Here is a 57,671-nt window from a genome sequence, read left to right as displayed (position 1 = left end):
TCGAAAAAGCTGAACAACGTTTATTAAGGGGGGAATAGAACATGACTATTCGTAAATTGCTGGTTCGAACGCCGGTATGGATTTTGCTGATCATTACGGCGGGGCTGATGCTGTTTCCAATCGTAATCGCGCTGCTTGGCTCCTTCAAGACCAATTTGGAGCTGACGACGGGAGCAACGGTGTTCCCTTTAAAATGGCAATTTCAAAACTACGTAGAGGCATGGAATAAAGCTGACTTTTCAGGCTTCACGTTCAATAGCGTATATGTTGCCGTATTCACTACGATAGGGACGCTGCTCGTAGCCGCTATGGCGGCCTATGCAGTCGACCGCGTCGCGTTTAGGGGAAAAAAGCTGTTTATTTTTCTTCAATCGTTCACGCTGTTCATATCGATTGGAGCTGTGGTGCTGAAGCCGCAGTTCAATTTAATGGTAGCTATCGGTTTGCAGAAATCATTATGGGGTGTCATAATCATTCTAATCAGCGCCCACGCTACCGCGTTCTTCATGATCATCGGCTTTTTCCGCGGCATTCCGAAGGATTTGGATGAAGCGGCACTCATTGACGGCTGCAATTTTTATTCGACCTTTTGGAGAATTATTTTGCCGCTCCTTAGGCCTGCACTGGCTGTCGTGGCGCTTTTCACCTTCCGTAACGCATGGAATGAATATATCCTGCCGCTTGTTTTCTCGCTATCTCGTCCCGATCTACAAACGCTGCCTGTAGGGCTCGCGAATTTGAGATACGGTGCAGGAGCAGCTGTAGAAAATCAACTGATGCTGGCAGGTGCATGTATCTCGATTTTACCAATGCTAATCGTATACATTTTTGCTAACCGTTCCTTTATGCAGGTCACGGCTGGTTCGGTAAAGGGCTAATTATTTCATATATTGAGGCGATGGACAACATGAAACAGCTATTCAGAAAGATGTCGCTAAAAAGACGGATTTGGGTCTCTTTTGTTTTGCTCACCGTCGTTTGCATTTCAGTCACGGGAACTTATGTTTCCGTGTTTTTTTCTCGTGAAATGAAAACGCAGGCAACCAAGACAAGTCAGGATACCTTAAACAAAACGGCGCAGGTGTTTGACGAGCGGCTGCGGAATATCGTCGTCTCTGTGTCTACGCTCATGATGGGCGAGCCGTTCCAGCGTACGATGCGTGATGTTCAAGCAAGCAACAGCAAGGAATATTATAACCGCCTCTCCCAGATGCAAACCCCTTTTGCCCAAATGATGCTTGCCGAGCAGTCGATTGATTCTGTGCTGGTGCATACGTCCATCGGCGACTTTTACCCGACAGAGAGCAAGCGCAGCTCGTTTCACTTCACAGATACTTTCATTAATGCCATGATCCTGAAAGCGCCGAAGCAATGGGCGACGCTTTGGGTAAGCGGGCACACCGATCAGTTGTTCAGCCGAGGAAATTCAGTTATTTCTTTAATCATCAAACCTCTATACGAAATGCAGCTGCCAGGCGTTTATGTCATCGTCAATATTCGGGAAGATTATTTGGAAGAACTGATACAGGCACATCTGCAGGAGGGCAGTCTGCGGCAGCTTGTCGTGGATCGCAGCACTGAGCAGGCTGTATTTTCCTCGGAGGCAAGTTTGCCCAAGGATAACAAGCTGCTCTATGAACAGGTAGCCCTCAGCAGCAGAGGCCATTTTGAATATTTATCGGAGAGCAATGATCCCTTTTTGGTGAACTATGTTGCGCTTGGCATGAATCCGGATTGGGTTCTTATCGGCTACCAATCCAAATCCAAGCTGCTGGAGCCCGTCCAGCACATGCGCTGGACGATCCTTACGATTATGGGGGTTTGCGTCGTATTGGCACTGGTCATGTCCAGCATGCTGTCGGAGCTTCTGTTAAAGCCGCTGTCGAAGCTACGCAACCTAATGCTCAAGGTTGAACAGAACCAGCTTGACGTGCGTTTCGAGAGCGTATTTGAAGATGAAATCAGTCAGGTAGGCCACAAGTTCAACCGAATGCTAGGGCAAATCAGTGAACTCATTGAAGAGGTCAAAGTATCCGAGCAGTCGAAACGGAAATCAGAAATCAAGGCGCTGCAGGCCCAAATCGACCCCCATTTTTTGTACAACACCTTAAATACGATTTATTGGAAAAGCGAGATGGAGGAGCAGCAGGATGTCAGCGGCATGATCGTGTCGCTGTCGCTTCTATTCCGGCTCGGCCTTAATAATGGCAAGGAGATCACGACGCTTCGGCAGGAGCTTGAGCATGTTGCGCAATATTTGAAGCTGCAGGCGATGTGTTATCCTGATTTGTTTGCCTATGAAATGCCGGCCGTGGATGAGGAGCTTATGAATATACCGGTGCTCAAAATTATCCTGCAGCCGCTCGTGGAAAATTCGATTTTGCATGGCTTGCAGGAGCTTCCGCATCCTGGGGTCATTCGAATCGAGGTGGCTGCGGCGGAGGGGATGTTGATGCTCACCGTAACGGATAACGGAAGCGGGATGGATGCAGCGCGCGTAGAAAAAATGCTGAACGGCGCTGACACGGAGCGTACAAGCTACGCCCTCTCTAATGTAGCAGCCAGATTATCGCTATATTACGGGTATAAGGCTGCAATGAAGCTCGAAAGCGAGCCGGGCGTCAAAACGTCGGTTACGCTAATCATGCCTATTCAAGAGGTGATCAACGAATGAACGGGATAACGATGTGCATTATCGATGATGTGAAGACAGTCATAGACGGCATTCTAAAGAAGATTCCATGGTCGGAGCACGGCATCGAAATCGCAGGCACGGCTATGAACGGCAAGGATGGCTTGCAGCTCATCAAGGACAAGCATCCCGATATCGTGATGACGGATATCCGGATGCCGATGCAAAGCGGAATCGATATGGTTCGCGAGTTGAAGGAGAACGGCGAGCTAAGCCCGCAAGTTATTTTCTTCAGCGGCTACACTGACTTCACTTACGCGCAGGAGTCGGTCCGGCTTGGGGCATTTGATTATTTAGTCAAGCCGTTTACCACCGAGCAAGTGGTGGACGTGGTACTGCGCGCTAAAGCCAAAATTGAAGCGCAAAGGCTAGCGCAGGTGGACCGGCTGGCACTGGAGAGAAAGGTAAGGGAGAGTCTGCCTTATTTGCGGCAGGAGTATTTCCGATTATTGATCCGCCATGACGAGCTGCCAGAACGGGCATATGAGAAATGGGACTTTCTCGGAATCGATATGGGAACCTGCGGTTTTGTCGCCATGGCGGTGCAAATTGACGGCTTAATGAACGAGCGTTCGCCATTGCCTGTACGAGAGGTAGAGCTTATCCGGTTTGCGATTCAGAATATTTTGGAGGAAACGATTAAGAAGCAAGGCAAAGGAATCGTATTTCGGGAGCATTTAGGCCAGTTTGTCGTGCTATTGAACCCGGAGCGGGAAGTCGATGTACTCGCAATCGCAGAAGCTTGCAGGCATCATGTTAATCTTTATGCGAAACGTGATATTTCGATAGGCGTCGGAGGCTGGGTAGAAGGCATAGGGGAAATCGCGCTGTCTTATGAACAGGCCAAAACGGCACTCAGCTATCAATTTTATTCCGGAAGCGGCTGTATTATTTCCTACCGTGATATTGAGCGGCAGGATCATATTACGCCTCATTATTCCGCAGACAAGGAGACGGAGCTGCTGTATTGTCTGCGTTCGGGCAACCGGGAAGGAACCGATCGGCTGCTTGCCAGCATAGCAGAAGAATGTCTCCGCTATCCGGCTCCGCCTGATCCGGATGTGATGACCAACTTATTTTACGGATTGGCCTTCTCTATGTACCGCGTCATTGCCGAGAAAGCGGACACGAAGCAGCGCATTTGGCTAGATGATCGCTTAAACGCCATGAAGAAGGGGCGCTACCTCTCGACGGAAGAGCTGATCAGAGATGTGAGGGAACTGGGGTTAACCGGGAGCGAATGGGTTCAGAAGCGCCAGAAAAATGATGTGGGCCAACTGATCCACCAAGCCGTCAATTACGTGAGCGGCCGACTGGGCAGCGACTTGACGGTACAGGAATGCGCAAGCGTTGTCCATTTAAGCCCCAGCTATTTCTCGAATTTATTCAAGAAGGAAATCGGGATGACGTTTATGCAGTACGTAACGACCGCGCGAATGGAACGGGCCAAGGAGCTGCTGCTGGAAGGCATGCAGGTGCAGGATATCACCTTTGAGCTCGGCTATCGGGATCGGCCATACTTCAGCGAGCTGTTCAAGAAGCATACCGGACTGACGCCGACGGAATTCCGCGGCAAATACGAAAGCACGGAGAGCAAAGGCGAATCAGAGTGATTTTCCCCTCCTAGGATCGTGTTTTTGTCCTTCATGGGATGAAGCGCTTAGGTGCTACAATGAGGGCAGCAAGGTGAACCGGACGGGTTATACCGGAGGTACACCACTTGCCACACAAAGGGGAGGTACGACAGATGAAGAAAAGTTTTGTAGCGAAGAGTACACTTTCGGTCTGTTACTTACTGGTTTTGGCTTTAATGCTGGCAGCATGCTCGACGAATAACGGGTCGAACGAAAATTCAGAAGCTGCCGAGGGCAGCGGCGGAACGGCCAAGACCAAAATTGCTTATTGGACGATAGACCGCCACGATATGGATTACATGCAGCAGCAGGTGGATAACTATAACGCGACAAACACGGATAATATTGAAGTCGAAATGAAAGTCATGGCAGATAATTATAATCAGGCGGTAGAGGTTGCTTTTGCCAGCAATCAGGCACCTGACATTTTCCGCAGCGGCGATTTCCAAACCTATGTGAACAAAGGATATTATGCTCAGCTTGACACGTTGTTAAGCGATGAGTTTCTAGCTAAATTTGATGGCTTGCTGGTAGATGACATTTACACCAAAGATGGACATGTGTATACGCTTCCGAACACCGGCCAATTTTGGCGTTTGCTTTACAATGTGGATTTGATGGAGAAGGCTGGCTACACCGAGCCTCCTAAGACGCTTGATGAAATGGTTGAAATGGCCAAAAAAATAACGGAAATCGGCAAGTCCGAAGGCGTATACGGCTTTGCGAGCAACTTTAAAAATGGTTCCGGCTTTACCCGCCCGGCGTTTGCGTCCGGCTCGCTAGGCTCGGAATCCAGCCATGAAGGCTTTAACTTCCAAACGGGACAATTCGACTTTGGCATGTACGGCGACATTGCTCAGGCGCTTCGCCAAATTAAAGTGGATGGCAGCATGATTCCAGGGGCGGAATCGCTTGATATTGATCCGCTGCGCGCACAATTTGCACAAGGGAAAATTGGGATGTACGTGAATCATTCCAGCGAGCCTGCGGTATATACCTCGCAGTTCCCGACGGATATTCGCTGGGCATCGACACTTGTGCCTACGAAGGATGGCCAAATTAATGGCGTTTCGTGGGTCAATGCAGGCGGCTATATCGGAATTAGCGCCAAATCGGACAAGCAGGAAGCTGCCGTGAAGTTCCTCGAGTATTTGTATAACGTAGAGCTTCGTTCAGAATACCAAGAGAAGGGCCTTGGCCTCTCTGTTCTGCCTTATGTCAATGAGGTAGCAGGCAAGCCGGAGCTGGCTGGGATTGAAGGGTTTCTTCCAACCAAGTATGACGGTATTTATCCGGCAACGCCTCTTTCGATCACGGAGACGAAGCTCGAGGGCAAGAAGTTCACCGATGTGTTCATTGAATATATATTGACGGGCAATCAGGAGCTTGGCACCGCGATTGAGGATTTGAACGCCAGATATGGCAAGGCGCTCGAAGCAGCTCGTAAAGAAGGATTAACGAATGTTCAGGCTAATCCCTCATTCAGCGCCAAGAGCCTTCAAGGCTCCCTAGGCGAATAGGTTTTCAACTGAAGGAGAGACTGCCTGCCCAGGCGGTCTCTCCTTCTTGCATTAGCTAAAGAGGAGGAGCTCGAATGGACCATTTATTCTTTCGTGCAGAGCAAAGAAGCGAATGGGGAGAGCAGTTCAAACAGCTTTTTCCCAAGCAAGCGCTGGAAGCCATTGCAGAGGCAGACCGTTGGTGCGCAGGCAACCGTTTGGTTTGGAAAAACCTCGAAATCGACTTGGGTGATCCTGTGGACTGGCTTCATAATCCGACGGGAGATAAGGAGTTTACATGGGGAATCAACCGCTTCAAGCATCTCCGCTGCTTAGGCATCGCTTATGCCTGTACCGGCGACGAGAAATATGCCGCCAAAGCCTTGGAGCATATCTCGGGATGGATAGACTCCCAGCCATGTCCGCGCAATTTGCCTGCGGAGGAACTAACGTATTTCCAAAGGCCAGGCCCTTGGCGGCTGTTGGAGACGGGACTTAGGCTCCGCCAATGGGTGTATGCCTATCATTTTTTCTATGGATCGGACAGCTGGAGCGGTGAACGGGAGCAACGGTTTTATGAGTCGGTGAAGGAGCATGCCTGGTTCCTCTCTACCTTTACGGCAAGTATCGAAATCAATCATTCGATTATGCATATGATCGGTCTGCTCAGCGCGGGGTTAACCTTTGTGTCATGGGAGGAAAGCGAGGGCTGGTGCACCAAAGCGGTCGAGAGGCTGGAGGATTGTATCCGCGTACAGGTATTGCCTGATGGCGTCCACACGGAGCTTACTCCGCATTATCATATGGTGTCGCTTGAGCTATTTGTCGATTGCGCAGTCATGCTGAAAAAACGCGGGCACGCCTTCTCGGCCGAATTTGAGCGCATATTGGCAGGGATGATGCGCTTCGCGGGTTGCATGACGAGACAGGATGGCACGATGGCTCCGTTCGCGGATTCTTATGCGAGCCAGCCGCCCGATCTCAACGCGGCGGCCCTTTATTATGATGATCCGAGCTGGGTGCTTGGCGAGCAGCTGCATGAGCAGTTTTGGACGGTAGGGCCTAAGAGAATTCACGGGCTTCTTGATGAGGCTGGGCAAAACCGCGCTTCGGTAATCTCAGATGATTTGAGGCTCCCCTTCGCTTTCCCGGCAGCCGGGTATTATGGGCTGGGCAACGAAGAACAAAAGCTGATTTTTGATGCTGCCGCATTAGGCGGCCCGCATGGGCATGCGGATGCATTATCTTTTGAATGGTGCGCGTTCGGTGAAGCCTTGTTTGTTGACCCCGGCACTTACACGTATATGGAAACGCCATGGCGCCGCTATTTCAAAAGCACATCCGCGCATAACACCGTGCTTGTGGATGGGCAGGACCAAACGCCGTACTTGCGGACGCAAAGGTGGGGCGTGCCTGAAGCGGTTGTTTCCTTGCTAGCATGGGAGCTAGAGACGCAAATGGTTTGTGCGGAGCATGACGGCTATGCGGGGCGCGGAATTAGGCATAGGCGAGCCGTGTGGTTTCTGGACAGCGGGGAATGGGTGATTTATGACGCTTTGACGGGAGAAGGAGAGCATACCTTCCAGCATCGGCTTCATACCAGACTATTGGAGTGGCAAGTAGAGAAGCTTCCCGCAGCCCAGAACGCGCTATATTTTGCGAAAGGCAGCGGCCTAGATGGAGGATCATCATCGCTGGGCTGCGAAATGCTGGTCTTCGGACCGGAATCGATGGAGTTGGACGTGGAGGACAGCTGGGAATCGGTTCATCCGATGACGATGCAGCCGCTAAAGGTGCTGCAGAGTTTATTGACGTCGAAGCAAGGCGGCTGGTTTATTACCGTGCTGAAGCCTTGCCGTAAAAACGGTGAGATCATGCCGGCGGAGTGGAGTATCCGCATGGATGCGCATAACGTACCCGTTCTAAGCTTAAACCGAGCGGAAGAGAAAAAAGATTTTCATATGCCAGTGTGACAAATGCCGGTGTGACAAAAACGGAGGTGGCGGATGTGGAGGACTTCAACGGATTTATTTCTCATTATCTCATTTCAGGACCGCAATTTACTGATTTTATCGCCGATCAAACGGACAAAAACCAGATTCGCTTTGAACAATATATGCGATCGATCGTTGCCGAACGAGATAAGCAGGCTCCCTCCGGCCCGATCCGATTGGGCCAGCCGAGCGAATTGGGACTCTCATGGGAGTATTATTATCCGCGCAGCGGCTTTGTGAATATTAGCCAGTTTTCGGTCACGCCGAAAAAGGTGGAGCTGCTAGCGGCAACAGGGCTTGTTGTACAGGAAGATATAGATGTGCAGGCTGTTCTATGGACTTACACCGCAGTGGATATATGGCTTGGCGAGCAAAAGGTTTGTTCCGTTGAGGTACCGGTATACAAGCCGATTATGAAGAAGGAAATTACGTTGTCTCTCAAAAAAGGCTATAATTCCTTGCTCATTCGCATGCAGAACTTGGCGGTTCGGGACACAAGAAACATATTCGGGATTCAACTGTTGGACAAATGGGAGGACATTGAATCCGTGCTTCCAGACGCAGAGAACGCAAAACCGTTCCTTGCCTTGGATCAGTGGTTATCCAATATTAAGATGAATGGAAAGCGGATATTTTTCCCCGGAAATCCTCCGTGTCCGGTCTATCTGACCTATCGCGATATCCACAATGACGAGCAGCGTGCCGACATCAGCGGCATGAGTCATGTGGATGTGCACGAAGATGAGCTCATGGCTGTCGTTTATGGGGAAATTGGGAATAAGCGGCTTTCCCGCAAAATCGAATTGCTGCAAAACCGCAAGCCTGTTTATCGCAAAACCGAGTCTTCCGCCGAAAGAAGCCAGCATATGTTTGAAGAGCTTGCTGCTTTAGGGGCGGGCCAGACGTTCGAGCCGCTGCGTTTTGGATTGTTTTACGTGCTGGCACGTTGGGAGCTCGGGAAGAAAGCCGTTCATGACGAGGCTCATATCCGGCAGGCATTGGAACAAATAGAGCGAAGGGAAGACTGCTCGGACTTTTTCCTGGCAGGGCTTCTCCGCCTGATGCGCTCCCACTCTTTGCCTAGTTCCTTGTCCGCTCAGGCAGAGCAAGCCATTCTGAATTATCGCTATTGGATGACCGAAGACGGCTCTGACGGGATGTGTTTCTGGAGCGAGAATCATGCGCTGATGTTCTATATTTGCGCTTATATGGCGGGCTTGCAATACCCGGATCGCTTGTTTCCTAGGTCAGGACGCACGGGAGTCGAAGTCAGCAAGGTGGCAAAGGGCAGGATTCAGCAATGGCTCGGAGATTTAGAAGAATACGGCTTTGAAGAATTTCTAAGCGCGGATTATATGTGCGTAACCTTAGGCGCTTTATTAAACGTTGTGGATTATATGGAGGAAGAGGAGTCTGGCAGGGCTGCACGCTTGGTGAATTCGATGCTGCGGTCGTTTGCTTGCCATACCTTCCGGGGCTCTATCATCGCCCCGCAGGCGAGAATTTACCGTTCGGTTATTCTTCCGTTTACCCAATCCGCCCAGTCGTTGATGAGCTTGCTGAACGGAGATGCTCCGGTTGGCAATAGCGAGTGGATGGTCTTCCTAATGAACAGCAGGTATCAGCTGCCTGAATCATTTGTCTATCTGATGGAAGAGCCATTGGAGATGGAATACCAAACCGGCAATGCTTGGGTTATGCTGAACAAAGAAAGGGATTATATGCTCACCTCCGTCCAATCGCCGAGGCAGGATACGAATCCGATTTTCTGGGAAAATATCAGCTTTGACGATTCCGCAGACATTGAATCCAATGACTATATCAAGTCCTTCAATGAGCGCTTTCACGGCACTTCCCGATTTGAGCCGGGGGTGCAAGGCTATCAGCAGCATATGTGGTATGCGGCACTGGATAATGATACGGTTGTATTCACGAACCACCCGGGAGAGATGACGGATGATGGCGGCATGCGTCCGGGCTATTGGTACGGGAATGGCATCATGCCCGCCATTAAGCAGCAGAAGAGCATGCTCGGTGCCATCTACGATATCGGCGAGGAGCATCCGGTTACCTTTACGCATCTATTTTTTCCAACCAGTAAATTTGATACGGTGTCACAGAGTGGGCAGTGGTTGTTCGGACAAAAGGATGGCGGTTACGTAGCCATATGGAGCAGCGGCGAACTGGTGCCGCATAACGATCAGCTGTTTGAGTGCGAATATCGGTTATATGGGAAGCGAACGGCCTATGTATGCCAGTGCGGTTCGAAAGAGGAGTTTGCAAGTCTCAGTCAGTTCCAAAGCTATTGCGAGCAGCTATCCCCTGTATTCGATTCAACGAAGCTTCAGCTGTTTGCTTCAAACGGTTATGAGCTGACCTTTGTACAAAGCGAGAACAAAAGCCAATATGTTTAAATTTAAGCGAATGAAAAGAAAAAAATATAAAATCAAACCGGATAGGAGAATGCCACAATGAGCAGATTAAACGTATGGGAAAATGCCGAGCCGGGCGTGAAGCGGAAAATCTTTACCCCAGGCCAAACGGTTATGATGATGGAGGTACATTTTGAGGAAGGCGCGGAAGGTTATTTGCACAGCCACGTGCACGAACAGCTCTCCTATTGTTTGGAAGGTCGGCTGGAATTTTCGATCAATGGCGAGAAAACGGTCATCTCCGCAGGGGAAACGATCTATATCCCAAGCCTTGCCGAGCACGGCTGCCGCGCCCTTCAGAAGAGCAAACTGCTTGATACCTTTACGCCGCTTAGACAGGATTTAATTGAATAATCGGGGAACCCGTAACCGATGAAGCAAAATCGTTAGAGTCTTCATATTTTACGATCTCACGGATGATGCCAAACGGAATTCAGGATAGTATCCTGGATTCGTTCGGCTTTTTCCTGTTGTTGTACTCTTGAATTCTGACCCGCTAGGCGGAAAATTATAGTTGCCTACGTCGATACTGAGTGTTACATGTTCATATTCATTTTTTATTTTTGTTTAAAATTTTTCTGGCAATACTGAAACCATTGTTGTCCACGACCCGTATCACATTTTATTAGACGCTTTAAGCAAGATGTTCTATCGCAACTGAATAGGTAACCCATACGCAAATGGGGAGTAGCTGTCACATAAAAGTCGTCAATCCGAGAATGAAAGTTCTCCGGCTTTATGGGCATTGCCGATAGAGGCATTGTTAGCGAGACCTTTGCCTACCGAGGCAAAGGTCTCTTGGCGTTTGGGAGCAAGATGGCAAGCCCATCATTTTATTTTAGGAGGATGTCAAATGGATTTTGGAATATTAATGGAGTATGGCTGGGTGCTGCTCGTACTCATTGCGCTTGAGGGGCTGCTCGCAGCCGACAACGCGCTTGTACTGGCAATCATGGTTAAGCATTTGCCTCCTGCCGAGCGTAAGAAAGCATTGTTTTATGGCTTGGCAGGCGCATTTGTTTTCCGGTTTGGTTCATTGTTCGCGATTTCGTTTTTGGTGGATGTCTGGCAGGTACAAGCGATAGGAGCGCTTTATCTTCTGTTTATAGCGCTCAACCACATATTCCGAAAGCTTATTGTGAAGAAAGGCGAAGATTCCGCAGCCAAGAGCTCTGGCAAGGAACCAAAGAAAAGCGGGTTTTGGATAACGGTATTGAAAGTTGAGATCGCGGATATCGCTTTCGCAGTCGACTCGATACTGGCAGCGGTAGCACTGGCAGTAGCTTTGCCGGCAACAACATTGCCGAAAATTGGAGGCATGGATGGCGGACACTTTATCGTCATTTTCCTAGGCGGATTTATCGGCCTGATCATCATGCGTTTTGCAGCGAATATGTTCGTGAAGCTGCTTGAGAGCAGACCTGCTTTGGAAGTCGCTGCCTTTTTCATCGTCGGCTGGGTCGGCGTGAAGCTTGCGGTCCATACATTGGCGCATCCATCGCTCCACGTTATCCCGCATGATTTTGCGGAATCGACGGGCTGGAAAGTAACCTTCTACGTGGTGCTTGTTCTTATCGCCGTAATCGGCTGGTTCGTATCAGGCGGCAAGGAGAAGCAAAACGAAGCATCGGAAGCGGCTTAAGTACAGCCTGAGAATATGTTGGGCTATACTAATCAAGATTCAAGAAACGAATATATCCAGTTGAGACTGCTTGCGGGCAGTCTCTTTTTTTATCATCAGACGCAACAGTTGATCTCATTTATAAAAAAGTAGAATCCCCCCACAATCATTTGCGATGCAGGTATAGCCGACAGGCGTTGTCGAATTTTATAATGAGTGAAACGAAGGAGTGGAGGTGGCTGGATGTTGAGTGGTGGAGGGGCAGTAAGAGATCCTAGAATTCGGGAATACGTGACAGCGAGCAAAATCTTATGGATGTCGACAGATGAGGGATCTGCGGTAGAAAATGCTGCGAGCTTGCTGGATGGACGAGACGGCCAGTCTACGCTGCAAGCCGATCATCCATGCGTGCTAAGAAATGAAGGGAGTCCTGCAAGCATTTTACTTGATTTCGGCAGAGAGCTGCATGGAGGAGTACAAATCGCAACCTGGTATATGGGCGGGAACGGACGAACTGCGAGGCTTAGGGTGCGTTTCGGGGAGTCAGCCATGGAGGCGATGAGCGACGTGGGCGGGGAACGGAATGCGACAAATGATCACGCCATACGCGATCAAATGATCGATGTGCCGTTCCTTGGCACTGCCGAAATCGGTAATACGGGATTCCGTTTTTTGCGGATCGACTTAATGGAAGAAAACAGCTACATCGAATTAAAAAGCGTGCGTGCCGTGTTTCTCTATCGTGATTTAGAATATAAAGGAGCTTTCCGAAGCAGCGATCCGCTATTGGATCGGATTTGGCACACAGGCGCTTACACCGTACATTTGAACATGCAGGACTATTTGTGGGATGGGATTAAGCGGGATCGCTTAGTATGGGTCGGTGATTTGCATCCGGAGACATCAACGCTGCAAGCGGTGTTCGGCAGCCACGAAATCGTTCCCGATAGCCTGGACTTTATCAGGGATCGAACTCCTCTTCCAGGCTGGATGTCATTCCCTAGCTACTCCGTTTGGTGGCTGCTCATTCAATACGATTGGTATATGCAAAGCGGAGATATCGCTTATTTGGCAGAGCAGCAAAGCTACCTTGTCGGTTTGCTTGATGTTATCTCCGAACGAATTAATGAAGATGGGACAAATGAAATCCCTGACCCTTTTCTAGATTGGCCATCTAGCGAAAATCCGGAAGGCGTGAAAGCCGGCGTCCACGCTCTATTCGTACTGGCGATGAAACGCGGTGCAGAGCTATGCCTCATACTTGGAGATGAGGCTGCTTCCGATCGCTGCCAGAAAACCGAGCAAAAACTTAGGCGGCATGTGCCCCATCACGCGGGAAGCAAGCAGGCCGCTGCATTGATGGCGCTAGCCGATTTGTGGAGCGCACAGGAAGCGAATGATGAAGTAATCGCCGTAGACGGGTCGCGCGGCGTGTCTACCTTTTATGGTTACTACATGCTGGAGGCTCGCGCAAAGGCCGGAGATATTCAAGGAAGCCTTGATTGTATTCGGGAGTATTGGGGTGCAATGCTTGAACTTGGCGCAACGACCTTCTGGGAGGATTTTGATCTTTCATGGATGAAGGACGCCGCCCGCATTGATGAAATCACCCCCGAGGGGAAAGTGGATGTCCATGGTACTTACGGGAACTATTGTTATCAAGGATATAGGCACAGCCTGTGTCATGGCTGGGCAGCCGGCCCAACCGCCTGGCTGTCACGCCATGTATTAGGTTTTGAAATTGTAGAGGCTGGTTGCAAGGTCGTTCAAATCATGCCGAATCTAGGGGATCTGGAATGGGCAGAGGGCAGCTTCCCAACGCCATTAGGCATCATTTATGTGAAGCATACCAAACGGAATGACGGAACTGTACATTCCGTCATTCAGGCTCCTTCAGGTATCTTGGTTATGGCTCTTAGCGATGCCGAACTTCTTACGGTATGCTGAGGCAGTCATGCCAGTAATTTTACGAAAAGTTTTGTTAAAGAAACGGTAATCTTTGTATCCTACAGACTCGGATATATGGATTATCGTTTCTGTGTCTTTCACCAGCAGTCGGCAAGCCTCCTCGATGCGTACCTTCTGCAAATAGTCTAGCGCACTCATTCCTGTCACGCTTTTGAATATCCCGGAAAAATAACTTTTGCTGAGCAAGGCGTTTTGGGACAACTGGTTGAGCTGAATGGGGCTTGAAAATTGTTCGCGCATAAATAAAATGGATTGTTGGATAAGCTCCAGTTTGTATTTATCGGGATGGGGGCCATCGCTGTATGAGTCTTTGTAGGTTCTATAGGTTTGGATAAGAAGCTGGCAAAGCTGCATCTTCAGTACGTCCAAATAGCCTTCCTGCTTGCCCTGATATTCCTCAAGCATGCTGGAAAAAAGCTGCACAAATGCCTTGTGGGGCGCTGCACCTAGTTTCAGGTTGGGTACATTGCTGGTTTCCTCAGGATAAAGTCCATGAAGTAGAAATAAGCTTGTAATGCCCCGCAGGATGGGGAGCTCGATCTGGAGATGCTCAATAAAGACAGGGAGAAACATACAGTTATAAACCAGAAGCCCATCTGTGTTTTTTCGGTCGTACGGATAAAAGCAGTGGGGAGTATCGTAATGGACGATGAAGAGATCGCCTTCGGATACAGGTATAATCTGATCCCGGACTTTATGCAGCCCTTTGCCGCGGCATACATAAACAATTTCGATAAAATCGTGAACGTGCATTTCTAATTCGTCATAGCTATCGTATGCGTATTGGTGGATAGAGAACGGAATTTGATCGTTGAAGATACGCTCAGACCTAATCTTGGTCATAGGGTTAAGGTTCATTAAAAGGTCCTCCTTTCTGAAGGGGCGGCACTTTGCGCTAAAAAGCGGCCTACTTCATAGGCCGCTTTCTGGAGAGGGTTCATTAATAAAGGTAAAATGATGTAGTAATGCTCCGCGCTGGATTGGTCGTTCCCAACGTTGCGACATAGGACCCTGAGTTTACATCATTTTCAACGACCATGGCATATACTTCGGCATTATCAACCAAGCGGTATTGGTCATGCGAATTCGTCGATAGGCTGCGGAATACAAGGGAGTAACCCGGATTTTGATCATTCCCAATCAAGAATTCATACGCATAAGTGGGTGAAGAAGGGTCCAATTTCCAGTGACGGTCGGGGCCTGCATAATTAATCCAGCTGCCTGCAGCTGTAGTTCGATAATACAGCTTATTGAGTGTTGGGTCGCCGGGACGATTCATAAAGAAGATAGGCGTTTGAACAAAATCGCCATCGATGGGCCGGACAGCGCCGGAAAGATTGTTGATTTTTGTAGTCAATGTGAACTTGTTGGTTGCGGGATCGTATACCGTGTCGCTGTCAAACTGAATGCCCATATCATAAAACCCGATATTTTTCCAATCCACATTATTATTAAAATTAGTAAGAGCTGCATAATTGCCATTGAAGCTGGAATCGGTTACTTCGATTTTCTTAACATCGTCAAGCCATACCTGCAGATTGGATCCGGTTGTACGTACTTCGATCTGGTAAGTTTGGTTCAGGACGGTAAGGCCCGTATTGACTCTGCCAAGCAGTACCGGACCCGAAGTGGAAGCTTTAAGCAAATCAAGAGATCCGTCATGTCGCAGAAGTGCCAAATAGCCGGATTGACTGATGCCGTCTCCGGATGCATTCTGTCTAAATTGAATGCCATACCAGTTATCGACGGTATTGTAGCCTGTTAGTTTACCTTCAACCTTGACGGCAACCTTACCTTCATAAAACTGATATTTGGTGATGTTCTGCGGAACGTTGGTCATATTTGGCCATGCGGTTGTGGTATTCGTTGCCCGGAATACATTAAAAGCAGGATTGGTTAAATTGCCGGAAACGGTTAGCTCAGGAATGCTTTCTTGAGCAATTTGAGCGATCCACATCGGGGCATGCAAAGCTACATGATACCGGGTAGAGGTGGCTGCCAGCTCTTCTCCGTAGTATTGGTAGATGGAGCTTGCCGAGTCGCCATAAACTTTAATCCTGTTTTTCTGTACGCCATTAGAGCTTGCTTGGGTGGGGTCATTGCCAATGCCGATTGCCATTTGCCACAGTCTGCCATAGTCTGTACTGTCGACCATTTCATGCCCATTATTGGTTGCGCTTACAATTGAACCCCCGTAATTTGGATCGAATTTGATTGTGCCATTAGCATGATTCATTTGAAACACTCTTGAAGGGGATACCGAACTTGATGCGTTAACAACGTGATCAGAGGAACTAGAAACGTTAAAGACGAGTTGGACAAAAATGAACGCTGATGCAATCGTCAAGATCATTCGTTTCATTTGCTAACAGACCTCCTAGGTATAATGTATTCGTTTAAGTATACTTATAACAATTATGTTATACAAAATTTATTGTTAATTGTCAATGTATATATTGGGATGGCAAAAGCTTGATGGAATGAATAAGAAGCCTGCGGTTACTTATATGAACAAGTAACCGCAGGCTTCTTATTTGGGAGAGAAACTAGGCAAATGAAAAGGATTATTTTGAATTTAATGGTTCTGTACTATTTCTTATGATGAGTTTGGGGACAATTTCATCCTTCAAATTGCCTAAACCATCATCTCGCCAATCGAATATGAGCAATTTGGCTGCTCGTTTACCAAGCAGTTCCGTATTCTGATTGACGGTAGTCAGCCCAGGATTTGTAAAGCGGCTTACAAGAATATCGTCATACCCGACGAAGCTGATGTCTCCGGGTATTTCCATGCCGCGATCCTTTGCGGCCTGCATAGCACCGTGCGCTTTATAGTCACTGGTTGCAAATATAGCAGTAGGCGGTTGGTCTAGGTCCATTAATTGATTGAACCCTTGAACCCCCATGGCTTCGACTTCCTCTTTTCCTTCCACAATGCAAACCAGACTCGGATCAAATTCGACGCCATGCTGCGAAAGCGCCAAGCGATAGCCTTCTAAACGGAGGGAGAATTCCTGATTGAGATTGCTTTGCGAATAAGCCGTCAAAATAATGCCTATGCGTCGATGTCCCAATGACAATAAATGCTCCGTTGCCAAATACCCTCCAGTTAAATTATCAATAATAACGTAAGGGATATTTAAATGCGGATAGTAAAAATGAACGGTTACGATTTTGCGCTGCTCCTGTTTCCAAGCCCGGAGCGTCTCTAGCGGAACCTCGGCAGGCGTTATCAGGACATAGCCGGCATTCGCGTCATCCGGAAGCCGCAGATCAGGACCAAGCTTATAGGTAAAAAACTCGATTCCGTTTGTATCGCACTCTTCCTGCAGCCCAACTAAGAGATCGCTATAAAATTTATGCTTAAAGAAAGAAATATCAACATTGTAATAGATGAAGTAGATGCGCTGAATGGAAGGAGCCGCATGCGCATCATCTCCGCTTAAGGAGCGTTCCTTCACGAAGGTTCCTTTGCCGCGGACTCTGTAGATCAATCCTTCTTGAACGAGCTCAGTTAGTGCTCTCCGAGAAGTAATTTCGCTAATTTTGTATAGTTTGGAAAGCTCAATTTGATTAGGTACCGGATCGTTCGGTTTTAATTTCCCTTGCATAATCTTTGCTCTTAGCTCGTTTGCAATTTGTTGGTAAAGAGGATCTTTTTCATTTTTTTTCAAAATTTATCACTCCATTTGATTATATAGTATACTTTCCGATCGAATTGAGCGCAAGTTAAAATGCTATTTTTGCAAATGATGTAGGATGTTCTAGGTAGAGGGGATGCTGAGCATGTACCACAGCGCACTGCGGTATCGTTCATTTAATAGGACGTCATCTATGTAAATAAACTCCATTGCGGGAGACAAAGGAAAACTTATATTGCAGCAGCATTTATAGCATTCTCAATTAAAGTATACCATACTTGGCGAATCATAATTAAAAAGGTTGATTAATCAAGATATATATAGTACAATTCGCTTTGTATACTTTATAAAAATAATTGTAAAATGAACGGAGGGGCGCAGGCAAGCATGCTTATATTATCTTTGCCAACTCGTAGGACTAAAGTGTTCTGAACTTAATCTAGTTAGGGGGGGGTTACTTTGAAAAGCTTAGCTTTCAAACAGATGATTCAAATGGCGCTTGTATTGGTTGTCGCATTTACCGTTTCGTCCTGCAGTAACAACAATGGGAGCACTTCGGAACAGCCATCGGGGCAACCGAGTCCCAGCGCATCCGAGCTTCCAGCGGAAGAAAAGGAGTGGGATAAGACGCCTATTACGCTGCGCTTTGCAGCTTGGGTACCTGCTGAGAATGAAGGTTTCACCAAAATCGCACGGGAGTTTGAGAAAAAGTATCCATGGGTGAAAGTGGAATGGAATTTTGTAGAGGACAACATGATGAAAGCGGTTACAGAATCCATTGCCGGCAATAACCCGATCGACGTATATTGGGGTGCCACATTTTATGACTATGTCACTCAAAATATTGCGGAAGATTTAACGCCTTACATCGATCAAGATGAAGAGTTTAAGTCTTATGAATTTAATCCGGGAATTTTGGAGCCCTTCCAAGTCGATGGAAAGCAGTATGCACTGTCACGAGGCAATGATACTTTCCTAGTCTATTATAACAAAGATCTCTTGAAAAAAAATGGATTGGAAGCGCCAGCCAATGATTGGACTTGGGAAGATCTCAAAAACATGGCTAAAACAGCTACCAATCCAACGGAGAAGGAATATGGGATTGCCAATACAGTCCTATGGTTTCAATATGGGGCGTCGACTTTGCCTAACGCGAATGGGCATGCACCTCACAATCGGATGATGAATGAGGATTTTACGAAAAATTTGGCTGACGGCTCGAGCCAGGATGTCCTCGATGATTTGCAGTGGATGCTAGATTGGGTATCCAAAGACGGAATCATGCTGAACACTAAGCGTGCTGCAGAAGCAGGTGTGGAAGGCGATACGTGGATGAATGGCCAGTCGCTGTTCATGCTGCATGTTTCTCCACTGATTGCTTCTTACAATGACCAGTTGAAATTTGATTGGGATGTCGCTCCTATGCCGAAGGGAACTGCCAAGCAGGTAGGGATGTCCTTTGTCAATCCAATGATGATGACCAAAGCTTCCAAACACAAGGAAATGGCTTGGGAATTCATGAAGTTCTGGGCAGCAACGGTTGAAGGCCAGAAGCTGGTCATTGATGCCGGCGGAACGCTGTTAAATACTCCGAATCAGGAGTTGACAGACTATTTTAACCAGCTGCCGGTTTACGGCAAAATTAACAAAGAAGCGCTTATTCTAGCTTCGAAGATCGGAGAGATCGACCCGGCCATCACGATGAAGGGCGGGGAGAAAGTGAGTGAGGTTATTAATGCTTGGGCTGGAGATAAGGGATATACAGAAGAAATATCCGCTTATGATTATTTCCCGGCAGCTATGCAAAAGGTTAATGAAGAATTGGGAAAATAGCAAAATACTCCTATTCGCTTGGGGTCTCGGGTATTTATTCTTGAGACTTCAAGCAAACAAGAGCAGCATCAATGGAGGGATAACACATGGCCAGAGTTCTGTTTCAGCATATAAACAAACAATACCCTGGGGAGCATCGCCTTTCCGTGAACGATTTTCACCTAGAGGTAGCGGATGGGGAGTTTCTGGTATTGGTAGGTCCGTCCGGGTGTGGGAAGTCCACGCTTCTGAGGATGTTGGCAGGGCTGGAGGATATCAGTGAAGGCGAAATTTATATCGGAGACCGTATGGTTAATTATGTTTCCTCGAAGGATCGTAATATATCGATGGTTTTTCAAAATTATGCCCTATATCCCCATATGAGCGTATACGAGAATATTGCTTTCGGACTGCGGCTTCGCAAGATGGCTAAAGCCGAAATACATGAAAGGGTTATTCGCGCAGCCAAGGTACTGGAAATCGAATCTTACCTAAATAAGCTTCCTAGTCAAATGTCGGGCGGGCAGCGTCAACGGGTTGCGCTTGGACGAGCAATCGTACGCGAGCCGGAAGTGTTTTTGATGGATGAGCCGCTCTCTAATTTGGATGCCAAACTTCGTGTACAGATGAGAGAGGAAATCGGCAAGCTATACAGACGGCTAAACACAACGATGATTTATGTTACCCATGATCAGGTTGAAGCGATGACCATGGGCACGCGCATCGTCGTCATGAAAGGCGGGATTATTCAACAAGTTGCATCCCCTAAGGAAATATACAATAAACCGGTCAATATGTTTGTTGCTAGTTTTATAGGCTCGCCGCCGATGAATTTTGTTTCAGGAAAAATCGTTATAACTCAAGGTCAATGCTATTTCGAAACCAAACGTTATGTGCTGCTTATTCCGGAAGGCAGAAGGAGGCTGCTGCAAGAACGTTACATAGGCAAAAAAATAATTATGGGCGTTCGAGCGGAGAATATTCTCTATCAATCGGAAGATCTGGAACAGGAGAAGCATAAGCACGCAAAGATCGAAACGATGGTGAATATAAGGGAGCATATGGGCTCGGATGCTTATTTGTATTTGCATAATAAGGATCACAGGCTTGTCATGCGAGTCGATCCATGGACGGAGCATGAAGAGGGGCAGATGTTAACCGTATCACCTGATATGGAGCGGGTTCACTTCTTCGATCCTGAGACGGAGGCGGTCATATGTTAGGAGGAGCTCGGCTGCGAAGCCTGATTCTACTAATGGCCGTTTTTACTCTCTTAGTCATGGTAGGCGTGGCTTCGGGATCCAGTGCGATCGTTACGGGAGAGGGCGTGGCAGAAGCGCCGCCTGCGAGTATCGATGACGGAATTACAACCTATGCAGAATGGAAAGTCGAACAGGAGCAAGCTCCAACAGTTAAAGGAACCGAGCGAATCGAGATTTCGGCAATCGATTATGCCAGCTCCTCAAACGCCGAGGACTTTCACGTTCAAGGGGAGGATCGCCTGCTTTGGGAGGATAATGGAGGCGAGAGCTGGCTGGAATGGGAGATTAATGTAGGGCAGGATGGGCTTTATCATATTGGGCTTATTTATGATTCAGCCAATGACAGCGGCCTTGATATGGTCCGCAAGCTTGAAATCGATGGCATATCCCCTTATGCGGAGGCGGAGCGGATCACTCTAAAGCGGAAATTTGCGGATGAAACGTATCCCCCTATGCGCGATGATTTCGGAAATGATATTCGGCCACGGGCAATAGAACAAAAGGGATGGAAGGATGTACTCCTCACGGATTACACGGCGGATGCAGCGCCGCTTTTATTCCGCTTGACGGCAGGCAAGCATACGATTCGAATGACGTCTGACCGCGAGCCTCTCACTTTGAAATCCCTCTATATTGCAGCTCCGATTGATTTGCCAGACTATAAGACTTATGAAGCTTCTATAGCGGCAGACAAAACGGAGGGTAATTGGTATCAAATATATGAGGCGGAGAAGATGAGCTACAAGTCTAATACTTCGCTGACGCTGCAATCGATCGATACTTCGCTTATTTCTCCTGAAACCAACGGCCTAATCCGATACAACACGATCGGAGGGGAACAATTCAGGAGTAGCGGGGAGTGGATAGAATGGAGCTTTGAGGTTCCTCATGACGGTTTCTATCATATTGGCTTTAAATTTCTACAAGCGTATTTGAATAATTCCTACGCAAATCGCACTATAGAAATTGATGGCTTGTCTCCATTCCAAGAGCTGCGCCATATCGCTTTTCCCTATAACGCCAAGTGGAGCTGGGGTGGGTTGACGCTTTCCGACCAGCAGGAGAAGCCTTTTGATATTTACCTGACCGAGGGCGTTCACACTTTGCGAATGACGGCTACTGCAATGCCTGTCAAAGGAGCATACGACCGTTTGCTGGCGAGTATTGACCTTGCGGGGACGATAGAGCAGAAAATTAGAAAGGTCACTGGCAATTTTGAAAAATCCGGAAGTGCCGTGGATGTGAACCGAGACTGGCAGCTGGATAAATATATCCCGGATTTGGACGATCAATTGGCCGCCATTATTGAGCAGTTGAACAATTTGGCTGATGAGATGAAATTAATTACAACCGGCAGCTCCGAAATCGAGAGTGCGATCAGATTGGCGGTCCGTGATTTTGCCAAAATGAAAGACAATCCGCGGGACATTCCAAATCGTTTGGCTAGCTTTACCAACCTTCGGCAAAATCTAGGTTTTTGGGCATATCGCCTTCTAGATCAGCCGCTGCTGCTAGACTATTTCTGGGTAGCTGAGCCGGGAGCAACAGCTCCAAAAGCAGCTCCCAGCTTTTTGGATGGCATCGGGCACACCCTTAAAAGTTTTTATCGGACGTTTACAGTGGACTATGATTTTCGCCGAAGCAATCCGAAAGCCATTGATGTTTGGGTGAATAGAGGAAGGGATTACGTTAATCTCATTCAACAGCTTGCGGACGAGGATTTCACCAGAGAAACAGGCATTGCAGTCAATGTGAACATCGTGCCTGATCCTCAGATGTTCGTACTTGGCAATATTGCCGGCATTCAATCTGACGTAGCGCTTGGCGTTGATCAGGCTCTGCCGGTTGATCTGGCAACCAGAGGCGCACTTGCTAAGCTTAATCAGTTCCCTGGTTATGAACAAGCTGCGGCACAGTTTCTCCCGGGTGCGCTTCGCGCATTGCATTACGATGGCAACGATTATGGACTTCCGGAAACGCAATCCTTCAATATCATGGTTTACCGGACCGATATCCTGGACTCACTGGGTATCGAACCTCCAGAAACATGGGATGATCTTGTCAAAGTACTGCCTTCTTTGCAGCAGAAGGGTTACGACTTTTACTTGCCGCCTACTGATTTCTCTCCGTTCATTCTGCAGAACGGGGGCAGCTACTATTCCAAGGATGGAATGCAGTCCGCCCTTGGCTCGGAAGGTGCTTTTAATGGTTTCCAACAGTGGACAGATATGTTCAATCTATATCAATTGCCTAAGGAAGTACCTAGCTTCTATACGCACTTCCGCCTAGGGGACATCCCGATCGGAGTAATTGATTATAATACTTACTTACAAATTCAGTTTGGAGCCCCGGAGCTGGCTGGGAAGTGGAAAATGTCAATGATACCAGGGACGAAGCAAAGCGATGGAACAATCGCCAATTGGTCAGGAGGTGCCTTGTTCGCAGGCGTGATCTTCGAAGCTTCCGAGAAAAAGAATGAGGCTTGGCAATTCCTAGAGTGGTGGGTTTCAGAGCGCATACAGTCGCGTTTTGGCAATGAAATTGAAGCGATGTATGGTCCCGAATACCGCTGGAATACAGCAAATATGAATGCTTTCAAGCAGCTTCCGTGGCCGAAGGACCAACTGAAGGTCATCCTAGAGCAGTTGAAGTGGTACCAAGAAATGCCTCAGGTGCCGGGAGGATATTTCACAGCAAGGCAAATGGATTTTGCCTGGATTGACGTTGTTGGCAGCAGGAAAAATGCGCGCGAGGCGCTTGAGAAGGCCGTTATTGAAATTAATCGTGAGATGACACGCAAGCAGATTGAATTTGGGTTCCGCGATGAAGAGGGCCAGATTGTCCGAACGCTTGACGTGTTACCGCTAATCGAACAACAGGAGGAGTAATGGTGAGCATGATACTGAAAACTGCCGAGGATCTGCAGCAGCCGAAGACGGCTGGTCCGTTAAGCCGTAAGCCTAAATGGGTTTCTTCCCTGTGGAAACACCGCGCGTCTTACTTGTTCATTGCTCCGTTCATGATCAGTTTTATCATTTTTATTGTTGTTCCGGTGCTGGCGGCAGTCATCCTATCGTTTTTCTCATTTGATGCGGTGTCGAGGCCCCGCTTTAACGGTTGGAACAATTTTTTGGCGATATTGTCGCAAGACCGTATCTTTCTCCAGAACGCTATTCCTAATACGTTTAAGTTTGCGATTATTGTTGGGCCAGGCGGCTATGCGCTATCCTTTTTTCTTGCCTGGCTGATTCATCAGCTGCCTAAGAAAATCAGGGACTACTTTACATTGGCCATCTATGCTCCTTCTCTAGCAGGCGGAGTTGCCATGGTTGTGGTATGGGTCGTTTTGTTCAGCGGGGATAGTGTCGGTTATCTGAATAACTTGCTTTTGTCCTTTGGGATTATCGATACTCCACAGCTATGGCTTAAAGATCCGAGATTGTTCATGAATATTATGATTGTGATCTCGCTTTGGTCGAGCATGGGCGTCGGATTCTTGGCTATGCTCGCCGGGCTGCAAACCATTAACGAGGAGATGCTTGAAGCGGGCTCTATTGACGGGATCTCGAACCGCTTGCAGGAAATCATCTATATCATCATACCAGCGATCAAGCCTCAGATGCTGTTTGGCGCAATTATGGCTGTTGTCGGTACACTAAAGGCTGGGATGATCGGCTCGATTCTGGCTCAGTCAACCGGACAGAAAATTACGCCGCAATACTCCGGTCACCTCATCATTAACCATATTGATGACTTTGCATTTATTCGATATGAGATTGGTTATGCTGCGGCACTAAGCGTTATTCTGCTTGCCATTATGTATGGAGCCTCCAGATTCTCCATTCAACTATTTGGCACTAAGGGGGACGAATAATCGTGTCTGCTGATCTAGCTAAAAAAAATAGATTTGCCCGTTTTGTAAAGCGGCTAAAGCGTTCGAAACCGGATTATTTCTTGATAAGCGCTTTTATCGGATTGACGCTGCTGGCCGTGTTCATGCTGCTGCCCCTTGTATTCATAGTTAATCACGCCTTTAAGCCAATAAATGAGCTGTTCATGTATCCGCCAAGATTTTTGGCCGAACATCCAACCTTGTTTAATTTTCGGCAATTGTTTTTAAATGCTCAGAAAATGTCTATCCCATTTTCCCGTTATTTCTTTAATAGTGTGTTTACGACCGGAGTTACAGTTGCTGCTGCCGTTCTTATAAGCGCAATGGCGGCATATGCGTTCTCGAAACATAAGTTTCCTGGATCGAGCGTATTCTTTGGACTCATTATTATCTCGCTAATGTTCGCTCCGGAGGCGGTGGTCATACCGCGGTTCATCCTTATCTCCGAACTGGGCATTATGAACACGTATTTCTCCCATATTTGGCCGCTAGTCGCGATGCCGGTAGGCGTTTTCTTAATGAGGCAGTTCATAGACCAAATTCCAAATGCGCTCATAGAAGCAGCTAAAATAGACGGAGCCAAGGAATGGAAAATATTTTATCGCATTGTCTTGCCTGTCTGTATGCCTGCTGTGGCGACCGTTGCCATTTTGGCTTTCCAGATGTCATGGTCCCAGACGGAGACGTCGAATTATTATGTTCAGGTGGAATCTTTGAAAACGCTCCCTTATTACGTTGCCACACTAACCGGAGGACTTGCCAATGGGGTCGTTGGGCAAGGGATAGCGGCCGCAGCCAGCTTAATGATATTTTTGCCTAATTTAATTATATTTCTATTGTTTCAGCGCCAAGTGCTGATGACGATGGCCCACTCGGGCATCAAGTGAGAGGGGAGAGAACTTGTGTGGGAATCACGTCGAGCTGTAGGCCTGGAAAATTATTTCGGCGTATTGCGTACTTATTGCTAATTGTTACTGCTGTCACGCCGTGGGGCGTTGCGGAAGCCAGTCTACCGTATTCAACCATCTCCAGTGATGCGAACGGCCAGCGAATTCTGACCCCGGATGCCTATGTTCCTCTCGAAGTATGGGGAGGATTTAACGGTCCAGAGGATATATTCATTACGGAGAAGGATGAATTGTACGTTGCCGATACAGGGAATGACCGTATCGTTCATCTGGACCGGAATGGAAAGGTTATCCGTACGATACCGTCCGCCCTTGAACCGGGAGAAGATGAGAAGGGACGCAATGCCAAGGAAAAGCTGAGGCGTCCTGAGGGGGTATTTGTTACGGAGGAAGGCGATATCTACGTTGCGGATTCCGGCAGCAGGAGAATTGCGGTCTTTAATAAGGAAGGGGCATATCAGAAGGAATTTGTTGCTCCAAAGTCTGACCTGATTCCTTCCACATTTACGTACATTCCAACAAAAGTCATCATGGATGCCCGTGGATATCTGTATATTGTCACCAAAGGCGGATACAGAGGTTTGCTGCAGTTGGACCCGGATGGCGAGTTCTCAGGTTTCTTTGGAGCCAACAAAGTGAAGTCGGACTGGATTACGCGTATCAAAAGAAAGTACTACACCGAGGAGCAATTAAAGGCAGAAGAGGCTAATTTGCCGGGTGCTGTCATGAATATGACGAACGATAAGCGCGGATTCATTTATACCTTAAATCGGGACTTAACAAGCGGACAGCTCAGAAAGCTGAATTTCGGCGGAATCGACCTGCTGGGCGGGACAAACTTCGCGCCATGGCTGGGTCCGCTTGACCGGTTCTCGATGCAGGATGCTTACGTAGACGAAAATGGAATTATTACCGTCATTGAGTCAGCGGGGGGAAGGATCTATCAGTTTGATCAAGAAGGCAAACTGCTATTCCGCTTCGGGAATGCAGCTAAGAGCACGCAGCAAATGGGTTTATTTAAGAGAGCGACCAGCGTGGTTGTCAACAGCAAAGGGCAGATCCTTGTGTCAGACGGGGAACTGAGCAATATACAGGTGTTTAGCCGTACGGCATTCGGAGACCTTGTTCATGGGGCGGTCTCTATGTATACGCGCGGTGAATACGCAAAAAGTCTGGAGAGTTGGCAAGAAATTTTAAAGCTGGACGGGATGTATGACCGTTCCTATCAGGGCATTGCCAAAGCGGAATATAATGCTGGGCAGTATGAGCAGTCCATGCGCCACTTCGAGCTGGCGAATGACAAAGTAGGCTATTCGGAATCCTACTGGCAGCTCCGGATGAATGTGCTAATGAGAGATTTTGGCTGGGCAATGACGACGATATGCGTGATATTAGCAGCATGGTTTGCAATACGGTCTATCCTTCGGAGGCGTGCAAGAAAGGCCCCTAAAGCAGAAAAGCGCAAGCGGTTGACAGGGCGATGGGGAACTGCCTTTAAGCTTGCAGGGCTTGTGCTCCGAAGGCCGTCTTATGTTATGGGAGAAATAGCTGAGAATCAGAGCATTCCTCTTATGTTTGCTAGTGTTCTTATTGTTGTCGGTTACATGGTACTCGTTGCTGGGCAATGGGCGGTCGGTTTTATTTTCTCGGAATCCGCATTCCATGATATAAGTTTGGCATCGGAAGCGGTAGCCTACTTTGTCCCTTGGCTGCTGTGGGTTCTGTCGAGCTATTTGATTGGATCGGTGATGAAAGGAGAAGGCACCATTCGCAATGTCTTTATTGTAAATGCGTATGCCATGATACCCTACATTGTTCTTACGCTTCCACTGAAACTATTGTCCAACATCTTGACGCTGCAGGAAAGCATTTTATATACCTCGGGCATTGTTGTCATCCAGATCTGGGTGCTTTTGCTCTTCTTTATGGCTACACAGGCTGTGCAAAATTATAACTTAAAAGAGGCGATACAGATGGTCGTCGTCTCCTTGTTTACGATGGGATGCATCTGGATGTTTGGCTTCGTGCTGATCGGGCTTGTTTATCAGGCGATTGATTTCTTTGTTGTACTTGGTCGGGAGGTGATGGCCCGTGTTTAACAAAATCTTTCAAGTCAGCAAGCGCGGGCTGCTTGGGATAAGATCTGCTTTAATCTTCATCGGGGCAGCTGCTTTAGCTATTGCTCTGATTATCTTCACTTCGGATAGCGGGAATCCGGCATCTGGAACGTACGATGCTAAGAAGGCACATGCCTACATGGAAGCTCTTAATGTCCAAACCGAACAGCCTCAGGGAGAAGCTCGAATAATCGGGGGGAGAACCTGGTTCAAGATGGCAGAACAGTCCGGCGCGGCGCTGTGGCTGGAGCCCTTGCTGGGACAGATCGCATTGGAAAATCAGGCTACGGGGGCATTTTGGCTAAGCAATCCTGGTAAAGAAGAGCTTGCTAAGGCGGAGGGAAAAGGAATCTGGGCAACCAACTTGGAGGCGCCGATTTTGTTCCGTTACTTGGACGAAGGGCAATCCAACGAAAAAGTGACCAATACGGTTGAGCAGAAAGCTAAGGTGGAATGGGTGGCGTTGGAGCGAGGGGTAGGCGTTCTCTATACCTTGGATGCGCTTGGTTTCACTTTCTACGTCAAATACGCCATTGAAGATGGAGAATTGATAGTCAGCATGCCTGAGGAAGGCATATGGGAAAATGGCGGGAAACGACTGGTCAGCATGGACTTGTTGCCGTTTTTTGGGGCATCGCTGGATGGGCCAGACGGCTATCTGTTTGTTCCGGACGGCCCAGGAGCGCTAATTCGGTTTAATCAAGAGGATAACGACCAACTCATGCCATACTCCTTTCCGGTCTATGGTTACGATCCGGCTGTATCGACCGTTAGTGCTTATGAGAACCGTACGGACATTGCTTTTCCGATATTCGGGCTGAACCGCGGGACGGATAGCTTTATCGCGATTATCGAACAGGGAGCGCCGAAAACAGCTATTCTAGCGGCTCCGGCCGGCGTTAACACTATGTTTAATGAGGTCCATACTCGAATTATGCTGAGGAACTACTATTACCAGCCCATCGGTTTGAGTGATGATCATTTCAAAAATACGTATGAGTCTTCCCTAGCGCCTAGCAAAATAAAATTACGTTATCTGATAACGGAGAAGGGGAAATCTGATTACGTCGGAATGGCGCAGCAATATCGTTCGTATTTAATGAAGCACCAGAACGTGCAGGCGCTTAAAGCTAGAAAAGGTGCTGATTTTGGACAAGGCGTTCCCCCTTTAATGTTGAACTTTGTTATGAGTGCTGCGGAGCGGGGGCCGATAGGGGAGAGCCTTGTGGTAGGTACTACTTTTAAGGAAGCTGCTGACATTGTGGATAATCTGGTTCAAGACGGCATAACGAAGCTGGACGTGAGCCTAACAGGCTGGAACAGCGGTGGATTTCCCGGGCGTTTGCCGGATCGCTTCCCCATTGAAGGCAAGATTGGCGGCGAAAGCGGCTTTCGAGACTTCAAAGCAGCCTTGGACACGCTTCACATTCCGATTTCCATCAATGATGCACCGTTCTATGCAACGGATAAAAGTTCGAATGGATTCTCGGTCCGTGACGATGCGATTAAAAATATTAACGGGACGATCGTTAGCTGGAGTCAGCAAGGGGATTGGTACGACGATGCTCAAGCTCGGAATTTCTATTTCATGAATCCTCTTCAAGCCAAGAAAAAGTGGGGAGCTACATTGGCGGAATTGAAGCAATTGGGCATAGGTGGCGTGCATGTTCAAACCTACAGTCATGGGTTCAGTGATTTCAGAAAAGAGAATCGCGTGAATCGCGAGACATCAATTAGCGCATTGCAGGCTATGCTGGATGAAGCATCCAGCGAGCTCGGATCCGTGCAGGCGAGTGCAGCTGCCTATAGTTTGGGACATGCCGATTACCTAAGCGGCATGCCGCTTGATTCCAACTACGACCTGATTGTAGATGAGCAAGTCCCATTTTTCCCGATTGCCATTCACGGACTGGCTACTTATTCGGGAAATGCAGGAAATGTTCGAAGGGATCCGGTTAACGAGTTTTTGAGGGATATTGAATATGGGGCATTACCGACCTATATGGTGATGGAGAGTGATCCGCGTGTGATGAAGAGAACAAATTTTGCCTCTTTGTTCAGCGCTCAATTCGATACCCTTAGGGAGAAAATGGTTGAGGAATATGGGGCTTATCAGGCTTCGGGGACAGATGTCTGGGCCAGCTTTATTGAAGGACATCGGAAAGTATCAGAAGGTGTTTATGAAACGAGCTACGAAGGTGGCCGCAAAGTATGGGTCAATTATAATAACCAACCGTTCGAAGCAGAAGGCGTAAGCATTGGTGCTTCGACATTCAAGGTCATCCAGGAGGGAAGTGAATAATGGCGAAATCGCAACCCGGAGCTGTCATGAGTGCAAGGGAACATAACCGTAACAGAGGCAGGCAGAGAGGCCGGGAAGCATTGCGCGGCTACTTGTTTTTAACGCCTTGGCTTATCGGTATCGGATGTTTCGTCTGTTATCCGATATTCTATTCCATCTACATCAGCTTTCATAAAGTGTCCGTAGCTAAGGATGGTTCGGGCCTCGCCTATGAATGGATAGGGTGGGGGAATTACAGTTATTCCTTTCTGAAAGACAATATTTTCCCCATCGAGATGCTTTCATTTCTGCGAGAACTTCTGTTTATTGTTCCGATTACCGTTATTTTTTCTTTGCTGGTGGCGGTTATGCTCAATCAGAAATTCCGTGGCAGAATGTTTTTCCGAATGATTTTTTTCCTGCCTGTTATTTTTGCTACAGGAGAAGTGCTAACGGAATTATTCTCTCAGGGGCAAGGGTCTATTCCCTTTGGGGAGCAGTACGATATCGAAGGATTCATTTACGGCATGTTTTCACCCGGCATTGCAGGCACGATCCTATCGGTGATATCACGGTTTATTATCATTTTATGGAGTAGTGGGATTCAAATTATTATTTTTCTGGCGGCCTTTCAGACGATTCCCAAGTCTACGTTCGAAGCCGCTCGGATTGACGGGGTCACGCCATGGGAATCGTTTTGGAAGATTACGTTTCCTGTCATCGTACCCTTCATTGTGCTTAATTTAATCTATACGCTGGTAGATCAGGCGACAAGCCCGTTTAACCCAATCATTGAACATATCATGAATAACATGAGTGATGTAGAAACGGGGTACGGCTATGCCAGTGCACTGGGATGGATCTATTGCGCCGTCACAATCGTTCCCATTCTCGTTCTTGCACGATTCACCAAACAGACTAATAGGGAGAAAAGGTGAGGACAGTGAAATCACAGTCGCAGTTCACGCAGAAGCCGTCGGAGCAGGAAGACACACAGCCGGGCATGCTGAATCGCTTCAGGGATTACTTGATACGCAAGCATATTCCTGAGCGAGTCCGCGTTGCGGTTATAGGGAGACAAGTCAATGATGGCTTATTATTTAAAGCTTTATTGGTGATTATCCTGATTTCGATCGCCGTGTTATATGTAAAGCCGTTGCTTTATATGATGTCTACCTCGGTGAAGACGCTGCCCGATCTGCTTGATACATCCATTCAATGGATTCCAAGACAATTCGAATGGTTGAATTACGGGAAGGCTATTGACGGCTTGAAGTACTGGAGATCGCTGGGCATTACGGCATTTATCGCCCTATCCGCTGCTGTGCTTCAGACGATTGCCTGTGGCGTTACGGGGTATGCTTTTGCTCGGCTCTATATTCCGGGGAAGAAAATATGGTTCGCCATTGTCATTTTGACCTTTCTTATTCCCCAGCAAACGCTCGTTATTCCGCTTTACGTCACTTACGTTAAGCTTGGATGGCTCAATACGGTGCTTCCCTTTATTGTGCCTGCCATTGTTGCACAAGGGATTAAAGGTTCGTTGTTCATCATTATCTTCCGTCAGTTTTTCTCTACACTGCCCAAAGAGCTGGAAGAATCGGCGAGGATGGATGGGGCTGGAGCGATACGAACCTTCTGGAAAATCATGATTCCGCTTTCTCGGCCAGCGCTATTAATTGTATTTTTGTTTTCTTTCGTATGGCATTGGAATGATTATTTCGAGCCTGCCCTCTATTTGAAGGGCGCTGACTTTTACCCATTATCGCTAAGCCTTCAGCATCTTCAGTCCAATTTGAATTATTTGAGCGGTTCATCCTCCGGTTTGACAAATGTTGTCGTAGACGTGAATGAACCGATCAAGATGGCTGCAGCGTTCCTTATTATTTTGCCGCCGCTCGTATTGTATTTGTTTGCACAAAGATATTTCGTCGAAGGAATTGAACGGACTGGCATTGTGGAATAGGTAGCATTCTCCGGCAGAACCAGTTGATTTCCGAAAACCAGGAGCAAAGGAGCCTAACGGATATGAAAGAACTTTATTCGTCGTTTGTAAATCCAAGTAATGAATACCGGGGTAAGCCCTTTTGGTCATGGAATGGAGAGCTTACGCAGGACGAGTTAATTAGACAGATCGATGTATTCGAGAAGATGGGCTTTGGCGGATTTTTTATGCACTCACGGACGGGATTAATTACGGAATACCTCGGTGAAGAATGGTTTGAACTGACGAGAGTTTGCGCAGAAGAAGCTCAGAAACGGGGGATGGAGGCTTGGCTGTATGATGAAGACCGCTGGCCAAGCGGTACTGCCGGAGGGATGGTCACAGAGGAACCTCGGTTTCGGCTGAAGTTCGTGAAGATGTATAAAATCCCGGTAGATCAATGGGAATGGCGAGATTCGTGGATTGCCGCTTTCGAGTGCAGGCTGGAAGGTGATGCCTATTATGAGGGCAGAAGATTACGTGCGGAGGATGCCTTAATCCAAGGGAGCGCCACTTGCATTTTAGCATTCGAGATTGTGGAAATGGAGCCGAGCAGCTTCTATAACGGACAAACCTATGTGGATACGATGAATCGCGAGGCGACAGAGGCGTTTATTCAAATCACGCATGAACAGTATAAGGACAGGATTGGAGGGCTGTTCGGAGGGGCAGTCACAGGCATATTTACAGATGAACCACATCGTGGGCCGCTCATGACGCAGTTTAACATCTCCAATGATTCTCCCGAATATATGCTTCCATGGACGTATAATCTATTCGAGCGCTTCTTGGACAAATTTGGTTATGATCTGTTGGATCGGCTGCCAGAAGTGTTTCTATTGCCGGAAGGAAGGCAGATCTCGCCAGTAAAATGGCATATTGTCGATCTGCTCCAGGAGATGTTTCTGGACGGCTATGCGAAGCCGCTTGATGAATGGTGCCGTAAGAACGGGTTGATCTTGACGGGCCATGTTCTGCATGAGGACTCCTTAAGCGCGCAGACGGCGATGATCGGTTCCGTTATGCGCTATTACGAGCATATGGAATACCCCGGGATTGACATCCTTATGGAAGGCAACCGTTGTTATTGGGTAGCAAAACAACTGTCATCGGTAGCTAGACAAATTGGGAGAAAGTGGTTGCTGTCCGAGCTGTATGGTTGTACAGGCTGGCAAATGCCGCTCGAAGCACACAAAGCGGTTGGGAATTGGCAAACCCTGTTCGGAATTAATTTGCGATGCCACCACTTGTCTTGGTACTCCATGGAAGGCGAGTCTAAACGGGATTATCCTGCAAGTATCTCCTTTCAATCGGCGTGGTGGACGGATTATCATGCGGTGGAAACGTATTTTGCGCGTCTTGGAACAGTGATAAGCCATGGAGAGCCGATATGCCATTTATTGGTGATTCACCCGATTGAAAGCGTATGGTGCCAGGTTCGGGCGGGCTGGGCAAACTCTTTGGAAGCTGACACGCCTGAGATCAAGCTGCTTGAGCAGCAGTTCGCCAATGTATTTAATTGGTTGTCGGGCTCACGAATTGATTTTGATTATGGGGATGAAGAAATGCTGCAAAGGCTGGCGGCAGTCGAACATGATGAGGCAGGCCAAGCCGTTTTTCGGGTAGGTAAAGCAACTTACAGCACGGTGCTAGTCGCAGGCATGACGACGATTCGTTCGTCCACGCTGCGCCAGTTAGAGGTTTTTCAACAAAATGGAGGGACGGTTATCTTCGCAGGCGAGGCGCCTGATTATGTAGATGCAGAACCTTCGGAGAGCTGCCGAGAACTAGCGGGACTTTCCGTGCGAATTCCGTTGAATGAAGAAGCGATCTCCTCCATTGGAGTTTACCATATAGGTAACCAGGTGGCTGTATTTGATGAACAGGGGCTCCCCATCGCCGATATCTTCGGGCAAATACGCCAAGATGAAGAGCAAACGTATGTCATTTTGCTAAATATTAACCGTGAAGCATCTTATATAGATACGAAAGTCTGCATTCCATACGTTGGTTATGTGGAGGATTGGAACTGCTTGACGGGAGAACGCTTCGCAGCAGTCGCCACGACAAAGGATGGGTCAACGGAGCTAGTGGCCGATTTTATTCCGTCAGGCGAGAAGGTTTATGTCATTACGAGGAATCGGGAAGAAACGCTTGCCACACGGACAAGCTTACGCACCGTGGCTGCATATGATTTGGAAGGTTCATTTTCCTACGCGCTGGACGAGCCGAATGTTTGCGTATTGGATCGCGCTTCCTATAAGTTGAACGATGGCGAATGGCAGGAGGAACATGAGATTTTGAAGCTGGACCGTAAAGTAAGGCAGGAGCTGGATTTTCCCTTCCGCTCCGGTGATATGGTGCAGCCTTGGCATGCCATTAAACATAAGTCAAAGGAAGAGGGCAAGCTGCATCAATTAACGCTGGCCTATGTTTTCTATCAGCATGCAGCTGCAGAAATTACCGGTGGCTGTAGGCTGGCTGTAGAAAGAGCGGAGAAAAAAGCAATTTCCGTCAACGGGAGAGCGCTTGAGCTGCAGGAGGATTCGGGATGGTGGATCGACCCTGTGTTCCGAACGTTTCCTATTCCCTCGGAATACCTTCGGAATGGGGAGAACCGAATTGAAATCACGGCTGACTTTGATGAGGGGACGGATTTGGAAGCTCTCTATCTGTTAGGCCATTTCGGGGTTGAGGTGGTGGGGACGATGAAAACCATCGGTGCTTTACCAGATCGGCTGAACATTGGTCATTTGGCAGATCAGGGTTTGCCGTTCTATGGCGGGGCAGTGAGTTATGTACTCCCATTAGAATCGATAATGGAGCCGCTTAAGAAACATCTTGCGACCGAAAGGGGCGCTTCGGTGCAGCTGGAGATTCCCGGTTATGAAGGTGCATGCCTAAGAGTTGGAAGTGCAGAGACAGGAATGACCACGATTCCTTGGCAGCCTAATAGGACTGATATTACTGCAATTATGAACTCGGAAGCGAGTGTATTGCTGGATGTCGTTCTGACGCGGAGAAATACGTTTGGACCGCTGCACATGGACCCGATATACAGCGCGGCATACGGGCCTGGTCACTGGCTAACAGAGGGAGAGGCATTTGCGGAGCATTACATGCTTATTCCTACTGGGCTTACGAGCAGTCCGCGTATTCTGTTGCAAGCTCCGGTGGATTGAAGCAACTGCAAGCGTAATACGTTCCGTAATACGGCTGCTAAAATACGATTTCATATCTCATTCTGCAATTAGGTGATGGAGGCGTTAGAGTTGAAGAAAATTGCACTCTTGTGGAGAGACAACATAAGCAGCGGTTCGATTGTTATCGAATATGGCAAGCTTGAGCATGGGGAAGTAAAGTCTGAAAAGGGGCACTACGATCATGCTGACCAATCTTTTTGTCTAGATAGCCCAGGACGGCTTGAGTTGACTGTATGCGATGAAAATGTAAATAGAGGCGCATTTGCAAGCATCATAACGATTCGTACCAGCAGCCATTCATTTAGCTTTTTTCTTAGAGATGTAAGCTACGAATATCCGATTTATATTAAGGAGTATGGCGTTGTCGTTACAGAAGCAGCGCATTCGGACTCATATGAACAAATGGTTGAACGAATTAACAACAAAGGAATGCTCACTAATCTTCAGCTTATTAATGCCGAGCCTGAAGAGTCTTTCGAGCAGGCAGCGTCTGCCAGCAGGCCCTTGACTAGCCCGATCTGGCTTGGTTTATCAAGGGATGTAAGATTATTTGAATCTGACTTTCGTGGAATGGGGGATAACGACAACATTCGTGCTTGGGACTGCGTGCGCCCGAGGTATCCCGCTCAAATTAATCGTCTTCCTGAAACGGCGGACGCCCCGGTGCTTTACTATTATCTATTGGGCAGGGGGATAGGTTCTGAATATCGAGTCACCCGCAGCCTTGAAGATCGGATTTACCCCATTGCTTTATGCACTATTCATGATGACGATATTCGTTATGACAATGTGGCGTTTGTATCCTATGAATCCAGTCCCTTAACCGCCCAGTCGCTTCAAGGAACTCACTATCTGGCTGCAGATCAATACGGAGTGGGGTTCATGTTTACGCAGCAGCAGCAGGAACAGTTCGAGAAGCTGCCTGAGTCGCAGCTGCATCCAGCTGAAGAGACGGTTTATTATTCCAAGACGACTGCAACAAATTTTGCCAGCGTCCCACGTTATGCGTGGTTTAAAAATCCAGCGCCTATGAATGCGGATTGCCACTTTGAGGGGGATCAGGGATTCGGCGTGTTTTCCTCGGACCGAGTATTTGTGATATCGAAGCTTGATGGGCAACCGCTGCCTCAAGAGGAAGTGGCGGTATTGCTGAAGCCAGGGGAAACAGTCACATTCGAATTTTTTCTTCCTCATTCCCCGGTAACCAGAGAACGGGCAAATAGGCTCGCCGAGCAGGATTTTGCGTCTAGGCACGAAGAATGCCTCTCTTTCTGGCAGGAGAAGCTCGAACGCACAACGAAAATACAGCTGCCCGAACCAAGGATTGAGGAAATGATGCAAGCTGGTTTTCTGCATCTCGATCTTGTTTGCTATGGATTAGAACCGGACCAGACGCTGGTGCCAACGATTGGTGTCTACACTGCTATTGGATCGGAGAGTTCTCCGATTATGCAATATCTGGATTCTATGGGTGCCCACGACCTTGCTGAAAGATCTTTGCAATTTTTCCTTGATAAGCAGCATGAAGACGGTTTTATTCAAAATTTTAATGGTTATATGCTGGAGACAGGGGCTGCGCTGTTTGGTATGGGTGAACACTATCGTTACGTGCGCGACGTAGATTGGCTGCTTCGCATTAAGCCCAAGCTTCTAAAAGCCTATGAATATTTAATGGGCTGGCGCAGCCGCAACCTTCGCGAGGAATTAAGGGGACAAGGCTACGGCATGCTGGAAGGCAAAACGGCTGATCCTGAAGATCCGTTCCGCTCTTATATGTTAAATGGCTTTGCCTATGTTGGGTTAAAACGTTTGGCTGAGATGCTTGAGATTATTGATGAGCCGTTATCTATCAAAATTGGCAAAGAGGCGGAGCAGCTTAAGCGTGACATTCAAATATCCGTTAAGGAGACGATGGAAAATTCACCTGTCGTTCCATTGGGAGATGGCAGCTGGGTGCCGACCTGTGCCCCTTGGGCCAATTACAGAGGTCCTGTGTCGCTGTATGCAGACGGAGGGAAATGGGGAACTCATGGCTCCATGGTCGTTCGCGATTCATTGTTAGGTCCCTTGTATTTAGTGATACAGGAAGTGCTTGAGCCGGATTCACTCGAAACAGGCTTTCTATTAAACTTTCATAATGAACTGATGTGCATGAGGAATGTAGCTTTAAGCCAGCCGTATTATAGCGTTCACCCTTGGATTCATCTGAAGCGAGGGGAGACAAAATTGTTTCTAAAAGCTTTTTATAACGGCGTAGCCGGATTGGCGGATCGGGAGACGTATACATTTTGGGAGCATTATTTCCATGTTAGCCCCCACAAGACACACGAGGAAGGTTGGTTCCTCATGCAGTGCAGATGGATGCTATATATGGAAGAAAAGCAGGCATTGAGGCTTCTTCCGGGTATCCCGAGAGCGTGGTTGGAGCAAGGCAAGAAGATTTCTGTACGTCATGCTGCCAGTTACTTTGGCCATTTTTCGATGGAAATACAGTCGGATCTTTCGCAAGGGCGCATTACCGCAGACATCGAATTTCACTCTGACCGCAGACCTGCCGAGATTGCCATTCGTTTGCCGCATCCTAGCGGTCAAAGGGCCTTGAGAACAAACGTAGGGAACTATGATGCGGATACTGAAACGGTCATTATTGCCGCATCCGAGAATAGAGTACAGGTTGTCCTTGAATACTAATATGGAGTAAAGCGAAGAGCACTTGGTTCCTTAGGAATCAAGTGCTCTTTCGCTTTCAAAGACTATGTCTTCGGGAGGAGATGGATTAGCCGGTAGCCACCTGCAAATCCCGGGGAAGTTACGTATTGATAGGAGCCTTTGCCAAAAGCATCCGTATGGGCAAAGTGAACATGACCGCAAAATATACCGATCAAATTATGATGAGGATTATTTAGCAGCAGGTGATAAAACGCAGTCGTCTCCGCAGTCGTCTCCGCTACTTTCCACTGCGATTGGAGCGACTTGTCCCATCCCTCTGCAGCCATCATGATGGGTGCTCCCCATTGCTTCATCACATCGGGCAGCAGCCCTGGAATATAGATCGGGATATGGATGAACAGCAGGGTGGGAAGACCATTTGCCAACTGTTTTTTGGTAAAGTGAAGCTGTTCTTTCGTGATTTGGTAGGTGCTGTTATCGATGGTTAGCAAATTAATGCCATTAAATAGAGAGGCTTGATAGGCTGGGCTGTCATTAGTGAAGCTATTGAACTTAGGGTATTGCTCGGCACGGGTTGCCTCGTTCCAGGGTTGTAGAGGATACTCCCAATCATGATTGCCGAGGGTGTAGAGATAGGGAGAACGCAGCTCTTGAAGTTTAGTCTCTAAATAGTCCAGATTACCAGCCGTAGCCCCGTTTATAATATCGCCTGTCAAAACCACAAAATCATATCGCTTTTCATTCGCATCAGTCAGTGCGGTCTCGAATTGTTTGCGTGTTTCTAAGGCATCGAAGCCATAATCCTTTATAGAATTCATAAAAATAGTCTTATCTTTCCGTATATCGGTCTCATTGAGGTGAGCATCTGTAAGATGGAGGATTGTTGCGGAGCTCGCAAGGCCTTCTACTTCAATTAGCGTTTGCTTGGCATTAATCGTCGGCAGATGTTTAAATCGCATTATTCCATTCCTCCTAATAATATATGTAATTCTTTCAGATCGCTCACGATCCAATCAGCTGCGGGGTTTCTTCTGCTTATTTCATTACGTTTATTGTTATCCAAGCTGTTTATCCAAACGGTGTGCATGCCCACTTGTTTGCCGCCCCTAATATCCGTATCGTAATTGTCACCGACCATTAGGCAATTGTTCGGCAATAATCCGTACCGATTCATTCCGTACAAAAAAATATAAGGCTCGGGCTTGCCCGCGAACTCAGCCTGCTTCCCGGTTACTGCTGACAGTGCGGCAACAAGGGCACCTGTCTCGGGGACTTTCTCGCCGTGTTGCCCGGGATGCGAAAGGTCGGCGTTGACGGCAATGAATTTTGCTCCCCTCCCTATTGCAGTACTGAGCTGTTCAAGCTTCTTATAGGTGAAATCCAAATCGAGGCCAACGATTACAGCATCGACTCTGCTCGGGCTGTCCGCTGGAATGACGATATGTCCGGATTGAGTGATCGCAGCGCTGAGGGCAAGGCTGCCTGCCACCATGGCAGTTAGCGGGCCGTAACGTTCCAGCAAGTAATGCCCGATATAGTCGGTGGCTGCCACGATTTGCCCAGGGTCTGCTTCCAGTCCCATGGCAGCCAGCCGAGTAGAGAGTGCTTGAGCGGGCTCCCGCGAATTATTGGTAAGGAAGATGATTTGTTTATTTGTGTTAATCAGCCGCTGGATAACGGTGTTGGCAGCGGGTGCTAACCTGTCTCCATTTAGTATGCAGCCGTCCAAATCAAAAAAACAGGCCTCTATATTTTCAATAGTAAAGGGATTCCATTGTCGAAATTTCATGAAAAATACTCCTTTCAAAGTTTAAAGTATACATAAATATGATTTTTATATACTATTTACGATTTATATAAATTATATTATACTTTGAATGTTAAGTATACTCTGTTGTGGTTTTGCCGGGGAGGCGGCATAGGAATGCTTTGGAGGAAAAATAAGTTTGAATTGGAGGCCGTTTATTTATGAGGAAAATAAAAAGCTTGGTTTCATATCTCCTAGCTGTATCCTTGTTGCTTCAATTGCTGATTCCATTCCATGCTTTTGCCGGTTCTTATGATCCGGGGCTATCATCCTACCGTTCTTCTACTGGGAGCGTGATTTATCCGCATCAGGTCATTAATGATTTTAATACGGAGGACCAAGCGGCGTTATGGTCTGTAGGCAGCAATGCCAGTGAGGTGAATTATGCAACGGCCATATTGAATACACCAGGTGTGCCCTTTGAAGGAGCGGGAGTATTGGAAGTCGTTCCAGATCAGGTGAAGGCGTACGAATGGAGAACGATTCATCGGATATTTCCAGAGCCGCTCGACCTCTCAGATGCTAATTTCATCGCCGTTGCCGCAAATATATGGGGCTGGAAGCAGGATGATTACTATCTCAAAATGACGCTTACCAGTGGTATTGAGACTTATGAAACCGTTTCCAATATGAGTTTGAAATGGAATGTAATCTACTTTGATATTCACAGCTGGGCGAATAAGAACAACATCGATAAAATTGAGTTCTCTTACATGAAAAATTACGATCTTGATGGGATGTCACCGGGAGAAGCGGGATACGAGTATTGGGATGGACGGCTGCAGTTGGATTACCTAAGTGCTACTCAGGCAGCTAACCTTGATTTTAATGTCACGGGTGTCACTGAAGGCTTTGTGGCAGCTGGAGGGACGGCTGCAGTTCATGCAGCTTCGGAGCAAGGGACCCTCGAGTATAAGGTCGAACAGCCTGCATCCACCTATCTCGAATCCCCTGGACTGAATTTAAATGCGACTAAGCGAAATATGATTGAGTTAACGATGAGGAACAATACGGGGGCGGATCAATTGAAAGTTTCTTGGATTACCGATCAGGATCAGAACTGGGATGAGGGAAAAACGATGTTATTTCATGTAGCTAATTCTTCCACCTTCACCGATTACCGCTTCGGAATGTCCAGTTCTTTATGGAAAGATACGATCGATAAAATCAGAATTTCTCCCGTAATGGCGGCGAATGAATCGGTGCTGGATATTGACAGGATAAGCTTTTCCTTACAGGCTCTGGATACGTATGACTATCAGGGAAAGGTCGACACCGTTGCTATTCATAGCGACTTGGCCACGATTACTGTTGCAGGGAGCATACAGACAGAGTATCTCGCTGACAATCCATCCGCAGAAATAATGGTATTCGAGCTGCCTTTGTACGCAGATGTGAAGACAGCGGACTATAGCGCAATGAACCCTCTGGATACGGGCGCAGCCACTGAGCAATTTAGGATGAGCTTTAATGCAGCAGAAGCGGGAATTTCCCGAATTCAGTCCAAGTTTGCAGTTGTGCTAACCAATGGCGATGGATCCTACGTATTGGCCGATACCGCCAAATACGTTACCAATCCGGAGATTATGGCCGTTCATACCTACCCCTATACGCCTACTAAGAGTATCAAGGGACAGGATGTCATGCTGCTTACGGATGCTGAACGTCAGGGAGCTCAGCATGGTGCAATTAATATTCCATATAATCAGTTTTTAACCCTAAGCGATCATGGTGACAGCTCGATTCCATATGAGTATGAAGGGAAAACTTACTATTTTAGGAAAAACGTCGTTCATGATTTCGATAATAAAATTAAGTCAATGACGGTTAACGGGATGGCGGTGACTGGCATCCTGATCTTGCAGAGAACCGGAATGGATGACCCTGATTCCCCTAATAAAGATCTTATCCATCCAGATAGCACGCCAGACGGAACGGTATTTGCTCCCAACCTGACCAACGAAGCGGGCGTCAATTACTATAAGGCGATTACGAGCTTCCTGGCAGAGCGTTATTCTAGGGAAGACAAGGCTTATGGCAGAATCATGGGGTTTATTGTTGGCAATGAAATAGGCAATAACAAGGTATGGAATAACATGGGACCGAAGCTAATGGAAAACTATATGGAGCAATATGAGCGAACCTTGCGTTTGACCTACAATTTGGTAAAAAGCCAATCTTTTCATGCGAGGGTCTACATTTCCTTGGATCATTTCTGGAACGATGGGCATGCGCCGGATGCCATGTGGGCATATGCCAACAAGAATATCGTGGATACACTAGGCAAAATAACCAAGGATGGCGGTGATTATGGCTGGAATGTGGCCTTTCATCCTTATCCGGAAGACCTCTTTAACCCAAGGACCTGGGCAGATGTAACGGCGACGGACAGCTTCGATACCTACCGTATTACGTTTAGAAACTTACAGGTGCTGACTAATTATTTACAGCAGGAAAGGCTTACATTTAATGGCTTGCAGCGGCATGTCATTTTGTCTGAGCAGGGTTTCCACAGCGGCACCAATACTTTGGAAGATCAGAAGGTACAGGCAGCAGCCTATGCCTATGCTTATTATAAGGTGAAGTCGCTGCCGGGAATTGACGCTTTTATCCTCTCGAGGCATGTTGACCATGCGGGAGAGGGTGGACTGAATCTGGGCATGTGGACGAACCTACCCGGCCATATCAATGATGCAGGCCAGCAGAAATTAATCTATGATGTCTTCCGCAAGATTGATACAGTGGATTCGCTTGCTGCGACCGAGTTTGCCAAAACTATAATTGGTGTGAGTGATTGGAATGAAATTATACCTGGTTTTGATACGTCAATGCTGGATGGAAGAGCTATGCGGGAGGAGGCTCCGATGGGTACGGTTTCGGCCATAACGGGCGAAGTTCCTCTCAGTGACTTTGATAATGATCGTGACGGATGGCAGGATACGGACAACGTGGCGGGCATTATGCAAGAACAATCGGACATGGTGGCGGGAGCTGGCAGTTTGCGGGCTATGGTAGCTGCATCTCCGCTCAAAGACTTTAAGGGAGTAACGAAACCATGGGATATCCCGATAGACATGTCGGCAACTCCAGTCATCAAGGCATTCGTTAAGGCTGTCGGAATAGGTGAGGGAGAACAGGCGGAATTTATGTTCCGGGCCTATAGCGGAGATAGAGTTATGGAAGGCATGACGATCGCAGATGCGGACACCTGGAATGAAATTGGGCTCGATCTCGGCAATTGGGAAGGAGCCGGCAGTGTAGATCGAATCAAGATCTGGGCAAGGCCGGAGAAGGCGGTAGCCTGGGCTGCCGGTGCTCTTCTGATAGATGAAGTATCCATGGCAGCCAGTGCTGCTCTTACTAATCTGGTCGTTACTGTTGATTACGGCAAAGCGTTGAAAATTGGAGACAAGCTGACCATCCATATTCGTAACAAAGGCAATCAAACCTACACAGGTACGGTGGTTATTGCAGGATTAAACGGTATTGATTTGGATAAAAGCGGAAGCCCGATTTCCATTGGCTTTGGAGAACAGACGGACATTCAGGCGACGATTACGGGACTGGACATCGAAGATTACAAGAGCGGAAAGCTTCAGTTGACAGTAGGCGGAAGCACGTACATTTATGAGCTAACCGAAGCTTATTTGCCTGATTATACACTGGTTGGCAATGATGTGGTTTTAGGTGATTTTGAAGGCGGATACACCGACGGCTGGAATGCGGGAAGCCATACAGCCTCTGTCGCCTCTGTACAAAAGGATTCCACGTATCAGGCTTTTCCGGCAGCAGCAAATCACGGGCTTTATATGCTGGAGAGCGCAAAGGCTCCAGAAGTGGCTACTAAGGAGAGCGTTGTTTATAAAACATTCGCGCTTCCTTTGGATTTGAGCAATTACGGGAAGATCAATTACAGCCTATACGGATGGGGCGGGACATCATCTGCTTATGTGACCAAGATTAAACTGACTGCGTTTGATGGGACAACCTTTGAGTTCGAGCAGGATACCAGCCTCCTAAGCGAATGGACGGAGGTGTCAGCGGACATTTCGCAATTTGCAGGAAAAAGCAAGGTGCGGACTATCGAGATTTCCTATAGAGGAAAGGACCTGCAATTCCACGCGGGGCCTTGGGTAGGATTCTTTTATATTGATCATGTTAGAGTAACAGACTTGCGGCAGTTGACAGCAATCATCCCAGACAAGGCCGAGGAGACCCTTGCTCTCATCAACGGGAAAATGCAGCTGGTGATTCGTGGCATTTGGTCTGATGGGAACGTAAAGCAGATAGAGTCGGCTGCGGAGGGGACGGTATATGAAGGTTATGACGAAGCCGTCGTCTCGGTTAGCGATGATGGGCTAGTAAAAGCGATGTCTGCAGGGGATACGGCAATTACAGTCAGGAACGGGGAGCATACAGCGACTATTCACCTGACGGTATCGGCTGAGCTGCCTGAATCTATGTATAGCTTTGAGACAGGGTTGGAAGGCTGGGAGAAATCTGATCCCGGTGATCCTAGCATTGTAGGAGTGAAGTCAGTTGTTTCCGCTGAACCCTCACTGGAGATGATGGGAACACCTAAACCTCACAATGGCGGAAGGATGTTGGAGGCAGGCTTGGCGGACATATCACCGGATGCTTCCAAGATGGTCGGAGTCAATTACGATCCTCCATTAGATTTAACTTCCACAAAGGATATATCGTATGCCATATTCAGCGCGGGGGAAGCAGCTGGACTGCCGGGAGAAGATGGTTTAACAGCAACTGAAGATGATATCGCCGTTTCCTATATAAGCATTTTCAAATTGACTTCTACCTCAGGAGAAACGTTTATTCGCGAGAGGCGGATTACCCCGAATTCATGGATGCCTATAACGATTGATATAGCAGAATGTACTTTTAGGGGCAGTGTTGCCAAGCTGGAGATTGGACAACGCATAGAGAATGCGGGACTCTCTGTATCGCAGGGCAAGTTCTTCGTAGATAACATTTCCAAAACAAGCGTAGTGGTTGAACCGGAGAGTCCTCCGGTCACGAAGCCCGGCGTGGTAAGTCCTTCAAATGATATACCGATTTCGCTAGGTAATGGGAAAGTATTTACGATGGCAAAGCTGGACCAGACGAGCAGCAGTCTTAGGGTTAGTCTAGAAAGCCCAATTCTAGAGCAGGCATTTGCTTCCGTGGAGGCAGATGCTAGTGGGGTGAAGACGCTGATACTGGAAGTACCTGCAGTAAGCGGTGCACGCTCTTATTTTATGGAATTCGCGGCAGGCTTTCTAATGAATGACACGGCCAAGCGAGTGGTGAGTGTAAAAACAGGATTAGGGACTATCCACATACCCGACAATATGCTTCCGAAAAAAGGAACGAATCCGGTAAGCAAAATAACGATTCGAATAGAAGAAGGGGTTCCGTCTGCCTTGAGCAAGGAAGCGAACAATTGGATTGGGAACAGAAAGAGCATTAAGCTTAGCTTGCTGGTCGACGGAAAACCGCTGAATTGGAATAATCCGAACGCAAAGGTGAAAGTGTCGATTCCTTATAAGGCGACAGCTGAAGAACAAAAGGAGCTTGAGCATATTATCGCTATCGATCTGGATGACAAGGGTAATGTGGCGCCTATACCGAGCGGCAGATATGCAAGCGAAACGGAAGAAGTCAGCTTTATGACGAATCATTTCTCGCAGTTTGCTACAGCCTTTGTAAAAAAGAAGTTTAACGATATTGAAGGTTATCCTTGGGCGGTAAGCAGCATAGAGATATTGGCATCCAAAGGAATATTGAAAGGGACATCCACAGCAATATTTTCACCGCAAAAACCGATTACCCGTGGGGAATATTTGGTTATGCTGGTCAACGGACTAGGGTTATCGGCGGAATCTGCCCATAACTTTGATGATGTGCAAGCAACGGATTTTTACTTTGATGCGGTAGGCATCGGCAAAGCATTGGGTATTGCAGAGGGAATTAGCGGAAGAAAATTCAACCCGATGGCGACATTGACGAGGCAGGATATGATCGTGTTATCGGAGAGAGCCATGCTGGCGGCTAATAAACTAAAACCTAATTCGTATAGGGACTTAAGCCGCTTTAAAGATGAAGCGCTTGTGAGCGAATATTCAAGAAGCAGCATCGCGAACATGGCAGGAGCAGGGCTTATTGAAGGCTCGAATGGTTGGCTTAAGCCGGGAAGCGAAGCTACCAGGGTGGAGGCGGCAGTTCTTATTTATCGATTATACCAGTTTGGCGAACAGCACTAAGCTAAAGCAAAACCAATCCTATCAATGGGAGCAGCCACTATCCTTTAGGATAATGGCTGCACTTTGCTTATGTGCTTTTTTTGATAAACAGAAAAGGCTTGCTGCGACGCAGCTTTAAGCGCGATTTTTAGGAGGGAATTCCAAGCAAGGCAGTGCTTATTTTTTGAATGGAAGGCGTATCCCCTACAAAATAAAAAAAGCTGGAGACGTCTATGGATCTTCCTGGAATATCAATGGGTAAGGCGGGAGAGTGATATTCAAGCTCCGCAAAGTGCCCCAATTGCCCGCCATCGTAGTAGAACTGCATGCACGATCCGAGATAGTCCGGCTGATGGGAAGGGTAATCCGGATAAATGCAGGAGGGGCTAACGCTGAATTGACGGATAATCAGGCTGCTTTTCTTACTATTTAGGGGACGTAAATAACCAAATCTGCCGGTTGAACTCATGGCATCCAGTGAGATTTTAAAGCGATCGGGCCCTTCGCACCGCAGCCGTATTCCGTTAGATAGCAAGGTTATCGGGATGTCCTCCGTCTGGGAAAACATCGTTATTGGACGCACGGAGCCATGCGTTGCAGCTAAAATCTCACCCTCAGGCGGCACTTGGGCGATACTCCAAAGATTGCAGTAGCCTGGAGGGGACGCGACCAATTCAGTCAAGGGAACCGAGTGTAACGGCGTTAAGTTCATTTCGGTACAGACTTCAAATCCGACATACGAAACACTTGAGCAATCCGGAAATAAAGAAGAATGGTTCATTAGAAAGGGATTCGGAACTAACGTATATCGCTTGTCCAGATCTATTCTCATTTTCTTGGACGAGCCGGAATGCTGGAGGTCGCAGGTCATGTTGGCAACCGCATGCGACTGGGATACTTGGGTTAATTTCCAGCTCCCTGGATCCAATTGTTCCGGTACACGGTAGGTGCCGGAGCTGTCTTGGAAATAATCCAGCTCCGGACTTAACCATGTACGGTCACCACCGCAATTCCAATTCTTATCATCACGAAGAGCAGTCAGGTTATGCCAAAATGCGGAGGGCTCGTCTTCATCTGCTTTCAAATCCAGAGCTCGTGCGCCTTTCTCTAGAATGATTAACCGTCCGCCATGGCCATTGGTTAAAACGGCATAGGTTTGACCCATCTGTTGGAGCTTTGTTAGAGTGGTTGGCATATTATTGGTTCCCGGATTCGGATTCATCAATGAAACAAAGCAAACAATCCTCATCTTGGATATGCCGTGTCCAAAGGGCTTCAATCTTCTCGGCAGAATCATTCTGGAGCGCATGCAGCAAGGCTGCGTGATCCTCTACAACTTTATTTAAATCGGTGAACTTGCTCGTATTCCGAATAAAGTGCATCCGAAGCCTATTTACGATACCGGACCATATTTGCAGGGTGAAAGAAGAATGATCGAGAGAGAGCAAATGCTCATGGAACTGAATATCTTCCTCGACAAGGGAAATTAAGTCCCCATTTGCAGCTGATATTTTCATGCGCTCTACGATATTACCGAGGTGTTCGAAGAATAGCTCATCTCTTTTGTTTACATTATGTTTAATCGCGAACAGTTCGAGTTGAAGTCGAATAGGAATCAATAAATCTACAACCTCTTCCTTTCTAACTTCCGCTACGGTCGTTTCGCGATAGGGTGAGCTAACCACAAGGCCCAATGCTTCCAAATCGCGCAGGGCTTCTCGAATGGGGCCTCTGCTAATGGACATTTGCTGGGAAATCTCCAGTTCTTTTAATTTATCGCCTGGCCTCAGATGTCCCTGAATAATGGCATTTCGTATATCATTCAATACGCGTTGGCGAAGAGAGAGATTTTCCTGGCTTTTGAACTGAAAGGTTTTCATAAGTGGACTCCTTCTTTATCAGATCATCGTGTTATTCGTTTCACAGAAATTCGTTACCTTAATTATAGAACAAACCAACGCTCATTTACAAATGATTGTTATCGATCGATTGTTGACAATGTACAATTGTGGAAGTATGATAACCATAAACCGTCACACAGGAGGAATATCTCTATGAATGTATTAGCGATTTGTGCACATCCGGACGATGCTGAAATCTGGTGCGGAGGTACGCTTGCCAAATATGCCAAGCGCGGAGACAAAGTGACGATTGCAGTAGCCACGAATGGCGAAGTAGGATCACCTACGCTTCCCAAAGAAGAAATAGCAGAGATTCGTCGTTTGGAAGCGGTTGCAGCGGCTGAGGTCATTGGGGCAGAGCTGATCTGGATGGGCTACCGAGATGAGTTTTTGTTTGATACAGAGGCTACTAGACTATCTTTTATTGAGGCCATGCGCGTAAGTGAGGCAGAAGTGGTGCTTACGCATTGGCCGAATGACTTATACAATCCCGACCATACCATAACGGGTCAAATCGCCAACGATGTGGCCATTATGACTACGGTACCCAATATTGTGACGGATAGCTTGCCTCTTCCTAAAATCCCAATCGTGTATTTTATTGAAAGTGTTGCTGGACTGGGCTTTCAGCCTGAAGAATATGTGGACATCACCGATACATTCGATGTAAAACAAGCCATGCTTGCCAAGCATGAGAGTCAGGTTGGGGATTGGTTACAGGATCAATACGGCTCCAATGCCATGGAGATGATCGAGGTAATTGCACGTTTCCGAGGGATTCAAAGCGGTGTTCGCTACGCGGAGGGATTTATTAGAGCCAAAGCTTATCCGCGCAATATTACGGGCTCATTGCTGCCATGACATATTTTCTTGATGGAGGAGGTCCAACTATGAATCGGTTCAAGGGTCAAACGGTCATTGTGACCGGAGGAGCGACGGGCATTGGATTTGCTGCGGCCAAGCTATTCACGATTGAAGGGGCGAATGTCGTAATCGCAAGCCGTGATGAGCAGAATGGATTACGCGCATGCAATGAGCTTAAGGAGATTGGTGGGCAGCCTCTATTTGTTCAAACCGATATTAGTGACGAAGGTGCTGTCCAGCACTTGATGAATCGAGCTTTAGAACAGACGGAACGCATTGATGTTTTAGTAAATAATGCAGCGATGTTTTACGAGAGTGAATTTTTGAAGGAAACGACGGATCGCTGGCGGGCGGTCTTCGATACCATCGTTAATGGAGCGTATTGGTGCTCGAAATATGCAGCAGACGCTATGGTTCAAAGGAACATTAGCGGGAAGATCGTAAACGTATCCTCTATTAATGGTTATCGCGCATTACAATTATCCAGCCACTATAATGCGGCGAAAGGCGCGCTTGATCAGCTGACCCGCTGCACGGCATTGGAGCTTTCGCCTTATGGGATTCGGGTCAACGGTGTAGCTCCGGGCTTTATCGATACGGCGCTCTCGGTCATCGGGGGAGTGAACGAGCTGGAGACAGAGCAATTTCAACAATATTATGTACAGCAGAGAAAAATTCCTCAGGCAAGAGCCGGCACCGTTGATGAGGTTGCTTCTGTGATCGCCTTTCTTTCATCCGAAGCTTCCTCTTACATACAAGGTGCAATTATCCCCGTAGATGGTGGCTTATCCATCACGTTCTAAGGAGCTGTAGTCCATGTTACAAGGTGAATGGCAGCAGATCACCGACAAAATTCGGCGGAAAGTGATGCCGCCCGGCAAGCAGTTAATGATCATGCTTGTAGAATTTAAACAAGGTGGATTCGGAACAGAGCATGCACATCCGCATGAGCAGATTGGTTTTGTCGTATCAGGGAGAATTAAAATGATGCTTGGAGGAGACGAAGTAGTTGTTGAAGCGGGGGAACAGATCGTAGTTCCCGGCAACGTCCTGCATGCCGTATGGGCTCTTGAGGATACAACGCTATTGGAGATATTTACGCCTCTGCGTGAGGACTTGCTAGCAACCATAACCATAAATGAAAAAACGGAGATGAGCTCATGAAAATTATAGATGTTGAAGCGATCTACTTAAGAATACCCGATCTGGATGCTGCGCAATGCGATGGTACGCAAGATACGCTCGTCATCCGCATTCATACGGATGAAGGAATCATTGGCGTGGGAGAAGTAGATTCGTCTCCATTAGTTGCGAAAGCCGTGGTTGAAGCTCCAGCCTCCCATTCCATAGCGGTGGGGCTTCGCAGTTTACTCATTGGTGAAAACCCAATTGAGATCGAGCGGTTATGGGATAAAATGTATCGGGGTACCATTTATTTCGGTCGCACTGGACCAGCGTTACATGCCATTAGCGGCGTAGATATCGCTTTGTGGGACATTCTTGGCAAAGTCATGAACCGCCCTGTATGCGAAATGATGGGCGGCGTATTTAATCGGAAGCTGAAGGCTTATGCCAGTGCATTGATGCCGGATACGATCGCGGAAGCGGCCAGGATGGCAGAGCAATATGCTAAGCTGGGCTACAAGGCAATGAAGTTTGGTTGGGGCCCGATTGGGCAAGATGCCAAGTTTGATGAAGCACAGGTGAAAGCGATCCGTGAAGCGGTAGGCGATGACATTGATATTATGATTGATGCGGGACTTGCCTGGGATTTGAAAGGCGCGCTGCGAATGGCAGATATTTACGAAAAATACGGAGTGTATTGGTTGGAAGAGCCTGTTCATTCCAACGATATTGCTGGATACCGCGAGCTTTCCGATCGGACGAGAATCTCGATTGCAGGAGGGGAACAGGAAAGTGGGCGGCTTGCATTCCAGCGCTTGCTCGATGAAGGGCATGTGGACATCATTCAGCCTGACCTTGCAAGGGTCGGCGGTTTAACGGAAGGGAAAAGAATAGCCTATCTTGCATACGATCGCCATAAGAAGGTTGTTCCTCATGCGTTTAAGACAGGAATATTAGTTGCAGCCAGCACGCATTTCGCGGCAGCAATTCCTAATGGCTTCATGATCGAACACACCGTATCCACATCTCCGCTTGTTCGGGACTTGGTAAGCCGGGAAGTGGAATTCAAAGACGGCTACGTCACGGTTCCCCTTGATCGCCCAGGCCTTGGCATTGACATCGATGAAGAAGTGCTGAACCGTTACCGGGTCGGCTAACTTAACCTATTATTGAGGGAGCGGATGGATGAATGAAAGCCTTGGTTTACGAAGGTCCACGCACGCTTAATCTAAGAGAGGTCGATTTACAGGAATTGAAGCCGGATGAGGTATTAATTCGTGTGGAGCGAGTGGGGATTTGCGGGTCAGAGCTTGGCGGTTACATGGGGCATAACTCTCTCCGCAAGCCGCCTTTGATCATGGGACATGAATTCGCAGGCATCATTGAGCGGCTTGGAGAACAAGTATCTACGATTCAGGTGGGAGAACGAGTGACCGCCAATCCTTTGATCACCTGCGGAAGCTGCCAGTATTGTCGCAATGGCCAATCGCAGTTATGCGGCGAGAGAGCTCTGTTAGGTGCGCATCGCCCCGGGGCGTTCGCTGAATTCGTTGCCGTTCCTGCAAGAAACGTATACGCGATACCTGACCATGTGACGGTAGAGGAAGGGGCATTCGCTGAACCGTTTGCATGTGCTGTTCATATTTGCCGGCTGATGGAGCTTACACCGATGGATCGGCTGCTAATCTACGGAGCCGGACCGATTGGGCTGTTTGCTTTGCAGGCGGCTCAGGTATATGGCCTCCGGGACATTGTCATTGTTGATTTGAACGAGTCTAGGCTTGAAATTGCTAGAGAGCTCGGAGGCATCGGCGTTTCTGGGCTGGATCAGTTGGATGAACAGAGTGCCGGAGGGTTCGACGCAGTACTCGATGCAGTCGGAGCCGAGGTTACCAGACGCAAGAGCGTCGAGGCTGTACGGCCAGGCGGACAAATAATATTCACAGGCTTGCATGAATCCGAGAGCAAGCTGGCGATTAACGATATGATTCGTAGTGAAGCTAGCATAAAGGGAGCTTTTGCTTACTCGCAGGAAGACTTTGAAACTGCAGTGAAATGGATCTCGCAAGGCCGCGTCAATTTATTGAAATGGACGGAGACAGTGGATATAAGTGAAGGCAAAGCGAGTTTTGAGAAGTTAATTGCGGGACCTGGGAAAACGGCTAAAATATTATTAAGCTTGTAATCAAAGGAGGATTCTACCCACTATGAAATTGTTGCAATTCTATCTTAAGCAAGATTCAAAGCGCACAGCCCAAGTCGGTTTATTAAATGGAGATTCAGAGGTACAGACGTTAAATGTTTCCGGTAATGCACGCAACGTGATTCAACTTCTCGCAGATTCCGAGCTGAAGCCTGATCATCTCACAACTCTAGCGAAGGGAGGAGCGGTCTACCCTTTGTCAGATGTTAAGCTATTATCGCCTTTAACAGATCCGGAGAAAATTATTTGTATTGGTCTCAACTACCATGATCATGTCATCGAATCCAATATGCAAGTGCCTAAGGTGCCAGTACTGTTTCCAAAATACAATAACTGCTTAGCGGGTCACGAGGATGAGATAACGATTCCTCGCGAAGTGCAGCAGTGCGATTATGAGGTAGAGCTTGCTGTCGTCATCGGAAAAACGGCCAAAAGGGTATCCAAGGAATCGGCGATGGATTACGTTTTTGGCTATACGGTGCTTAATGACGTGAGCGCCCGCGACATTCAACTGAACGAGCCGCAGTGGACCCGTGGAAAAACAATAGATGGTTTTGCGCCAACCGGGCCGTGGATCGTGACTGCGGATGAAGTCGATCATCCAGGCAAGCTGAATATCTCCCTTTCGCTTAATGGGGAAGTAATGCAAAACTCAAACACGAAGGAGCTTATCTTCGATATTCCGTACCTGGTTTCGTTTCTTTCGAATACGATTACTCTCCAGCCTGGGGATATCATTAGCACCGGCACGCCGCCTGGCGTTGGAATGGGGAAGAAGCCACAGGTATGGCTGAAGGCAGGCGATCTTGTGGAAGCGACAGTGGAAGGAATAGGTAAGCTTAGAAATACATTTATTGCTGATGCTGAAGGTTGATTCAGAGAAAGATTTAGAGAGATACAGGATAGCATACTAGTTCGGTGAAGGGATAGCCAAAGAGAAGCTCCGATAAGCAGTTTGCTTGTCAGAGTTTCTCTTTTTGTTTATTTCAGAAGCTAAGCTGAAGGTTTATAGCATTAAAGAGACCGAAGCTGCAATCATAATGAATGCAGAAACGGTCTCTTCTTTAGGTTGGTAATAACATATGAAGTGAATAGTTTAGGACCTAAACAAATGATTTATTAAGGGTTTGCGGCTGAGGAAGGTCAGCCCATGTGCGGTTTTCGCCATTGAACTGGGGCAGCCAAGGCGCTAATGCATCCAGCATTTCGTCAACCATGCTCCACACCTGTTCGGTGCTGCAAATAGCTGCCGTTAACGGATCGTGTAGAACGGCCTGCTTCACCAGTTCGCGATTACCGGTTAGAGCTGCTTCTACGGCCATCTCCTGAACGCTGATACTGGCACGGCAGGTAGCCGCGCAAGCAAGCGGGAGATCTCCGATCCAGGTAGGCGCAATCCCGTTCCGGTCTACGTAACATGGAATTTCAATCGTACTATGATCCGGCAGGTTAGTGATCAGTCCCTTATTCTCAATGTTAAAGTTGCCACGGTATACCCGGCCGGTCTCCAGTGACTCAATAATGTAAGAACCGTGTTCCTCCGAACGCTGGCCGAGCGGAATAGACTCTAATTCCCCGCTTAACCACTTCGGATACATCGCTTTATAATCCTCCAGGCGTGTCCGGCAATGCTCCAGATATCCTGCGGTCACCCCGCCGATCCACTCTTTGTCGTTAATCCACTTATCCATATCCGCCGATTTCTTGCGGTACCACGGCAAATATTCGCTTAAATGACCGTTTGATTCGGTGGAATAATAGCCGAACCGTCGCAGGACGTCTATACGGCAAGGTTCGGTTTGCGGAAGTGTCGGATGGTTCTCGAATGCTTCAAGCAGTCTTGGCAGCATATCTTGTCCCTTATGGGTAAGTTTGACGAACCATGTCTGATGGTTAATGCCGGCGCAAACCTGATCCAATTCCTCCTGTGGGAGCCCCAGCGCTTCGGCGATTTGCTCATGGCCGTGCTGCACGCCATGGCATAAACCTACGACTCGGACCCCGCCCGCGCGGCGAACGGCCCAGGTGTTCATAGCCATAGGATTGGAGTAATTGAGCAGCAGCGCATCGGGAGCCAGCTCTCGCATGTCGCGGGCAATATCAAGCAGTACTGGAATCGTACGGAGGGCAAAGAAGATGCCTCCAGGCCCTAAGGTGTCCCCTACGCATTGCTCGACGCCATATTTTAAAGGAATTTCAATATCATGCCGGTAAGCTTCAAGCCCCCCAACGCGGGCTAGGCAAATGACATAATCAGCGTCTTTAATCGCTTCTCTCTGGTCTAGCGTAGGCACAAGGGTAACCGCTTTCAACCCATTAATATCGAGCATATGCCGACTGAGCGTTGTCACCATGTCTAAATTTTCCTTGTCGATGTCCATTAGCCGGAATTCCGTATCACGGAACTCCGGAACGGCCATAAGATCCATAATTAGTCTGCGGGTAAAGCCGATACTGCCTGCACCAATCATTGCTATTTTTAACATTTGCAAACACCTCCGTATAAAATAATTGCTCTATAATTCCTCTCGGGAATAATCATAGATCCATATACAAAGGGAGTAAATAGCAATATCTTTTCACTATAGTCTAACAATATTGCTCATCAGTCAGCGGTTATTCGCTATTTCAATTAATCGATGAAGAGATGGTTAGCCGGAATGTCGTCGTCCGTGTTTTCCCGGAATTGCTGCGGTGAATCTCCCATCATCCTGCGGAATACTTTGCCGAAATAGCTGCTGTTATCGAATCCGGTGGCGGCGGCAATCGAAGCTACGGATTGATTTGTTTGACGAAGCAGCTTGGACGCTTCCTCGATGCGAATTTTGGTCAGTTGGTGAATAGGGGTCACGCCGGTGCTCTTGACGAAAAGCCTGCAAAAATGATATTTGGAGGTGCCTGCCGTCTCAGCGATTTCTTCCAGCGTAAGGAATCTGTGATATTGGCCTTCCATAAATTTTATGGCAGCGGCTACCGAAGCGGGAAGGGGTTGACCAGCTTCAGGTTTGCCATCGATGATTCGGTGGCAGGCGACAATCCATTCATAGAGGCGAACGGAGATGTCGTACTTATCCTGCAGCGTTTTCTCGTTGGCACTCTGCATCATCTCCCAAAGCATAGCGATCGGTTGGGCATTCGGTTTTAAGGAAATGACAGGTCCGTTGGTCTCAATGATTTCATTCCAATGGGCAAAGACATGGGAGCCTGCCGCGGTTAAGAAGATGAACTCCCAAGGCGTTTTGGAATCCGAACGGTAGTAGTACTGATGATTGCCTGGGATCCGAACAAAAAATCCATGGTTTTTTGGTACGGTGTAATGTTTGCCGTCGTATACCAAGTGTCCTTCACCCGAGAGCGTATACTGAAAGACTACAAACTTATCGTCCCGCGCCATTCCGTTCCAGCTGTAGCTTTCGTTCACGGTACTTTCCCAGCCGATCGTTCGAATAGCCATTAAAGGATTGGATTGATCCGAATATCGAAATCCGTAGTTTGTCCTAAGCAAAATAATACTACCTCCTACTCAATATATTTCTATTGAATTAAGCTCTAATATGCCGTAAATTCGGGATGAAGAAGATTGTTTATTGTTAATATTGTACTACAGGAAACATGGAGAGCGTTTAAATAATTCCAGAGGTGATGATAGACATGCCGCTTGTTGATATGCCGCTCGATCAATTGAAGACCTATGGAGGGAGTAATCCGCGCCCTTTGGATTTCAACGAATATTGGGAAAAGGCGCTTAAGGAAATGAGAGAGCTGGATCCGCAGCTCGAACTTGTCGAAAGCGAGTTTCAGGTTCCGTATGCCGACTGCTTTCACCTTTATTTCACAGGTGCAGGAGGGGCTCGGATTCATGCCAAATATGTAAGGCCAAAGCATGTGGTTAAACCTCATCCCGCAATTTTACAATTTCACGGCTACGCGCATCATTCCGGCGATTGGGCGGATAAATTAATTTACGCGTCCTTAGGCTTTTCCATCGTAGCAATGGATTGCAGGGGGCAAGGTGGGCTGTCTGAGGATAAAGGAGGCGTGAAGGGGACGACCTATAAGGGCCATCTCATTCGCGGGCTGGATGATCATCCCGACCGGTTGTTGTTCCGTGATATCTACCTCGATACGGCCCAATTGGCCGGTATCGTCATAGCGCTCCCGGAAGTAGATGCGAGCCGTGTCGGCGCAACCGGGGGGTCTCAAGGTGGCGGGCTTGCGCTGGCGTGCGGTGCTTTGGAGCCCAGACTGAACCGAATTGCAGCTAGCGTGCCGTTTTTGAGCGATTACAAGCGGGTGTGGGAAATGGATTTGGCAAGGGATGCTTATGAGGAATTAAGAACCTTTTTCCGTCATCACGATCCTCAGCACCTGCGGGAAGAAGAACTATTTACGAGACTCGGTTACATTGATGTCCAGCATTTGGCGGATCGAATTCGCGGTGAGGTTATGATGGGTGTCGGTCTGCTGGATACGGTCTGCCCTCCTTCTACCCAATTCGCAGCTTACAATAAGATTGTTTCCAATAAGCAATTGGAGATTTATCCGGATTACGTGCATGAGCGTTTACCCGGCTTTGAGGATCAAGTGATCCGATTTATGCTTGGGATGTAAGAGGGGCTTATTGCCTCTCTTTTTGTTGTCTCCCGGAAGACGGACGAGGTATGATTTAGTCAGCGAACTATGAGGGGGAAACCTGATGATGAAAGTAATGAAATCGCTTACAATTTATCCGAAGCTCGTCCTGTCCTTCTTGCTTATGATCATTCCCATCTACGTTTCCAGCCTAATGATGAATCAATCCGGCCAAGACGTCGTTCAGAAACAAATATCCGAATCCATGGCCTCTCGCGTCCACTTTTACATGACGTCCCTTGAAACCGAACTGGCTCGGCTGACGAGGCTGAAGCTGGAATATGTGAACGATGATGACCTGTTGACGCTGGGGACGGTAGCGGAGAGGCTGAATGATTTTGAACGTTCCCGTACGATATTAGCGGTGAAAAACAAACTCTATTTGCTCAAAAGCTCCAGTCCGTTCGTGAAGAACGTGCAGCTCTATATACCGGCGCTGGATAGAAGCATTAATGCGAACAATTACGATGATACGATTCCGGAGGAAGAACTGAATGCCATCCTCGATCCGGTTAATATGAACTCTCCAATCTTCAGCTTACAGAACAAGCTGCTACTAAGCGGAGTCTACCCGGACGCGGTCTACGTGAATCGCCAGCCTGTGTTGGCCATGGAGATCGAGCTTTCCTTGCCAGAGATTGAACGCACGCTCTCCAGCATGGCTGGCGGCGAGCAAGGTGGAGGCGCGGCATGGGTGAACGCTGATCTGCGGTGGCAGGTTTCCTCCGGCATTGAGGGGAAGCTGCTGGAGGAGTTTACGGATACGCTTCGTTCACAGCATGAAGAAGCGCTGCTTGAGCCAGGGCAATTCATGTTGGATTTGAATGGCATCTCTTATTTCGTCGCGCATGAGTATTCATCCGTGCTGGATACGACGCTTGCGGTATTCGTTCCTGCGAAGACGGTGCTTCAGCCGCTTAACAAGCATCGCGACTGGATATGGATTGTCTCTTTCGTTTCCCTGCTGTTAACCATTATTTTCTCATATTGGATACACAGGCTTATTCATAAGCCCATCAAGCGGTTGATCGGATCATTTCGTAGGGTGGAGAAAGGCGATCTAAGCGTGAGGATCTATCATCGGAACCAAGACGAGTTTCATTATTTATACAATCAATACAACAATATGCTTGAGCGCATACAAGTGCTGGTTCATGAGGTATATGAGCAGCAAATCCGGTCCCAGCAGTCCGAACTCAAGCAGCTGCAATCGCAGATTAATCCTCATTTTTTTTATAATAGTTTCTTTATTTTGCAGGGGCTCGTGAGGATGAGGGAACATGAGCTGGC

General features: G+C 47.8%; 39 protein-coding genes (2 of these 39 running past the window's edge). 30 read left to right on the top strand and 9 right to left on the bottom strand.

The window, feature by feature from the left end:
- From FJQ58_RS11625 to FJQ58_RS11580, 10 genes are all read left to right on the top strand, one after another.
- A protein-coding gene (locus tag FJQ58_RS11625; protein ID WP_139993480.1) for a carbohydrate ABC transporter permease crosses the window boundary here: on the top strand, positions 1 to 27 show its final stretch. Its footprint begins 864 nt before the window's first position; the window shows 27 of its 891 coding nt (coding positions 865–891); its start codon lies beyond the left edge, outside the window; its stop codon occupies positions 25 to 27.
- 14 nt (positions 28 to 41) lie between these two features.
- Positions 42 to 878, top strand: coding sequence for a carbohydrate ABC transporter permease (locus tag FJQ58_RS11620; RefSeq protein WP_139993478.1), 837 nt, complete (start codon positions 42 to 44; stop codon positions 876 to 878).
- A gap of 29 nt (positions 879 to 907) precedes the next feature.
- Positions 908 to 2,674 (top strand): cache domain-containing sensor histidine kinase, encoded by a 1,767-nt coding sequence (locus FJQ58_RS11615; protein ID WP_139993476.1) that lies wholly within the window; start codon positions 908 to 910, stop codon positions 2,672 to 2,674.
- The gene (locus FJQ58_RS11610) at positions 2,671 to 4,305 is read left to right on the top strand and encodes a response regulator transcription factor (protein WP_139993474.1); all 1,635 of its coding nucleotides are present in this window, start codon (positions 2,671 to 2,673) and stop codon (positions 4,303 to 4,305) included. Before FJQ58_RS11615 ends, FJQ58_RS11610 begins: the two co-directional genes overlap by 4 nt.
- A 134-nt stretch (positions 4,306 to 4,439) precedes the next feature.
- Positions 4,440 to 5,846 carry an ABC transporter substrate-binding protein gene (locus tag FJQ58_RS11605; RefSeq protein WP_139993472.1) on the top strand — a complete coding sequence of 469 codons (1,407 nt, stop codon included), beginning with the start codon at positions 4,440 to 4,442 and terminating at the stop codon, positions 5,844 to 5,846.
- A gap of 74 nt (positions 5,847 to 5,920) precedes the next feature.
- The gene (locus FJQ58_RS11600) at positions 5,921 to 7,798 is read left to right on the top strand and encodes an alginate lyase family protein (RefSeq protein ID WP_139993470.1); all 1,878 of its coding nucleotides are present in this window, start codon (positions 5,921 to 5,923) and stop codon (positions 7,796 to 7,798) included.
- 35 nt (positions 7,799 to 7,833) lie between these two features.
- The gene (locus tag FJQ58_RS11595) at positions 7,834 to 10,233 is read left to right on the top strand and encodes a hypothetical protein (protein ID WP_139993468.1); all 2,400 of its coding nucleotides are present in this window, start codon (positions 7,834 to 7,836) and stop codon (positions 10,231 to 10,233) included.
- A 57-nt stretch (positions 10,234 to 10,290) separates the two neighbouring features.
- Positions 10,291 to 10,605: a cupin domain-containing protein gene (locus FJQ58_RS11590; RefSeq protein ID WP_139993466.1), complete on the top strand. Its 315-nt coding sequence runs from the start codon at positions 10,291 to 10,293 to the stop codon at positions 10,603 to 10,605.
- Positions 10,606 to 11,104: 499 nt separating this feature from the next.
- Complete coding sequence (locus FJQ58_RS11585) at positions 11,105 to 11,893, top strand: TerC family protein (RefSeq protein WP_139993464.1); 789 nt, start codon at positions 11,105 to 11,107, stop codon at positions 11,891 to 11,893.
- A gap of 222 nt (positions 11,894 to 12,115) precedes the next feature.
- A complete protein-coding gene (locus FJQ58_RS11580) occupies positions 12,116 to 13,819 on the top strand; it encodes an alpha-L-rhamnosidase-related protein (RefSeq protein ID WP_139993462.1) in 1,704 nt (567 codons plus the stop codon).
- Here the strand turns inward: FJQ58_RS11580 and FJQ58_RS11575 are convergent.
- From FJQ58_RS11575 to FJQ58_RS11565, 3 genes are all read right to left on the bottom strand, one after another.
- On the bottom strand, positions 13,766 to 14,698 hold the full coding sequence (locus FJQ58_RS11575; RefSeq protein ID WP_139993460.1) for a helix-turn-helix domain-containing protein: 933 nt from the start codon (positions 14,696 to 14,698) through the stop codon (positions 13,766 to 13,768). The two genes, FJQ58_RS11580 and FJQ58_RS11575, sit on opposite strands and share 54 nt — an antisense overlap.
- Positions 14,699 to 14,780: 82 nt before the next feature.
- On the bottom strand, positions 14,781 to 16,202 hold the full coding sequence (locus FJQ58_RS11570) for a hypothetical protein (RefSeq protein WP_139993458.1): 1,422 nt from the start codon (positions 16,200 to 16,202) through the stop codon (positions 14,781 to 14,783).
- Between the two features lie 202 nt (positions 16,203 to 16,404).
- A complete protein-coding gene (locus FJQ58_RS11565; RefSeq protein ID WP_139993456.1) occupies positions 16,405 to 17,514 on the bottom strand; it encodes a GntR family transcriptional regulator in 1,110 nt (369 codons plus the stop codon).
- Between the two features lie 426 nt (positions 17,515 to 17,940).
- On the opposite strand from FJQ58_RS11565, the gene FJQ58_RS11560 reads away from it, so the two are divergent.
- The 11 genes from FJQ58_RS11560 (at position 17,941) to FJQ58_RS11510 (ending at position 37,631) form a co-directional block, all read left to right on the top strand.
- The gene (locus FJQ58_RS11560; protein WP_139993454.1) at positions 17,941 to 19,314 is read left to right on the top strand and encodes an ABC transporter substrate-binding protein; all 1,374 of its coding nucleotides are present in this window, start codon (positions 17,941 to 17,943) and stop codon (positions 19,312 to 19,314) included.
- An 86-nt stretch (positions 19,315 to 19,400) separates the two neighbouring features.
- Complete coding sequence (locus tag FJQ58_RS11555; protein WP_139993452.1) at positions 19,401 to 20,516, top strand: ABC transporter ATP-binding protein; 1,116 nt, start codon at positions 19,401 to 19,403, stop codon at positions 20,514 to 20,516.
- Complete coding sequence (locus FJQ58_RS11550) at positions 20,510 to 23,443, top strand: extracellular solute-binding protein (RefSeq protein ID WP_139993450.1); 2,934 nt, start codon at positions 20,510 to 20,512, stop codon at positions 23,441 to 23,443. The genes FJQ58_RS11555 and FJQ58_RS11550 overlap by 7 nt, the downstream gene beginning before the upstream one ends.
- An 8-nt stretch (positions 23,444 to 23,451) precedes the next feature.
- Entirely contained in the window at positions 23,452 to 24,429 is a 978-nt protein-coding gene (locus tag FJQ58_RS11545) for a carbohydrate ABC transporter permease (protein WP_202915250.1), read from the top strand.
- Positions 24,430 to 24,431: 2 nt separating this feature from the next.
- Positions 24,432 to 25,334, top strand: a complete 903-nt coding sequence (locus FJQ58_RS11540) for a carbohydrate ABC transporter permease (protein ID WP_202915249.1) — start codon at positions 24,432 to 24,434, stop codon at positions 25,332 to 25,334.
- Between the two features lie 17 nt (positions 25,335 to 25,351).
- Positions 25,352 to 27,454, top strand: a complete 2,103-nt coding sequence (locus FJQ58_RS11535; protein ID WP_139993446.1) for a YIP1 family protein — start codon at positions 25,352 to 25,354, stop codon at positions 27,452 to 27,454.
- Positions 27,447 to 29,774 (top strand): DUF5696 domain-containing protein, encoded by a 2,328-nt coding sequence (locus FJQ58_RS11530; protein ID WP_139993444.1) that lies wholly within the window; start codon positions 27,447 to 27,449, stop codon positions 29,772 to 29,774. Before FJQ58_RS11535 ends, FJQ58_RS11530 begins: the two co-directional genes overlap by 8 nt.
- Positions 29,774 to 30,691 carry a carbohydrate ABC transporter permease gene (locus tag FJQ58_RS11525; protein WP_139993442.1) on the top strand — a complete coding sequence of 306 codons (918 nt, stop codon included), beginning with the start codon at positions 29,774 to 29,776 and terminating at the stop codon, positions 30,689 to 30,691. The genes FJQ58_RS11530 and FJQ58_RS11525 overlap by 1 nt, the downstream gene beginning before the upstream one ends.
- Positions 30,688 to 31,719, top strand: a complete 1,032-nt coding sequence (locus tag FJQ58_RS11520; protein ID WP_238403993.1) for a carbohydrate ABC transporter permease — start codon at positions 30,688 to 30,690, stop codon at positions 31,717 to 31,719. Before FJQ58_RS11525 ends, FJQ58_RS11520 begins: the two co-directional genes overlap by 4 nt.
- Before the next feature lie 62 nt (positions 31,720 to 31,781).
- On the top strand, positions 31,782 to 34,919 hold the full coding sequence (locus FJQ58_RS11515) for a hypothetical protein (RefSeq protein WP_139993440.1): 3,138 nt from the start codon (positions 31,782 to 31,784) through the stop codon (positions 34,917 to 34,919).
- 90 nt (positions 34,920 to 35,009) lie between these two features.
- Positions 35,010 to 37,631: a glucosidase family protein gene (locus tag FJQ58_RS11510; protein ID WP_139993438.1), complete on the top strand. Its 2,622-nt coding sequence runs from the start codon at positions 35,010 to 35,012 to the stop codon at positions 37,629 to 37,631.
- A gap of 62 nt (positions 37,632 to 37,693) precedes the next feature.
- On the opposite strand, the gene FJQ58_RS11505 is transcribed toward FJQ58_RS11510, so the two are convergent.
- Positions 37,694 to 38,569, bottom strand: a complete 876-nt coding sequence (locus FJQ58_RS11505) for a metallophosphoesterase family protein (protein ID WP_139993437.1) — start codon at positions 38,567 to 38,569, stop codon at positions 37,694 to 37,696.
- Entirely contained in the window at positions 38,569 to 39,399 is an 831-nt protein-coding gene (locus FJQ58_RS11500) for an HAD-IIA family hydrolase (protein WP_139993435.1), read from the bottom strand. Before FJQ58_RS11500 ends, FJQ58_RS11505 begins: the two co-directional genes overlap by 1 nt.
- A gap of 179 nt (positions 39,400 to 39,578) precedes the next feature.
- Here FJQ58_RS11500 and FJQ58_RS11495 point away from each other — a divergent pair, with 179 nt between their 5' ends.
- On the top strand, positions 39,579 to 45,677 hold the full coding sequence (locus tag FJQ58_RS11495) for a DUF5722 domain-containing protein (protein ID WP_139993433.1): 6,099 nt from the start codon (positions 39,579 to 39,581) through the stop codon (positions 45,675 to 45,677).
- 127 nt (positions 45,678 to 45,804) lie between these two features.
- On the opposite strand, the gene FJQ58_RS11490 is transcribed toward FJQ58_RS11495, so the two are convergent.
- Together FJQ58_RS11490 and FJQ58_RS11485 are read right to left on the bottom strand one after the other, a co-directional pair.
- On the bottom strand, positions 45,805 to 46,851 hold the full coding sequence (locus tag FJQ58_RS11490; protein ID WP_139993431.1) for a DUF6786 family protein: 1,047 nt from the start codon (positions 46,849 to 46,851) through the stop codon (positions 45,805 to 45,807).
- A 1-nt stretch (position 46,852) separates the two neighbouring features.
- Complete coding sequence (locus tag FJQ58_RS11485) at positions 46,853 to 47,536, bottom strand: GntR family transcriptional regulator (protein ID WP_139993429.1); 684 nt, start codon at positions 47,534 to 47,536, stop codon at positions 46,853 to 46,855.
- Between the two features lie 174 nt (positions 47,537 to 47,710).
- On the opposite strand from FJQ58_RS11485, the gene FJQ58_RS11480 reads away from it, so the two are divergent.
- Genes FJQ58_RS11480 through FJQ58_RS11455 form a run of 6 tightly spaced genes read left to right on the top strand, consistent with a single transcriptional unit; the run spans position 47,711 to position 52,623 of the window.
- Entirely contained in the window at positions 47,711 to 48,418 is a 708-nt protein-coding gene (locus FJQ58_RS11480; RefSeq protein WP_139993427.1) for a PIG-L deacetylase family protein, read from the top strand.
- Positions 48,419 to 48,447: 29 nt separating this feature from the next.
- A complete protein-coding gene (locus FJQ58_RS11475; protein ID WP_162341445.1) occupies positions 48,448 to 49,224 on the top strand; it encodes an SDR family NAD(P)-dependent oxidoreductase in 777 nt (258 codons plus the stop codon).
- A gap of 13 nt (positions 49,225 to 49,237) precedes the next feature.
- Positions 49,238 to 49,585, top strand: a complete 348-nt coding sequence (locus tag FJQ58_RS11470; RefSeq protein WP_139993423.1) for a cupin domain-containing protein — start codon at positions 49,238 to 49,240, stop codon at positions 49,583 to 49,585.
- On the top strand, positions 49,582 to 50,703 hold the full coding sequence (locus FJQ58_RS11465; protein ID WP_139993421.1) for a mandelate racemase/muconate lactonizing enzyme family protein: 1,122 nt from the start codon (positions 49,582 to 49,584) through the stop codon (positions 50,701 to 50,703). The genes FJQ58_RS11470 and FJQ58_RS11465 overlap by 4 nt, the downstream gene beginning before the upstream one ends.
- 32 nt (positions 50,704 to 50,735) lie before the next feature.
- Complete coding sequence (locus tag FJQ58_RS11460; RefSeq protein ID WP_139993419.1) at positions 50,736 to 51,731, top strand: zinc-dependent alcohol dehydrogenase; 996 nt, start codon at positions 50,736 to 50,738, stop codon at positions 51,729 to 51,731.
- Between the two features lie 22 nt (positions 51,732 to 51,753).
- A complete protein-coding gene (locus FJQ58_RS11455) occupies positions 51,754 to 52,623 on the top strand; it encodes a fumarylacetoacetate hydrolase family protein (protein ID WP_139993417.1) in 870 nt (289 codons plus the stop codon).
- Positions 52,624 to 52,852: 229 nt separating this feature from the next.
- Here FJQ58_RS11455 and melA read toward each other — a convergent pair whose 3' ends face one another.
- Both melA and FJQ58_RS11445 read right to left on the bottom strand, forming a co-directional pair.
- Entirely contained in the window at positions 52,853 to 54,235 is a 1,383-nt protein-coding gene (gene melA, locus FJQ58_RS11450) for an alpha-glucosidase/alpha-galactosidase (protein WP_139993415.1), read from the bottom strand.
- Between the two features lie 146 nt (positions 54,236 to 54,381).
- The gene (locus FJQ58_RS11445; protein ID WP_139993413.1) at positions 54,382 to 55,254 is read right to left on the bottom strand and encodes an AraC family transcriptional regulator; all 873 of its coding nucleotides are present in this window, start codon (positions 55,252 to 55,254) and stop codon (positions 54,382 to 54,384) included.
- A gap of 146 nt (positions 55,255 to 55,400) precedes the next feature.
- On the opposite strand from FJQ58_RS11445, the gene FJQ58_RS11440 reads away from it, so the two are divergent.
- Complete coding sequence (locus tag FJQ58_RS11440) at positions 55,401 to 56,360, top strand: acetylxylan esterase (RefSeq protein WP_139993411.1); 960 nt, start codon at positions 55,401 to 55,403, stop codon at positions 56,358 to 56,360.
- Positions 56,361 to 56,445: 85 nt separating this feature from the next.
- Positions 56,446 to 57,671: the 5' portion of a sensor histidine kinase gene (locus FJQ58_RS11435; RefSeq protein WP_139993409.1), read on the top strand. Its footprint extends 526 nt past the window's final position; 1,226 of the gene's 1,752 nt are visible here — the first part of the coding sequence; it begins with the start codon at positions 56,446 to 56,448; its stop codon lies beyond the right edge, outside the window.

Origin of the sequence: Paenibacillus paridis, assembly GCF_006345825.1 — a bacterium.
GTDB lineage: Bacteria > Bacillota > Bacilli > Paenibacillales > Paenibacillaceae > Pristimantibacillus > Pristimantibacillus paridis.
This window is presented reverse-complemented; position numbering and strand designations above follow the sequence as displayed.

What these genes read in the sequence shown, in the direction of transcription:
- FJQ58_RS11575 (WP_139993460.1), bottom strand. Translation starts at nt 14,698, where the DNA reads ATGAACCTTAACCCTATGACCAAGATTAGGTCTGAGCGTATCTTCAAC.
- FJQ58_RS11585 (WP_139993464.1), top strand. Translation starts at nt 11,105, where the DNA reads ATGGATTTTGGAATATTAATGGAGTATGGCTGGGTGCTGCTCGTACTC.
- FJQ58_RS11485 (WP_139993429.1), bottom strand. Translation starts at nt 47,536, where the DNA reads ATGAAAACCTTTCAGTTCAAAAGCCAGGAAAATCTCTCTCTTCGCCAA.
- FJQ58_RS11455 (WP_139993417.1), top strand. Translation starts at nt 51,754, where the DNA reads ATGAAATTGTTGCAATTCTATCTTAAGCAAGATTCAAAGCGCACAGCC.
- FJQ58_RS11505 (WP_139993437.1), bottom strand. Translation starts at nt 38,569, where the DNA reads ATGCGATTTAAACATCTGCCGACGATTAATGCCAAGCAAACGCTAATT.
- FJQ58_RS11620 (WP_139993478.1), top strand. Translation starts at nt 42, where the DNA reads ATGACTATTCGTAAATTGCTGGTTCGAACGCCGGTATGGATTTTGCTG.
- FJQ58_RS11580 (WP_139993462.1), top strand. Translation starts at nt 12,116, where the DNA reads ATGTTGAGTGGTGGAGGGGCAGTAAGAGATCCTAGAATTCGGGAATAC.
- FJQ58_RS11440 (WP_139993411.1), top strand. Translation starts at nt 55,401, where the DNA reads ATGCCGCTTGTTGATATGCCGCTCGATCAATTGAAGACCTATGGAGGG.
- FJQ58_RS11490 (WP_139993431.1), bottom strand. Translation starts at nt 46,851, where the DNA reads ATGCCAACCACTCTAACAAAGCTCCAACAGATGGGTCAAACCTATGCC.
- FJQ58_RS11610 (WP_139993474.1), top strand. Translation starts at nt 2,671, where the DNA reads ATGAACGGGATAACGATGTGCATTATCGATGATGTGAAGACAGTCATA.
- FJQ58_RS11500 (WP_139993435.1), bottom strand. Translation starts at nt 39,399, where the DNA reads ATGAAATTTCGACAATGGAATCCCTTTACTATTGAAAATATAGAGGCC.
- FJQ58_RS11550 (WP_139993450.1), top strand. Translation starts at nt 20,510, where the DNA reads ATGTTAGGAGGAGCTCGGCTGCGAAGCCTGATTCTACTAATGGCCGTT.
- FJQ58_RS11555 (WP_139993452.1), top strand. Translation starts at nt 19,401, where the DNA reads ATGGCCAGAGTTCTGTTTCAGCATATAAACAAACAATACCCTGGGGAG.
- FJQ58_RS11460 (WP_139993419.1), top strand. Translation starts at nt 50,736, where the DNA reads ATGAAAGCCTTGGTTTACGAAGGTCCACGCACGCTTAATCTAAGAGAG.
- FJQ58_RS11605 (WP_139993472.1), top strand. Translation starts at nt 4,440, where the DNA reads ATGAAGAAAAGTTTTGTAGCGAAGAGTACACTTTCGGTCTGTTACTTA.
- FJQ58_RS11570 (WP_139993458.1), bottom strand. Translation starts at nt 16,202, where the DNA reads ATGAAACGAATGATCTTGACGATTGCATCAGCGTTCATTTTTGTCCAA.
- FJQ58_RS11600 (WP_139993470.1), top strand. Translation starts at nt 5,921, where the DNA reads ATGGACCATTTATTCTTTCGTGCAGAGCAAAGAAGCGAATGGGGAGAG.
- FJQ58_RS11525 (WP_139993442.1), top strand. Translation starts at nt 29,774, where the DNA reads ATGGCGAAATCGCAACCCGGAGCTGTCATGAGTGCAAGGGAACATAAC.
- melA (WP_139993415.1), bottom strand. Translation starts at nt 54,235, where the DNA reads ATGTTAAAAATAGCAATGATTGGTGCAGGCAGTATCGGCTTTACCCGC.
- FJQ58_RS11515 (WP_139993440.1), top strand. Translation starts at nt 31,782, where the DNA reads ATGAAAGAACTTTATTCGTCGTTTGTAAATCCAAGTAATGAATACCGG.
- FJQ58_RS11480 (WP_139993427.1), top strand. Translation starts at nt 47,711, where the DNA reads ATGAATGTATTAGCGATTTGTGCACATCCGGACGATGCTGAAATCTGG.
- FJQ58_RS11470 (WP_139993423.1), top strand. Translation starts at nt 49,238, where the DNA reads ATGTTACAAGGTGAATGGCAGCAGATCACCGACAAAATTCGGCGGAAA.
- FJQ58_RS11465 (WP_139993421.1), top strand. Translation starts at nt 49,582, where the DNA reads ATGAAAATTATAGATGTTGAAGCGATCTACTTAAGAATACCCGATCTG.
- FJQ58_RS11590 (WP_139993466.1), top strand. Translation starts at nt 10,291, where the DNA reads ATGAGCAGATTAAACGTATGGGAAAATGCCGAGCCGGGCGTGAAGCGG.
- FJQ58_RS11475 (WP_162341445.1), top strand. Translation starts at nt 48,448, where the DNA reads ATGAATCGGTTCAAGGGTCAAACGGTCATTGTGACCGGAGGAGCGACG.
- FJQ58_RS11495 (WP_139993433.1), top strand. Translation starts at nt 39,579, where the DNA reads ATGAGGAAAATAAAAAGCTTGGTTTCATATCTCCTAGCTGTATCCTTG.
- FJQ58_RS11615 (WP_139993476.1), top strand. Translation starts at nt 908, where the DNA reads ATGAAACAGCTATTCAGAAAGATGTCGCTAAAAAGACGGATTTGGGTC.
- FJQ58_RS11545 (WP_202915250.1), top strand. Translation starts at nt 23,452, where the DNA reads ATGATACTGAAAACTGCCGAGGATCTGCAGCAGCCGAAGACGGCTGGT.